This is a genomic window from Shewanella marinintestina (genome assembly GCF_023283845.1).
Classification (GTDB): domain Bacteria; phylum Pseudomonadota; class Gammaproteobacteria; order Enterobacterales; family Shewanellaceae; genus Shewanella; species Shewanella marinintestina.
This window is the reverse complement of the sequence record NZ_JAKILC010000020.1, coordinates 1-57,671: the sequence shown is the minus strand read 5'-3', so window position 1 is coordinate 57,671 and position 57,671 is coordinate 1. Positions and strand designations below refer to the sequence as shown.

At 42.6% G+C, this 57,671-nt stretch carries 40 protein-coding genes (1 of these 40 running past the window's edge); 29 read left to right on the top strand and 11 right to left on the bottom strand.

Annotated elements, in window-relative coordinates:
* The 14 genes from L2747_RS18240 to panP all read left to right on the top strand — a co-directional run.
* Positions 1 to 1,095 carry the 3' portion of an MtrB/PioB family decaheme-associated outer membrane protein gene (locus tag L2747_RS18240; RefSeq protein WP_249000433.1) on the top strand. It extends 1,017 nt beyond the left edge of the window, so only the last 1,095 of its 2,112 coding nucleotides appear in the window; the start codon falls outside the window, past its left edge; the stop codon is at positions 1,093 to 1,095.
* 201 nt (positions 1,096 to 1,296) lie between these two features.
* Positions 1,297 to 3,153 (top strand): OmcA/MtrC family decaheme c-type cytochrome, encoded by a 1,857-nt coding sequence (locus tag L2747_RS18235; protein ID WP_428848540.1) that lies wholly within the window; start codon positions 1,297 to 1,299, stop codon positions 3,151 to 3,153.
* A gap of 87 nt (positions 3,154 to 3,240) precedes the next feature.
* Entirely contained in the window at positions 3,241 to 5,400 is a 2,160-nt protein-coding gene (locus tag L2747_RS18230; RefSeq protein WP_428848538.1) for an OmcA/MtrC family decaheme c-type cytochrome, read from the top strand.
* A gap of 534 nt (positions 5,401 to 5,934) precedes the next feature.
* Entirely contained in the window at positions 5,935 to 8,289 is a 2,355-nt protein-coding gene (locus tag L2747_RS18225) for an OmcA/MtrC family decaheme c-type cytochrome (RefSeq protein WP_249000431.1), read from the top strand.
* A 452-nt stretch (positions 8,290 to 8,741) separates the two neighbouring features.
* On the top strand, positions 8,742 to 10,961 hold the full coding sequence (locus L2747_RS18220; protein ID WP_249000430.1) for an OmcA/MtrC family decaheme c-type cytochrome: 2,220 nt from the start codon (positions 8,742 to 8,744) through the stop codon (positions 10,959 to 10,961).
* Positions 10,962 to 11,316: 355 nt separating this feature from the next.
* A complete protein-coding gene (locus L2747_RS18215) occupies positions 11,317 to 13,332 on the top strand; it encodes an OmcA/MtrC family decaheme c-type cytochrome (protein ID WP_249000429.1) in 2,016 nt (671 codons plus the stop codon).
* A gap of 115 nt (positions 13,333 to 13,447) precedes the next feature.
* Positions 13,448 to 14,434, top strand: coding sequence for a DmsE family decaheme c-type cytochrome (locus tag L2747_RS18210; RefSeq protein ID WP_249000428.1), 987 nt, complete (start codon positions 13,448 to 13,450; stop codon positions 14,432 to 14,434).
* A gap of 12 nt (positions 14,435 to 14,446) precedes the next feature.
* Positions 14,447 to 16,546, top strand: a complete 2,100-nt coding sequence (locus tag L2747_RS18205; RefSeq protein ID WP_249000427.1) for an MtrB/PioB family decaheme-associated outer membrane protein — start codon at positions 14,447 to 14,449, stop codon at positions 16,544 to 16,546.
* Between the two features lie 241 nt (positions 16,547 to 16,787).
* Positions 16,788 to 17,363: a hypothetical protein gene (locus tag L2747_RS18200; protein WP_249000426.1), complete on the top strand. Its 576-nt coding sequence runs from the start codon at positions 16,788 to 16,790 to the stop codon at positions 17,361 to 17,363.
* Between the two features lie 28 nt (positions 17,364 to 17,391).
* Positions 17,392 to 17,997, top strand: a complete 606-nt coding sequence (locus tag L2747_RS18195; RefSeq protein WP_249000425.1) for a uracil-DNA glycosylase family protein — start codon at positions 17,392 to 17,394, stop codon at positions 17,995 to 17,997.
* 115 nt (positions 17,998 to 18,112) lie between these two features.
* Positions 18,113 to 19,267 (top strand): sugar diacid recognition domain-containing protein, encoded by a 1,155-nt coding sequence (locus L2747_RS18190; protein WP_249000424.1) that lies wholly within the window; start codon positions 18,113 to 18,115, stop codon positions 19,265 to 19,267.
* Between the two features lie 419 nt (positions 19,268 to 19,686).
* Positions 19,687 to 21,045, top strand: a complete 1,359-nt coding sequence (locus L2747_RS18185; protein ID WP_249000423.1) for a GntP family permease — start codon at positions 19,687 to 19,689, stop codon at positions 21,043 to 21,045.
* Positions 21,046 to 21,171: 126 nt separating this feature from the next.
* Entirely contained in the window at positions 21,172 to 22,326 is a 1,155-nt protein-coding gene (locus L2747_RS18180; RefSeq protein ID WP_249000422.1) for a glycerate kinase, read from the top strand.
* 226 nt (positions 22,327 to 22,552) lie between these two features.
* Positions 22,553 to 24,199: a pyridoxal-dependent aspartate 1-decarboxylase PanP gene (gene panP, locus L2747_RS18175; protein WP_249000421.1), complete on the top strand. Its 1,647-nt coding sequence runs from the start codon at positions 22,553 to 22,555 to the stop codon at positions 24,197 to 24,199.
* A 64-nt stretch (positions 24,200 to 24,263) separates the two neighbouring features.
* Here panP and sigZ (L2747_RS18170) read toward each other — a convergent pair whose 3' ends face one another.
* The 4 genes from sigZ (L2747_RS18170) to sigZ (L2747_RS18155) form a co-directional block, all read right to left on the bottom strand.
* Positions 24,264 to 24,806 carry an RNA polymerase sigma factor SigZ gene (gene sigZ / locus L2747_RS18170; RefSeq protein ID WP_249000420.1) on the bottom strand — a complete coding sequence of 181 codons (543 nt, stop codon included), beginning with the start codon at positions 24,804 to 24,806 and terminating at the stop codon, positions 24,264 to 24,266.
* Positions 24,807 to 24,922: 116 nt separating this feature from the next.
* Positions 24,923 to 25,324 (bottom strand): rhodanese-like domain-containing protein, encoded by a 402-nt coding sequence (locus L2747_RS18165; RefSeq protein WP_249000419.1) that lies wholly within the window; start codon positions 25,322 to 25,324, stop codon positions 24,923 to 24,925.
* Between the two features lie 112 nt (positions 25,325 to 25,436).
* Positions 25,437 to 26,615, bottom strand: a complete 1,179-nt coding sequence (locus L2747_RS18160) for a MalY/PatB family protein (RefSeq protein ID WP_249000418.1) — start codon at positions 26,613 to 26,615, stop codon at positions 25,437 to 25,439.
* A 364-nt stretch (positions 26,616 to 26,979) separates the two neighbouring features.
* Positions 26,980 to 27,618 carry an RNA polymerase sigma factor SigZ gene (gene sigZ, locus L2747_RS18155; protein ID WP_249000417.1) on the bottom strand — a complete coding sequence of 213 codons (639 nt, stop codon included), beginning with the start codon at positions 27,616 to 27,618 and terminating at the stop codon, positions 26,980 to 26,982.
* Between the two features lie 103 nt (positions 27,619 to 27,721).
* Here sigZ (L2747_RS18155) and L2747_RS18150 point away from each other — a divergent pair, with 103 nt between their 5' ends.
* Complete coding sequence (locus L2747_RS18150; RefSeq protein ID WP_249000416.1) at positions 27,722 to 28,540, top strand: DUF2797 domain-containing protein; 819 nt, start codon at positions 27,722 to 27,724, stop codon at positions 28,538 to 28,540.
* 75 nt (positions 28,541 to 28,615) lie between these two features.
* Here L2747_RS18150 and L2747_RS18145 read toward each other — a convergent pair whose 3' ends face one another.
* Together L2747_RS18145 and L2747_RS18140 are read right to left on the bottom strand one after the other, a co-directional pair.
* Positions 28,616 to 29,023: a DUF2541 family protein gene (locus L2747_RS18145; protein ID WP_249000415.1), complete on the bottom strand. Its 408-nt coding sequence runs from the start codon at positions 29,021 to 29,023 to the stop codon at positions 28,616 to 28,618.
* A gap of 126 nt (positions 29,024 to 29,149) precedes the next feature.
* Positions 29,150 to 29,719, bottom strand: coding sequence for a DUF4136 domain-containing protein (locus L2747_RS18140; RefSeq protein WP_249000414.1), 570 nt, complete (start codon positions 29,717 to 29,719; stop codon positions 29,150 to 29,152).
* Positions 29,720 to 29,923: 204 nt separating this feature from the next.
* Here L2747_RS18140 and L2747_RS18135 point away from each other — a divergent pair, with 204 nt between their 5' ends.
* The gene (locus tag L2747_RS18135) at positions 29,924 to 30,241 is read left to right on the top strand and encodes a DUF6916 family protein (RefSeq protein ID WP_249000413.1); all 318 of its coding nucleotides are present in this window, start codon (positions 29,924 to 29,926) and stop codon (positions 30,239 to 30,241) included.
* Here the strand turns inward: L2747_RS18135 and L2747_RS18130 are convergent.
* The gene (locus tag L2747_RS18130) at positions 30,231 to 30,755 is read right to left on the bottom strand and encodes a GNAT family N-acetyltransferase (protein WP_249000412.1); all 525 of its coding nucleotides are present in this window, start codon (positions 30,753 to 30,755) and stop codon (positions 30,231 to 30,233) included. The two genes, L2747_RS18135 and L2747_RS18130, sit on opposite strands and share 11 nt — an antisense overlap.
* Positions 30,756 to 30,835: 80 nt before the next feature.
* On the opposite strand from L2747_RS18130, the gene L2747_RS18125 reads away from it, so the two are divergent.
* Entirely contained in the window at positions 30,836 to 31,444 is a 609-nt protein-coding gene (locus L2747_RS18125) for a phage tail protein (RefSeq protein WP_249000411.1), read from the top strand.
* A gap of 69 nt (positions 31,445 to 31,513) precedes the next feature.
* Positions 31,514 to 39,661 carry an Ig-like domain-containing protein gene (locus tag L2747_RS18120; RefSeq protein WP_249000410.1) on the top strand — a complete coding sequence of 2,716 codons (8,148 nt, stop codon included), beginning with the start codon at positions 31,514 to 31,516 and terminating at the stop codon, positions 39,659 to 39,661.
* Between the two features lie 171 nt (positions 39,662 to 39,832).
* Here L2747_RS18120 and L2747_RS18115 read toward each other — a convergent pair whose 3' ends face one another.
* Positions 39,833 to 42,745: a M9 family metallopeptidase gene (locus tag L2747_RS18115; RefSeq protein ID WP_249000409.1), complete on the bottom strand. Its 2,913-nt coding sequence runs from the start codon at positions 42,743 to 42,745 to the stop codon at positions 39,833 to 39,835.
* A gap of 798 nt (positions 42,746 to 43,543) precedes the next feature.
* Here L2747_RS18115 and L2747_RS18110 point away from each other — a divergent pair.
* From L2747_RS18110 to L2747_RS18065, 10 genes are all read left to right on the top strand, one after another.
* On the top strand, positions 43,544 to 44,137 hold the full coding sequence (locus tag L2747_RS18110; protein WP_220783059.1) for a LysE family translocator: 594 nt from the start codon (positions 43,544 to 43,546) through the stop codon (positions 44,135 to 44,137).
* A 20-nt stretch (positions 44,138 to 44,157) separates the two neighbouring features.
* A complete protein-coding gene (locus L2747_RS18105; protein WP_249000408.1) occupies positions 44,158 to 44,724 on the top strand; it encodes a DUF1415 domain-containing protein in 567 nt (188 codons plus the stop codon).
* A gap of 65 nt (positions 44,725 to 44,789) precedes the next feature.
* Positions 44,790 to 45,566: a ribonuclease H family protein gene (locus L2747_RS18100; protein WP_249000407.1), complete on the top strand. Its 777-nt coding sequence runs from the start codon at positions 44,790 to 44,792 to the stop codon at positions 45,564 to 45,566.
* Positions 45,567 to 45,669: 103 nt separating this feature from the next.
* On the top strand, positions 45,670 to 46,080 hold the full coding sequence (locus L2747_RS18095; protein WP_249000406.1) for a hypothetical protein: 411 nt from the start codon (positions 45,670 to 45,672) through the stop codon (positions 46,078 to 46,080).
* Between the two features lie 277 nt (positions 46,081 to 46,357).
* Positions 46,358 to 47,716, top strand: a complete 1,359-nt coding sequence (locus L2747_RS18090) for a leucyl aminopeptidase family protein (protein WP_249000405.1) — start codon at positions 46,358 to 46,360, stop codon at positions 47,714 to 47,716.
* A gap of 171 nt (positions 47,717 to 47,887) precedes the next feature.
* Positions 47,888 to 48,151 (top strand): Rho-binding antiterminator, encoded by a 264-nt coding sequence (locus L2747_RS18085; RefSeq protein ID WP_249000404.1) that lies wholly within the window; start codon positions 47,888 to 47,890, stop codon positions 48,149 to 48,151.
* A 190-nt stretch (positions 48,152 to 48,341) separates the two neighbouring features.
* Positions 48,342 to 48,773: a DUF2059 domain-containing protein gene (locus tag L2747_RS18080; RefSeq protein WP_249000403.1), complete on the top strand. Its 432-nt coding sequence runs from the start codon at positions 48,342 to 48,344 to the stop codon at positions 48,771 to 48,773.
* Between the two features lie 414 nt (positions 48,774 to 49,187).
* Positions 49,188 to 49,553 (top strand): hypothetical protein, encoded by a 366-nt coding sequence (locus L2747_RS18075; protein WP_249000402.1) that lies wholly within the window; start codon positions 49,188 to 49,190, stop codon positions 49,551 to 49,553.
* 136 nt (positions 49,554 to 49,689) lie between these two features.
* Positions 49,690 to 50,562: a hypothetical protein gene (locus L2747_RS18070; RefSeq protein ID WP_249000401.1), complete on the top strand. Its 873-nt coding sequence runs from the start codon at positions 49,690 to 49,692 to the stop codon at positions 50,560 to 50,562.
* A 36-nt stretch (positions 50,563 to 50,598) separates the two neighbouring features.
* Positions 50,599 to 54,165, top strand: a complete 3,567-nt coding sequence (locus L2747_RS18065; protein WP_249000400.1) for a zinc-dependent metalloprotease — start codon at positions 50,599 to 50,601, stop codon at positions 54,163 to 54,165.
* Between the two features lie 126 nt (positions 54,166 to 54,291).
* On the opposite strand, the gene L2747_RS18060 is transcribed toward L2747_RS18065, so the two are convergent.
* The gene (locus tag L2747_RS18060; RefSeq protein WP_249000399.1) at positions 54,292 to 55,500 is read right to left on the bottom strand and encodes a NupC/NupG family nucleoside CNT transporter; all 1,209 of its coding nucleotides are present in this window, start codon (positions 55,498 to 55,500) and stop codon (positions 54,292 to 54,294) included.
* A 466-nt stretch (positions 55,501 to 55,966) separates the two neighbouring features.
* Entirely contained in the window at positions 55,967 to 56,452 is a 486-nt protein-coding gene (locus tag L2747_RS18055) for a VOC family protein (RefSeq protein ID WP_249000398.1), read from the bottom strand.
* 148 nt (positions 56,453 to 56,600) lie between these two features.
* Between L2747_RS18055 and L2747_RS18050 the strand changes: the two genes are divergently transcribed.
* Positions 56,601 to 56,777: a hypothetical protein gene (locus L2747_RS18050; RefSeq protein ID WP_249000397.1), complete on the top strand. Its 177-nt coding sequence runs from the start codon at positions 56,601 to 56,603 to the stop codon at positions 56,775 to 56,777.
* 345 nt (positions 56,778 to 57,122) lie between these two features.
* On the opposite strand, the gene L2747_RS18045 is transcribed toward L2747_RS18050, so the two are convergent.
* Entirely contained in the window at positions 57,123 to 57,443 is a 321-nt protein-coding gene (locus tag L2747_RS18045) for a hypothetical protein (protein WP_249000396.1), read from the bottom strand.
* Positions 57,444 to 57,671 lie beyond the last annotated feature (228 nt).

Genomic DNA, 57,671 nt, shown 5'->3' with positions numbered 1-57,671 from the left:
GCAAGTTTAGATGGCAAAGTTGATACAACTGACATGAAACTCAAATACAATAGCCGTGTATTACGTGGGCTAAATATTAGAGCAAGTTATGATTACTCTGATAAAGATAACAAAACAGCAATTAACCCTTACCCTCAGGTTATAACCGATAGCTATTATGCGGGTACAGCTAATAACCCAGAATATGATAGAACCAAGCAGCAGGTAAAATTAGCAGCGAAATACCGCTTTAATCGAGAGATATACCTAGATGCAGGCTATCAATACGATCACAATGATTATAGTGATTTAGACAGAGACAGACTGCGCCAGAATGGTGTGTTTGCCAAAGTGAATTACAAAATATCCTCTGATTGGTCAACCTGGTTAAAAGCAGAGTTCAGTGACCGAACAGGCAGCGCCTATAACCCAATAACAACCACAAATAGCCAGAGTAACCCATACCTTAGAAAATCCTATTTAGCAGACAGAGAGCGTCAGCAATATCAGCTTAACGTAAGTTACAGCTCAGCCACAGCATTGTCAGCCAGTGCAAATGTTCGAGTCAGCAGCGATGATTACGACGATACATTAGTAGGTCTTACGCAAGTTGATACCCATGGTTACGATATCTCTGCTAGCTATCTGTTAAGTGATGACATCATTATCAATGCGTACCTCAATCAAGATTGGCGTGATAGCGACCAAGCAGGCAGCAGTAATTTTGGGTTACCAAATTGGTATGTAAACACAGACGAAAAATCAACTTTAGTTGGCGCTGGAATCGACTACCGTCACCTGTTAGATAAGAAGTTAGATCTTGGCCTAGAGTATTCATATTCAGACGGCCAAAGCGACACCGAAGTCACTCAAGGCCTAAGTTCACCGTACGGTGATTACTTCTCAGAAAAACACAACATTAACGCCTTCGCCAAATATCAATTGGACGAAAAAATAGCGTTACGCCTTGATTGGATTTTTGAGAATTATCAAGACTCAGATTGGTTAAATCAAGGGCTAGCACTTGATGCAATTCCTAACGTTTTAATCTTTGGCGATATGAGCAGCGACTATAACGCTCACTATGTTGGTTTCACCTTTAGTTATGAACTTTAGCCGTTGAACCGTTACATCGATTAGTCGTGCCAATAAAACGGAATTGAGGACATCAAATTGAATAAGATCAAATCGCAAAGCATTAAATCGAAGGGTATCGATATGAAAAAAATCGCGTTTGCACAGATAGTTAGTAGTGCTATAGCCAAAAGTATCAATATAACCGTAAAAAAAGCATTAGCGCTTCTAGCACTTGTTACCATGTTGGCCGCATGTGGTGGAGATGATGGTTCACCAGGCAACCCAGGTGAACCAGGCGGCCCCCCAGCCGATGAAATCAATGCACTGAATATCACCATTAGAGAAGTCGTTTTCGAATCAGGCATTGCTACCGTTAATTACCGCATTACTAATGAAACCGATGATCCCGTGGTAGGTATTCCTTCAGCCACTTACCTTGCTGCGCAATTATTACCTCAAGGTTTTACCAATGCAGGTAATGCTAGCCAATGGCAATACTTTACCTCCGAATCCTGTAATAGCAGCTGCGATGGAGAGTTTATTGACCATAAAAATGGTCAATATAGCTATACGTTCAGTGGCGCATTTAATGGTATGAACAATATTGCCTTTATGCCCGGTGCGACACAGCGCATTGTGATAAAAGTCGGTGGCGACAATCTACCAGATGGCACAGATTTGCCTATCACCAACCAACATTATGACTGGCAAGATCAAGGCAGCGAACCCGCTTATACACGAAACCTAATAGATATGAGTACCTGTAATACCTGTCATAACGATCTCTCATTTCATGGTAGTAAATATAATGAAGTTGAAACCTGTGTTACTTGCCATAATGTAGATAAGGTAAGTAACCCGGGTAATGTATTCGCACCTATGGTACATAACAAGCACCTTACCGGCTTTCCAGTACCACTTACAGATTGCCAAACGTGTCATGTTGCCGATGAAACATTAACCGAAAACATGAATTGGGCGCGCGTGCCAACAATGGAAGCTTGTGGTAGCTGCCACACCAATATTGACTTCCCTTCAGGCCAAGGCCATCCAGCTCAAGTTGATAACAGTAATTGTGTTGCTTGCCATAACTCAGACTGGACCATGAGCGCGCACAGCCAAGCCAATACAGATGCAGTTCTTGGGCAGTTTAATGCAGAAATTGTCAGTGCTGAACTGGATGGTGATAGCGTTAATTTTTCAGTACGACTGTCAAACCCTGCTACCAATGAAGTCTATGCTGATAGTGCAGACAAACTTACCTTTATTAACGACCTTCGCGTATATGCAAATTTTGGTATTAGCGTTGACTACACAACCCGCAGTGCGAAATCAATCAAGTTGCAAGATACAACACCAATATCGGGTAGTAATGGGGTTTACCACTATCAAATTAGCGGGCTAACTTTGAGTGCAGATCCTGTAAATGATAAAGGTGCTCTTGCATTACAAGGAAAGCTTTGTAGTGATCAGACAATGCTAGCTAATTGCGCCGACTCTGACTCAACCACAACGCTAAAGTCTAGTCACCAGTACTTTAGCGCCACAGCACTAACAGACCAAGGCCGAAGAGTCGTTGTAACCAACGAAACCTGTGGTAGTTGTCATGGCGACCAACAACTGAACTACCATGGAACACGCAACGATCTTGAGGGGCAATGTCAGTTATGTCATAACCCCAATATGCAAGCTGATGCAAGTGCTGCAAATCCTGCAGCTTCTACTGCAGACTATAAGCATCTAGCTCATACCTTGCACGCAGGTTCTCGTGAAAGCTATCCTGATATTAACTATCCTGGCAATATCGGCAATTGCGCACAATGCCATACGACCAATGATTCAGGCGTATTAACTGCAGCCCTTCCTCTAAATAATGCCGTCCAGCCCCTAGCATTTAATGATGGCACATTTACCAGCGCGACATCAGCCATTTGTAGTGCCTGCCATCTAAACGATAGCGCCATGGCGCATATGACCCAGCAAGGTGGAGTATTTAAAGGCACCGAAGCCGATGCTACAGCAGGCACTGAAAGTTGCCACACCTGTCACGGGCAAGATGCTGCGGTCGATGTGTTAAAAGTCCACCCAATACAATAAAAATAGGGCCTAATAATTAATATTAGGCCTAACTCGATTTAAATGATGAGCAACAGTTTGTGAAGTAAAACAATTCGCGACATAAGAATGGAACGCAAAATTATGGATAAGATAAATCGACACTTAAAACTGAGTTTACTGGCATTAACAGCCTCAGCCATGTTGTTTGGTTGTAGCGACGGTGATGATGGAGCCGACGGTAAAGACGGGGTTGTTGGCGTCAATATTGACTCAGCCACCAGTATTCAGGCGCAATTTACTGAAGCCACAATCACTGATGGTGTAGTTAAAGTAGATTTTAACTTAGAAAATGCCAACGGCGTTGCGATACTAGGCTTAAATAAAGACTACGACCTGCGCTTTGGCATAGCTCAACTGGCTCAAGTAAGCGAAACGATTGACGATGTAGAATATAACCGTGGTTTTCAATGGCAGGCTTATATTAATGCATTAAAAGAGCCTGGTACGCCTCCAGATGACACAAGCGATCTCAACCCATCTCCTCAATACCAGGCCAATGTTGAGGCCGCAAGTAACTGCGATGATTGCTTAGTCGATAATGGCGACGGTAGCTATAGCTACACGTTCCAACAAAACATTGCCGATGTGACAGAGCCTTTAACAATCACCTATGGCGAAGATAATACCCAAAGAGCCACTTTAGAACTAAAGTTGCCACAAGCGACCGCAAATGCCCACCATGATTGGCAACCTTCTACTGGCGCCACAACGGATATTCAAACCCGTAATGTAGTGAGCATCGCCGCATGTTATACCTGTCATCAACCAGAAAGCCTTGCTCTACATGGCGGACGTCGTATTGCTCTTGAAAATTGTGCAAGCTGTCATACCGCCACATCTGGTGACCCAGAAAGTGGTAATAGCATCGAATACACTTATATGATCCACGCTATCCATAAAGGTCAAGACCGTGAAACTAGTACGCCAGATGGTTTGGTACCAGCCCCTTATAAAGTCGTAGGTTATGGCGGCAGCGTACATGACTATGGCAAAGTTATGTTCCCACAAAAACCCGCTGCAAATTGCGCCTCTTGCCATGTAGAGGGAGAAGGTGCACCAGCCAATGCCGATTTATTTAAGGCCGATCTAAGCAACACAGCTTGTGTCAGTTGTCACACTGAAAAGCCATCACAATCTCATAGCAGTACAAATTGTGTATCTTGTCATAACTCTACAGACACCTATCGTGGTACTGGCAGCGCAGAAAAGCGTCACGGCGATGTGCTTAAAGCTTATATTGATGCTGAAGCAATGGGTGTGATGTTCAGTAATATCGGCCTAGACCCTATGGGTAAATTGCAGTTCGATGTGCAAGTGACTGATGCTAGTGGTATTGCCGTAGATAGCGAATTTATCAAACAAAGCACAAGAGTCATTGTTGCTTGGGACAGCGATAAAGACTTCCCAGCATACTCCGATGCGTCTTACAGCAATCGCCGCTTTAAACTTGAAGATGGCACTTATGATACAGCAACGAAAACCTTTACTATTGTTGCTGATACCTTCGATATGCCAACGGATGCAACCGGTAAAACTTTTGAGCTATGGTCAACTATCGAGGTTTGTTTCAACAATGGTGGCTACGCTGTTGAAGAAATAAAAATGACAGCCTGCTCTGACTCGACGCGTTCAGTGGCAGTTAAAGAAGCACCTTATCACTTTGTTTGGTCAGGTAGCGGCAATGATGACACTATGCAAGCTGCTATGCGTCGCTCAATTATTGATGCCGCTAAATGCCAAAGCTGTCATAACCAAGAAAACTATCATTACAACAATGGTTACAACTGTCAGACCTGCCATACTTCTGATAAAACAACCAAAACTGATGATAGTTACCCTGGGGGTAAAAAACCGACTAGTTATGCCTTTAAAGCTCACGAAGCAGACGGTCATTACCTGAAATATGCCGGAGTGCAATCTGGTACGGTATTGAAAACAGATTGTGCAACCTGCCATACCTCTGACGGTATTCAGTTAGGGCGAGCGAGCGACCGCGTATGGCGCTACGGTGATAAAGAGACTGGAGCGGATATTTGGGTATCATCAGATACGGGTACATGCTTAAGTTGTCACCAAAAGTACTTAAGTGACTCAGGTGCTAACCATATTGTTGCTAACGGCGGTATTTTAGATGGCATGAGTGCAGATGACGTTAAAACTCGTTCAGCAGAAGCTTGTTCTACTTGCCATAGTCCCGCGCAGTTAATACAGGTCCACGGTAACTAAACCCGATAATAGAGAAATGCCGTAAAGGCATTCAGTTATTACACCTAAAAGAGGCTTCGGCCTCTTTTTTATTACCTTAGCTATCTAGAACTTAAGCGATAGAGAGCCACCATCAACGAACTCAACATACAACCACACAAGAAATTACTAAACAAAAACCATCAAAGATCTTATAAGCAACATTTGACCGCGAAAAGTGTGAACATAAAGTTAAATTAACCATAAAAAACACCACAGAAACTTTGACTTATATCAATTTTACCGCCAAATACACTTAATTACTTAAGCCTAATTTAAGCTTGGGTGATTAAATATTAACCCAAACTTAAAACCGCTCTCAAGCAAATCATAACAAATTGAAAATAAACAAAATTAACATAAGGTAACATCCTAAAATCAAACCAATGACTCAGCTCACATTTAGGTCTTTGCTTTTATATAGATCTACCTCTTTTGGATAAGATCTGACTGAGGTAATCCTCCTGTTAAATAGAGATAGAAATCTCATAGCAGTAATCTATGCAGGGAAAAATGATGATGAACCAAAATAAAATTAAACATGCTGTCAAATCAGCCATTGGAGTAAGTCTACTCTCAGTAGCACTCGTTGGTTGCGGCAGTGATGGTAAAGATGGTGAAGACGGCAATGATGGTAATATCGGTGTAGATATTCAGCAAGCTACTAGCTTACAGGCTAATATCTTACATGCCACAATAACCGAAGGATCAGTAGCCGTAGATTTCGAGCTACTCACTGCAAACGGTGTAGCAGTATCAGGCCTAGAGTCGTTCGAAGATATTAACGCCCTCGGCTTTGGTATTGCTAAGCTTGATGTATTACAAAAACGCGATAGACCTTTGCCGGGGCATGATTCACCTGAGCCAGAAGTAGAACAGTATAAAGGCGTTAAGGCCAACCAGTGGACTAGCTATATAAATAGCGTCAAACAGCCTGGCGATATCGCTGACGGGCAAGCATTACCTGAAGGCTGGGATAAGCACCAAGGTCCACAAATTCAAGCAAATATCGAAACCAGCTGTAAAACAGCCTGTATTGAGGTATTAGGCCATGGTGAATACCGCTATACATTTTCTAAGTCACTCAGTGAATATGAGCAAGTTGAAGGGTTGAACACCGAATTCAATAGTGAACTAACTCACAGAGTAACCCTTGAGCTAAAGCCTACAAATGTGGTCTCTAACGCAACCTTAATCAACACTCACTACGACTTTATCCCTGCTTTAGATAGGGCAGCTGAAACGGATGAAACACGTAACTTAGTTGAACTACAAGAATCTTGCATACGTTGTCACAATGACGACTACGAGCATGCTTGGGCGCCAAAATTGTCATTACACGGCGGTAAGCGTATCGAAATCGAAAACTGTGTCGTTTGTCATACCACATACTCTGGTGATCCAGAAACGGGGGCGACTATCGACTTTGGCTCAATGCTGCATCAAATCCATAAAGGTGAATACTTTATGATTGGTTATGGTGGCAAAGCACATGATTACAGTGATGCTACCTTCCCTGCAGATAGCAAGAGTTGCCAATCTTGCCATATCGAAGGTGAAACGGCCCCAGCTCAAGCTGACAATTTCCACTTTCATCGTCAAGAAGCTTGCCTAAGCTGCCATGAAAAGTTTGCCGCACCAGAATGGGACGGCACTTCGCGTGGTCTGTTCCACTCAGAGCAATTCCCCCAATATGTTGAACGCGACTGCGCAGCTTGTCATGCCGATGAAAGCAACCCTATGGGTGCAGCTAAATACCACTTAAACAAAGAGCTAACGCTTACCTATGCTAAGGAAGCTTATGAGTTCTCGGTTTCTAACGGTATTTTTGATGCAGACACACAAACATTGAGCTTTAACGTCAATTATCAAGGACAAGATGCTCTAGCCCCACACGAAGATGAAGCGATTAGTGCGCTTAATATTCAAGTGGTAGAAAATCAGCACAATGACTTTGCTGACGTATGGAAAATGACTAGAGGCGATTTAACAGCGACTCACAAAATGATCAACTTAGCCGATAGCACCGCCATTGCAGCCGGCGAGATTATCATAGAGCCTAGCAGCGATGGCTATCAATATACAGTGCAGCTTGATAGCGCTGAATTTACAACTGGCGCATTAATGAGTCATTTAACAATTTGTGCCTCTCGTGATACTCAAGCAGCTGTTGCTTGCTCTGAAGAACACATCACAGCCACAGTAACGACTGACGCCGCAGCTTTTGCAGCGATTGGAGAGGTTGCTACAGTGCGCTTTAATAGCGCCTCTGAATCTGCATGCCAAGCCTGTCACGATGACGCAATTGATTTATCGTTCCACCAACGAACTTCTTGTGGCTCATGCCATATGCCAGATAGTAAAGAGCAACCTTTATCATTAACTGATGGTAGCTGTGTATCTTGTCACAAAGGTCAAGCACTGCACGCGGTCGCAGATGGTGCCTTTAAAGGCAGCCGAGTTGGTCTAGAAAACTCACTTGATTATAAAGTGATGATCCATACCTTACATGCCAATAAGCGTACCAAAGTAAATAGTAATCGTAATGAAAGCATCACCTTTACTAAACATTACGGTGATTGCGCCTCTTGTCATGAAAAAGGCCAGTTAGCATTAGAAAATACCGCTAACTTACCTGCAGTATTAAACCAAGGCGAAAACGGCAGTAATGACATACTTGAATATTCACCGATTGCAGCAGCATGTGGTTCATGCCACACCAAAGAGAGTTTTGGTGCTCACGTGGAGTCAAATGGCGGTGTATTTGGCGCGCCATTAGGTAGCTATACTGGCAGCGAAAGCTGTGCAACTTGTCACGCTGAAGGTAAATCTTTCGGGGTAGATAAAGTACACCCTAGTAACTATAAATAGCTTAATTTCCTCTCTGATATAGAAAGAGAGCACCAGTTAACTTTAAACAAAAAGCGAGAAGATTTTCTTCTCGCTTTTTCATATCTTAATTTTGCTAAAAAATTATTTATTCACGATTATATCTATAGCAAATAAAGAAAAAACATCTACATAAAGACCCTAGAACCGGCCCTTAAAACCGACTACATTTACGCAACAACCTTGCTTTTATCAAAGAGTAATTATTAATCGATAATTAAAATAGTCCTAAAAACACACTTTTCTAACTACCTCTAAAGAAATAGTCTGACCTTAATCACATAAAGGCGTTAAAACACCTGCTAAATGGCTCCCTCTTGGTTAGCCTTAGAGTTGGAAATAAAATTCCACACACTAATTGCGGTTACATGTAGTTTGTTCTCCTATAAAGAGCTGCAATTAGTGATGATTAAAAACTATTGCAGGGACATAAAATGATGAACAAATTTAATCTAAGTGCTGCTTCAAAAGCATTGCTTACAGCAGGATTGCTTTCATTAGCAATGACAGGTTGTAGTGGTGATGATGGCAAAAATGGTGAAGATGGCAAACCAGGTCCAGTTGGTAAGCCAATTGGCGAAGTTTCTCAAGTAGAAGCTGAAGTTACATCTGCTAGCGTAAGCGAAGATGGTTTCCTAACGGTAAACTTTAATCTTGCTGACGCAAATGGCGCAGCTGTTTTTGGTTTACAGCAAAATGATATCGGTGCAGTTTCTTTTGGCCGTATGGGCAAAGTTAAAGATATCGACGACACTAACGTTGAAGGTGCAGACCGTGAAATTTGGTTGAGCTACTTCAATAAAGATAAAGGTGAAGGCCATTACACAGGTTCTTCATACTTCCAAGGTAAAAACTGCGAAAACTGCCTAACTGACAACGGTGACGGTAGCTACACGTTAGTACTAGACAAAGCTGTTGATACGCTTGAAAAGTACGCTTACGACGCAGAAGTAACAAATGGTATCTATCTAGGTGTTAAATCTGCCAACGACGCAGGCTCTACCCTAGTCAATAACACATTCTTCTACTGGCAGCCAAGTTCTGATACAGCTCAAGACAAGCCAAAAGCTGTAATCGCAGATGAAACATGTCAATCTTGTCACCGTCCAGGTCAAGATGGTGCATTATCAATGCACGGTGGCAAGCACGTAACTCTAGAATCTTGTACTTTCTGTCATGCTGATTACAACTCTTACATGAAGCAAGACAAAGATACAGACGGCAACGCTGTAGGCGCCCCATATGAGTATGATGGCTCTATTAAGGGTATGGCTCATGAAATCCACAGCCACTCATACTACAACGGTATTTACCCACAATCAGCTTCAAACTGCTTAACTTGTCACCAACCTGACGAAAATCTAGCAATGGCTGATGCTTGGAAAGGTGATGTTGATACCGCAACTTGTATGAACTGTCACAACAGCCCATATGCAGTACCAAGCTGGCATTGGGATAGCGAAAATAACCAAATCGCTGAAAGCAAAGAAAATTGCGTTAGCTGTCACAACGATCCTGATGGATACCGTGGTGCAGAACGTGGTCACTATTCAGAAAACAATAACGCTCAATCCACTGAGCTAAAAGTTGTTTTCAATAGCATGACATATGCAAATGATACGATTACAGCTAACTTCAGCGTAAAAGATGGCGAAGAACTAGTGCCATTTGATCAAATCGACAAACGTCCATACAAATATGGTGGCTACAACAGTGCTATCGTTGTAAACGGCGTACTAACTGATGACTTCCTTGTGAACTATCAAAAAGTCGGTTGGAACAAGTTAACAGCTAATGCTGATGGCACTATCACAGCGACTATCACGGCTACTGATTTCAACATTGAACCAATTATTGATGCTGGGGCGACTATTGCTCTAAGCAGTCAACTACATGTTTGTTTTGGTGAAAAAGGGGTTCGTGAAGCTTGTACTTATGTACCAGGAGAAAATAGTGACGGCACACCAACTAAAGGTGATGGTTCTGACGCTGGTGACCAATTAGACGGTCAAGAAGCACCATACTTAGTTTCTGACACTTTCTTCTTTAAACAAGATGGTACAGCCGTAACGGAAACACCGCGTTCTCAGCATGCAGAAATGAGTGACTGTCAACAGTGTCATACCACTTCTATTACTCACCGTTACACCAATGATATTGATGGTTGTGCATCTTGTCATAACGGTACTCGTGATAAGAAAGGAGCAGGTTCTTCAAACCTAGCTTATATCGTTCACAGCAAGCACTACTTATACGACAGCTCTGGAGACATGTTCTTCAAAAAAGCTGAGTGTCAAGCGTGTCACGGTGAAGATGGCTTCTCTCTAAGTCACATTAATGGCGATGCGGCCCCAGTAGCCTTCGGTACAACTGATGGCGGAAGGTATACTCCAGGTGTGAATGAACAACTTGTTGTTTCTCCACAAACAGCAGCATGTGTAAGCTGTCACCAAGCGCCATACGCGTTAGATGAATCAGCTGCTTCGCACATCAAGTCAATGGGCGGTATCTTGGTACAAGAAGGAGCTTCACTTAGCACTCTAGGTATTCCAGCTTCTGAGTACGAGAAGCTAGATGTTCAAGAAACTTGTTCAACTTGTCACAAAGATGCATCACTACTAGAAGCACACGCGAACTGGGGAAGCAGCCACTAAGCTGTTAAACCTTTAGCAAAATGCTAGTATGAAAAAGGGAGGCTTAGCCTCCCTTTTTAAATATGCAGAACACTTAACAAGCTTTAAAAACCATTACCATACTAACCATACACATACCCTCAAGTTTGTTAACTTTCACTCTCTCTCACCTTGCCCTTTTATACCTCTTTAGAAATAGACAGATCTAGGTCACATCTTAGCATCTGTTATGCAGATTTTAGCCCTACATTACGTTAGCCTTTCCTTGGGGAATCTTATTTCCAGCATTGACTTAAGCGGCAATTAAAAAATTACAGTCGGCTTCCCTAAAACGAGCCACACGTTTAAGACAGTGCCAAACCTATGCAGGGAAAAAATGATGAATGTTAAAAAATCTAAAATAGCGCTGCTTCTAGCAGCAGGTGCTGTCTCTATGGCCTTAACCGGTTGTGGTGGCGACGATGGTAAAGACGGTAATCCTGGTAACCCAGGTGGCCCAGCTGCAGACTATATCAACACACTAAACCTAAAAGTGACTGATGTAACTTACGCTGACGGCGTTCCAACAATTAACGTATTCGCGACAAACGAAGAAGACCTACCCGTTGTTGGTCTTACAGCGCTTGAAGTGAAGAAAGTTGTACAACTTATCCCTCAGGGCGCTACTGGTGCGGGTAACAGTGCAGAATGGCAGTACATTGGTTCACAAAAAGAGTTTGTCGACCAAAAGAACGGTAACTACCGTTTTACTATTCCGGTTGAAGGTTACAACTCTGAACTAACTCAGCGTTATAACATTATCGCAAGTGCTTCAACACTAGCTGATGGCGAAACAACTGTCCCACGCACCGAACTATCTCAAGATTTTTCTGGTACCGGTTATGAAGCAACATACACTAAAGACGTTGTTGCAACTGAAACCTGTAACTCTTGCCATGCTGAAGGCAAAAAGATTTATCACGGCTACACCTCTTCAGAAACCTGTGCTGCTTGTCATACACAAGAACTTGCTGACAGCAAAGGCAAACCTCAAGTTGCTTATAACCACTTAATCCATAACGTACATAACAACGCAAAAATGTACGGCAGAGACATGGATAAGAGCGCTGAAACAGCTCACGCTATCGTTCAAGACAACTGTACTACTTGTCACGTTGCACCAACTGAAGGTAGTGATGAACTAAGCGAATGGGGTAACTGGTCACGTGTTCCAACAATGGAAACTTGTACTAGCTGTCACACCAATATCGACTTCGTAGCTGGCCAAGGCCACTCTCAGCAAGCAGATAACTCTAACTGTATCGCATGTCATAACGCTAGCTGGACTGAAGAGATCCACACTGAAGGCTTTACACAAACTAAAGCGCTTATTGACACTTACGGCATGAACACTGCTTTAGTTGTCAATCAAGATAAGACAGCAACAGTAACAGTTTCACTAATCGACGCTAATGGCGAAGCGGTTAATGCAACCACTCTACTGCCTATGCTACAACGTGTTGAAGCAACAACTAACGTCGGTCCAAATAACGTTAAACTTGGTTACTACGGAAAAGATAGCCTTAACCTAGTACTTAACGGCAAGCTTGACGCTGCTGCAACAATTGATGCAGAAGGCAACATTGTATACACCACTAAAGCATTAACATTTGGCGCGGATGATGCAGACACTGCATTCACATTCTCTGGCCTATCTATGTGTTCTGAAAATGGTGAGTTTGTTGATTGTGACAAAGTGGCTGTTGAAGGCAACTTAGATGAAGATGGTTACCTACTAGACGCATACTACACAGGCATGAAAGCAGATCTTGCTTTCGCAACATTCTCTGGCGAAGCGCCTAGCATGCGCCATGTTGACTCTGTGAACTTTGACACGTGTGTTAGCTGTCACGGTGATACTTTTGAAATCCACAAAGGCACTCACCACCCAGGCTTTGTAATGAGCGAGCAATTAGCTCAAATCGTTGACGGTAAGACAGTTGTTGGAGTTGATGGCTGTGTGGCTTGTCATACTCCAGACGGCACTTACGCCGGCGGCGCAAACATGGGTGCTCTTGAACTGAAGCTTCACAAAGTTCACAGCGCTGGTGATTACGCTGCAATTTCTGGTATGACTTGCGACCAGTGTCACAACGACCTAAACCTTGATGCATTCAAGAAGAAAGGTGCTCTAGCAACAGCTGGTGGAGAGTACTCAACTCCTATTGCTGCAACGTGTATGTCTTGTCACGTATATAGCCCTGAATCAGAAGCTAAATTTGCAGCCCACGCTGAAGGTCAAGGCGCGTTGGTTAATGTTGAGAAAGGCATTGCAGAAGATGCTGCGCAGCTAGAAACCTGTTTCTACTGTCATGCTCCTACACCAACCGATCACACTGCGGTGAAGATGTAATTTGCGCAACTCTTTTCAAACTCCAGTTGTAAAAGGCTGAGTTAAAGAGTGTTGAAAAAGGGGGAGTCCTCTCCCCCACTTTCTCTTAAAAATTGTGCAAGTTTAGGAAGTTATTATGAAAATCACAAAAAGATTAAAATCCCTACTACCAGCTTTAATGGCGTCGGCAGTACTTTCACTTGGCTTTGCTCATACAGCAATGGCCTCTAAGTGGGATGCTAAAATGACACCTGATGAAGTTGAAGCCACACTGGATCAAAAGTTCGCAGAGGGTAAGTACTCACCAAAAGGTGCAGACTCATGCCTAATGTGTCACCGTAAATCTGAAAAAGTGATGGATCTGTTCAAAGGTGTTCATGGTTCTGTTGACTCAAGCAAAAGTCCAATGGCTGGCCTTCAATGTGAAGCGTGTCATGGCCCAATGGGTAAACATAACCGCGGCGGTAACGAGCCAATGATCGCCTTTGGCCCAGAATCAACATTATCACCAGAGCTACAAAACAGTGTTTGTATGAGCTGCCATAAAGATGACAAGCGTATGGATTGGAATGGTGGTCACCATGACAATGCAGACGTCGCTTGTGCCTCTTGTCACTCAGTGCACACGGCTAAAGATCCAGTTCTGTCTAAAAATACTGAGATGGAAGTCTGTACTAGCTGTCATACTCAGCAAAAAGCTGACATGAACAAGCGTTCTAGCCACCCTATGAAATGGGCGCAGATGGTGTGTAGTGATTGTCATAATCCACACGGCACCATGAGCGATGCAGATCTTGTTAAGCCAAGTGTTAACGAAACATGTTACTCATGCCACGCAGAGAAACGCGGCCCAAAATTGTGGGAGCATGCACCCGTAACTGAAGACTGCGTAGCATGCCATAATCCACATGGCAGCGTAAACGAAGGTATGCTTAAAACTCGAGCTCCACAGCTTTGTCAGCAATGTCACTCTTCCGCGCATAGTGGTCAGGCATTATTTGGCAACACAGAACAAGGTTCATCTGTTGGCGGCAATGCCATGACGGGTGGTCGTAGCTGTCTGAACTGTCACAACCAGATCCATGGTTCAAACCATCCATCTGGCAAGCTATTCCAGCGCTAAGGAGACGAGAAGATGAAATTCAAACTAAATTTGGTCACGCTCGCTTTGTTAACGAATGCCGGAATGCTATCTGGCGCAGCTATCGCTGCTGACGGTTACGGTATTCAAAATGCGAATACTGAAAAAGTAAAATTCGAGAAGTGGGTTTGTAAAAACTGTAAAGTTGAAAAAGGCGTTTCGGGCACTGTAGGTATTGGCGCAGGTTATAGCGACAGTGACGACATCCGCTCAGCGAATGCTTTTGCCACCGAAGACGGTTTTGCTGGTAAAGTTGACGCTGATGTTAAGTACATAGGTGACAACGGCTATCAAGCAACAATTGAAGCTGACAATCTAGGTATGGAAAACGGCCGAGCTGACATTAATGTTGGTAAGCAAGGTCAATACAATCTAAACCTTAACTATCGTCAAATCGCTACCTATAAAACTGATAAGGCAATGAGTCCTTATCAGGGAGTTGGTGGCGATGACCTCACCTTACCAGGTGATTGGGTTCATGGCGGCAGCACGCAAGACATGACAAACTTATATTCAAGCCTTAATCCACTTGAACTTTCACTTAAACGTGAACGCGCAGGATTAGGTTTTGAATACCAAGCTGAAACACTGTGGAGCACTTACGTTAATTACCAACGTGAAGACAAAACAGGTTTAAAGCAAGCTTCAGGTAGCTTTTACAATCAATCAATGATGATTGCTGAGCCAGTTGATTATACGACTGATACTATTGAAGCTGGCGTGCGCTTTGCTGGTAACAACTGGTATACGGCGGTGAACTATAACGGTTCTATATTCAAAAACGCCTACAGCGAGCTGTCATTTGATAATGCATTTAGCCCAACTTTTGGAGCACAAACCACTGGTTATATGTCATTAGATCCAGATAACGAAGCCCATACGGTTTCTGTTCTAGGTCAATACGTGGCAGGTCGCACTATCATGAATGGTCGTGTGTACTTTGGTCAGATGACGCAAGATCAAGACTTCACTACCTCTGGTTATGGCTACCAATTGCCTACAGAGTCGCTAGATGGTCGTGTTGATACTCAAGGTGCAACCCTTAAGGTTGTTTCGCGTATTAATCGTCAATTACGTTTAAACGCAAGCTATGATTATAGCGACCGTGATAACAAGACTAATGTTGAAGAGTGGACGCAGATTTCAATCGACTCAACAACAGGCCAAGCAGCGTATAACACTCCATACGACATCACGACTCACAAAGCAAAACTAGGTGCAGACTACCGTCTGGCTCGTGGTCATAAGCTTGAAGGTGGTTATGATTATCGTAAGGATGAACGCAGCTACCAAGACCGTGAAACGACTGAAGAAAGCACGCTTTGGGCGAAATACCAACTTAGCGCTTTTGCCAACTGGAACATGTGGATAAAAGGTAGTTACGGCCAACGTGATGGTTCGACTTACCAAGCGTCTGAATGGACCTCAAGTGAGCAAAATGATCTGCTTCGCAAGTACAATCTTGCAGATAGAAATCGTACTCAAATTGAAGCTCGTGTCACTCACAGCCCAATCGATAGCTTGACGTTAGATTTTGGTGCTCGCTACGCGCTTGATGATTATAACGAAACGCAAATTGGCTTAACTGAATCAAAAGATATGAGTTATGACGCCAGTGTAAGTTACTTAATCAATGACGACATCACTGTAACGGCATTTTATAACCGTCAAAACATTGATTCAGAGCAAGCGGGTAGTAGCAACTTTGGTACACCAAACTGGTTTGGTGTAGTTGAAGATCAAGTCGATGTACTTGGTGCAGGTTTTAGCTACAACAACTTAATGGAACAGAAACTGCGTTTAGGTGTTGATTACACTTACTCAGATTCAAACAGTAACACTCAAGTCACCCAAGGTATTACTGGTGACTACGGTGATTACTACGCCAAAGTCCACAACGTTAATGTTTACGCCTTATACAAAGCGACAGAGAAAATGGATCTTCGTTTAGACTATAAGATGGAAAACTACAAAGATAACGATGCAGCCAACAACATCGCTCCAGATGGAATTTGGAATGTGTTAAGTTTTGGCAGTAATAGCCACGACTACAATGCACACCTAATCATGCTAAGCATGAGTTACCGTTTGTAGTAAATAGTTGTAACAATCAAAAAACCCGCTCAATGCGGGTTTTTTATTGCCTCAAACTTATGAGCTCAAATCAAAGTAATAACAGCCATCCATTAATACGAATATCGAACAGCCAATAAAGTGAAGCAGATCACCCTGAAGATAAAAGTTTGCAAAAAATAACACTAAAATCAGCGATGTCCTTGAACTTATTGCGGCTTTAAGGGATCTTAATATTATTAACTTCATCTAAAGTACTTTCATGACTCATTCAACCACTCTTAAAGCGACTATTGTCACTGCAATGTTCGCTCCTTTGCCAGCATTTGCAATGGCCAACGACACCACTAACGTATTGATGCTTGCCATTACTTTAGGCGGCTTTAGCTTGTTTAATTTATTACTAAATGGCCTGTTCTATTTCACAGGTAAATACCACAGACGTAATTTTGCTAAAATGCATACTCTTATCGCTATCATTCCGGCTGTGATAGCCCTATTTGTCGCGCTAATTTATTTCGATACAGCGGGCGCAATCTCGATGAATATTGGGGTGATAATCGTTAGCGTAGGTCTGAGTTTATTACCGTTACAACTTAACTTGTCAGCTAATAAAGCGCCAACTAAAAATAGCGCACTCATTATCGCTTTTGCGGCGATTCTACTGCTATTGTGCGCGTACTATATTACCCCTATTGCAGTATTTGCTATCGCTTGCGCCCATGTTGCACTGGTTAGTCAAGCCGACATAAAAGTAAAGTTCATATCACTGGCGACATTAGCTATAGCCTATAGTTACTTAGGATATTGGGCGTACAAGATCATCCAATTAAGCTAGCGATTTAGCGTTAACTCTGAGGTTACTGATGCCTAGCGAACAACAACTTATTCCACTACAAACTGATATTGAGCAATGCCAAATTTGCGCCGATAGTTTGCCACTAGGAGCAAACCCTATTGTTCAGCTAGGTAAGAACGCCAAGATCCTTATTGCTGGACAAGCGCCAGGGCAAAAGACTCACCACAAAGGCAGGCCTTTTGACGATGCGAGTGGCGAGCGGCTTAGAGCTTGGTTAGGCGTGACTAAAGAGCAATTTTACGACCCTAATTTGTTTGCCATTGTGCCTATGGGGTTTTGTTTTCCTGGCAGTTATTCCTCTGCAGATAAAAAGAGCGGTGATAAACCTCCCCGCCCAGAGTGCGCAGTAAAGTGGCGCAATGATGTTTTAGCCCAGCTTGAGCATATTGAGCTCACTTTACTTGTAGGAAAGTATGCAATTGAATGGCATCTAAAACAAAAAATTAGCGTTAGCCAATCAGTATCAAACTGGCAAACACGCTGGCCAAAAACGCTGGTAATGCCACACCCAAGCCCTAGAAATAACATTTGGTTAAAGCGGCATCCTGATTTTGAAACGTCAATTATTCCTCAATTACAACAGCGAGTCGCACAATTAATAATTCAGAACTAATCGACACCAGCAAATACTTGTAAGCTCACAATAACCTAAAAAATGACTGCCACATTAGCTTCGTTTAAGGCACTGTAATAGCACTTTAATTAACTTCCTTTTAGTGAGAACCCACGTGTACTTTTTAGATGGCGCCCTAGCGAGACAAATCGTTAAACGTACGATGAAAATTATTGGTCACAATATTAATGTGATGAACAATCATGGCGTCATTTTAGGCTCTGGTGAATCTCATCGTATTGGCGCCATCCATGAAGGCGCATTGCTTGCCATCAGCCAGCAGCGCACGGTTGAGATTAGCGCACAAAGTACAGGTACCCTCCAAGGCGTGAAACCTGGGATCAACCTGCCATTGCACTATAAAGGCGATATCATTGGCGTCATCGGCATTACAGGTGAACCTGAAAAGTTACGCAGTTATGGTGAACTACTCAAAATGACAGCCGAAATTATCGTAGAGCAAGCTAACACTATAGAACAAGCCCAGTGGCACTATCGACAAAAAGAGGAATTGATCATTGAATTGATCAAAACGGAGGGACCATTTACCTCCCATCAGCGGAACTGGGCCTCTCAGCTGAGTATCGATCTTGATGCACCTAGGGTTGTCGCTCTTATAAAAGTCCAAGCCGATGAAGAAGAGGTTGCTGCAAATTCAATGTTAAAACAAGTTCTCCACCTATTAGAGAACCCTTCAAGAGGTAATTTGGTCGCGATGACTTCAATGACCGAACTCGTAATTTTAAAGCCCGCCTTTCTTGATGGTAAAACCTGGGACCCCGTTCTAGAAAGCGAACGTATAGACCAATTACTTGCTCGGCTGCCCAAAACACTTGTTAGCCGCCTAAAAATATCACTTGGTCATTATTTCCCTGCAGCTGAAGATCTTAACCGTTCATACCAAACCGCTCTAGAAACCCTAGTTATTGGTCAACAAATGCAACCTAAGCAAAGTAAATACCTGTACGAAGATTATTCATTGTCTGTATTGCTATCTGGTCTAAAGGATAACTGGCGCGGTAAGGAACTACTCTCCCCTTACCAAGCTTTACTCATTGCAGATAAAAGTGGCCAACTAATTAAAACCTTAACGGCCTATCTGCAGCACTTTGGTGACTTACAGCAATGTGCCAATGTACTTTTTATTCATCGAAATACATTGCGCTACCGGCTCGAAAAAATCCAGAGGATCACGGGTACCAATATCAATCAACTCGATGGGCTTTTGCAACTTTATATTGGTCAAGTGGTGTTAAGCGAAAGCAGCTAATAATTCGATTTAATGAATAAAACCAGTGCTAACAACCTAAAGTTATGAATAACAAAGGTGTCTGATTTAACCGCCATCTTCGCAAATAAAATACCGTTAATAGCTAAAGGCTGTTATTACCGTTAAAAATGCTGTTCGTTAAATAAGTTGTACATTTTATAATGCAAAGATACGGATAATGCCACCGAAAACTCAAACGATTGATATTTGTTTTCAAAACACTTTTTGTGCGCACGCACAAAAAATATGACTTTTAACATTTAAAATTAGTGACTACAGCCAAAGAAATTTTCATTTCATCACCGCATAATATTTTGGCCTGAAATACCTTGGTCAGCACCTTTCATACAGTGCTCCCAATTTGGCTTAAACAACAAAACCTTACATATAAATAAAAAATACCCATACAGGGATACCCTATGAGCTTAGTACTGATCTTGCTGGCAGTGATCGCGTTTATCGTTATTGCTACTGCTAAATTTAAACTCCATCCATTTTTGACCTTGATCTTAGCGTCGTTCTTAGCCGCTTTTGCCTACGGTTTACCAAGTGCCGATATCGCTAAAACGATAACTTCAGGTTTTGGGGGGATTTTAGGCTACATTGGTTTAGTTATCGTATTAGGTACCATCATAGGTACGATTCTGGAAAAAAGCGGCGCAGCCATTACCATGGCCGATGTCGTCATTAAAGTACTAGGCAAACGCTTCCCAACATTAACCATGTCAATCATTGGTTATATCGTTTCTATCCCTGTATTTTGTGACTCTGGCTTTGTAATCTTAAACTCACTAAAACAATCGATGGCCAACCGAATGAAGGTCTCGAGTGTATCAATGAGCGTCGCTCTAGCAACAGGTCTTTACGCCACTCACACCTTTGTACCACCAACACCCGGTCCAATTGCAGCAGCGGGTAACTTAGGCCTTGAGTCAAATCTTGGTTTAGTGATTTTTGTAGGTATTTTTGTCGCAGCCGTAGCCGCGCTAGCCGGTACTTTATGGGCTAACCGTTTTGCTAACACGCAACCAGATGGTGAAGGTGCTGAAGAATTACTAAATCAAAAAGAAGACTTTGATAATCTAAAGCAAGCTTACGGCGAACTTCCAAGCCCTACTCGCGCATTTGCACCTATTTTTGTACCGATTTTACTTATCTGTTTAGGCTCTATCGCTAACTTCCCATCAGCGCCTATTGGCGATGGCATGTTATTTGAGTTTTTAGCCTTCTTAGGTCAGCCTGTTAACGCCTTAATGATTGGTCTATTGTTGTCATTATCACTATTAAAAGGTGACGATAAAATTAAAGAGTTTAGCGACCGCATTAGCCAAGGCTTAGTGGTAGCTGCGCCAATCTTACTTATCACCGGTGCCGGTGGTGCATTTGGTGCAGTATTAAAAGCCACTGATATTGGTACCTTCTTAGGTGAGTCACTATCTGCTTTAGGTATTGGTATCTTTATGCCGTTTGTGGTGGCTGCAGCGCTTAAATCAGCTCAAGGCTCATCAACTGTTGCATTAGTGGCAACATCAGCATTAGTCGCACCTATGCTAGGTGATATTGGTCTTGCCAGCGATATGGGCCGTGTTCTGACCGTTATGGCGATTGGTGCAGGTGCAATGACAGTCTCTCACGCAAATGACAGCTTCTTTTGGGTGGTCACTCAGTTTAGCCGTATGAGTGTTAAACAAGCTTATAAGGCGCAAACAATGGCGACACTGATCCAAGGTGTGACCGCAATGGCGATGGTATACCTACTAAGCTTAGTCCTACTATAACTAACCACTGCACCTAACTTGGCGAGCGCTAAACGATATTAAGCTCGCCAAGCTTCAACTCCTTTAAATACCTCAATGCTAGTCTGCCTCAACGTTGAATCTGACAGACTACCAATAGGAAAACCCATGAAAATTGTGATAGCCCCAGACTCATTTAAAGAAAGCTTAACCGCAATGGAAGTGGCAAATGAGATAGAACGAGGGTTTCGCACAGTGCTACCTAATGCCGAGTACGTCAAAATGCCTGTCGCAGATGGTGGTGAAGGTACCGTGCAATCTATGGTTGATGCCACTCAAGGTAGCATAATCAAAGTCAACGTAACTGGCCCTTTAGGAAACAAGGTTCAAGCCTTTTACGGCATTTTAGGCAATAACCATCCTAATAATAAAAAGACTGCTGTTATCGAAATGGCCGCGGCGTCAGGCTTACATTTAGCAGCCCTGAGTGATCGCAATCCACTTGTCACCACAAGCTATGGTACAGGGGAACTTATTGTAGATGCCTTAAACCGCGGCATTGAACACATCATTATTGGCCTTGGTGGCAGCGCAACAAACGATGGCGGCGCGGGTATGGCACAAGCTATCGGCGCTCATTTACTTGATGCATCAGGTAAAGCCATAACAAGTGGTGGTGCAGCATTAGCACAACTAGCAGCAATTGATTTAACAGATCTTCATCCACTTATTGCAAAGTGTAGTTTTGAAGTCGCTTGTGACGTTAACAATCCATTGTGCGGAGAAAAAGGGGCGTCCGCCATTTTTGGCCCACAAAAAGGCGCGACGCCAAAAATGGTTGAGCAACTCGACACAGCCCTAGCCCACTATGCAGATATTATCGCCCAAACTGGCATTGTCGATAACCGAAGCTATCCTGGAGCGGGTGCTGCAGGCGGTATGGGCTTAGGCGTAATGGCCTTCTTAGGCGCCGAACTAAAACCGGGCATAGATATTGTAATGCAAACAGTTAACTTAGCTAAAGCAGTTAAAGGTGCCGATCTAGTGATAACAGGTGAAGGACGTCTTGATAGTCAAACCTTACACGGTAAGACGCCAATGGGTGTGGCGGCAGTTGCCAAAGCACAACATATTAAGGTTATCGCTATTGCAGGTTGCGTAAGTGATGATGCTAACATTTTACTACAACATGGTATTGACGCTTTGTTCTCTATTACTCCAAGAGCATTACCATTAGCCGAAGTGTTAGCCAGTGCTAAGCATAACCTTTACTGTACTTCTAAAAATATCGCCGCCTTGTATGCATTAGCTACGAATAAATAATCATTATTTGGGCGCATAGTGGCGCCCCCTTCTCTTTCATCGCCAGCATTGCCCCTAGCCCTTTTACTCTTGCGCTAACTGAGATAGTCTATTTAATGTAATACCAATAGGTGTAAGACTAGCCATTATGGTTTTTATGCTTGAAGCACTAAACAGCATAAAGTAAAGTGGCCTCCCATTTTGAAAGGCTGTAATAACAGCGCGATAAGTAGAGATTGATAGCCCAATGACACTAAGACAAGCGACCGCTTCTGAAGAGGCATTACTGCGAATTTTTACAGTTCCAGAAGCTCCAGACTCAACCCTTAGTGTGATTGAACAGAATATCTCGCAAAACCTTATGGGTTTTTTGCAAGAGAGCGTTGTTGCAGTAGAAAAGCCACTTTCAGAAGTCGAATTAGATTTTCAGCAATACCATATCCCTGCATCACCGCAGTTTGTGTCTGATTATGCCGACAATATGATGAAGACGCTCGTTGCTCATTCAGTGCATACTTCGGCGCCTAGCTTTATTGGTCACATGACTTCAGCGCTACCTTACTTTGTGTTACCACTATCAAAAATGATGGTTGGCCTTAATCAGAACTTGGTCAAAATTGAGACATCTAAAGCATTCACACCTCTAGAGCGCCAAGTTCTAGGTATGATGCATCACTTAGTTTATACCCAAGATGAAAGCTTCTACCAAAGCTGGATGCATAGCGCCAATGTATCGCTAGGTGCATTTTGCTCTGGCGGCACCGTTGCTAACATCACAGCCTTGTGGACTGCTCGTAATCAGCTATTAAAAGCTGATGGTGATTTTAAAGGTGTTTCAAAGCAAGGGCTTATTAAAGGTCTACGTCACTACGGCTACGATGATTTGGCTATATTAGTCTCTGAGCGTGGTCACTATTCTTTGGCTAAAACAGCCGATTTGTTAGGCGTGGGCCGCGAAAATATTATTCAAGTTCCGACATTAAACGACAACAAAGTTGATGTGGTAAAAATGCGAGAAATCGCTTCACAACTTACACAAGCCAACATAAAAGTTATGGCAATTGTTGGTGTTGCGGGCACTACAGAAACCGGCAATATCGATCCACTCAATGAACTGGCCGATTTGGCGGCTGAGCTTAATTGTCACTTCCATGTTGATGCAGCTTGGGGCGGTGCCAGTCTATTATCAAATAAATATCGCTATTTACTTGCGGGAATTGAGCGCGCAGATTCTGTCACCATTGATGCCCATAAGCAGATGTATGTGCCAATGGGCGCGGGGATGGTGCTATTTAAAGATCCTACCTTTGCCAATGCCATTAAGCATCATGCTGAATATATTTTACGTCAGGGTTCAAAGGATTTAGGTAGTCAAACGTTAGAGGGCTCCCGCCCCGGTATGGCGATGCTAGTTCATGCTTGTCTTAAGGTGATTGGCCGTGATGGCTATGAGATCTTAATCAATAATAGCCTTGAAAAAGCACGTTACTTTGCCGACTTAATTATCGAAGAAGCTGATTTCGAGCTCGTTTCTCAACCAGAGCTGTGTCTTCTAACCTACCGTTATGTGCCGCGCAGCGTACAAATCGCGATGGCTAAAGCCCGAGAATTAGGTGACACTGAAACATTGAGCAAATTTAACCAATTGCTTGATGGCTTAACCAAGTTTGTGCAAAAGACTCAGCGTGAACAAGGTACATCGTTTGTGTCTCGAACTCGAATAAACCCAGAAAACCACCAGCTAATGAATATCAAGGCAGTGGTATTTAGAGTGGTATTGGCAAACCCATTAACCACTCATGAGATCTTACAGCAAGTACTTACCGAACAAACTCAAATAGCTAATAGCGATACGCGTTTCTTACCTAAGCTGTTAGAACTCGCGCAAAGCTAAACCTATTAACAGCGGACTCGATCAAATCGATTTATTATCGAGTCTCGCTGCAATAGGTTAGTAATTAACAGCCCTTACAATTGCCACTTTTAAGATCAAACTCTACAACATTCCCCTGTTTATCCAGCGACAAATGGCAGCACTCTTCATACAGCCCCCGTAAGCGCTCACGAGACTTTTGCACTCGAGACTTAAGTGTTGAATAACTAATACCATGTTCAGCGGCATAGTCCTTTTGAGATTGTCCATGGAGATCAATTGCAGTTAATAAAGCAGAGCTATCTTCAGGTAATGCGTTGATAAAAGGTTCAGTACAACGAGAAAGCGCCTGCTCAGTACTTTCCTGACTTTGTTCATACCATAACTCTTCGCCCTCAATTTTCGCTGCACGACCACGCTTACGATAAAAGTCAATGATGGCGTTATTGGCAATTTGATAAAGCCAAGACTTAATTTTTGCCTCAGACTGTACCGAGTGCAGATTATCAAAAGTCTTAATCAAAATTTCTTGCAAGAGATCATCAACATCATCTGGATTTGACACTTTTGCATGAAGAAATGCTTTAATCTTATTTCGGTATTGTTGCCAAATGGATTCTATATTCATTAACGATTATCTGTTTATCAATCAATTGTAATGGCTTAATCTTAGCTTTCGCTGATATTTAACTATTATTAGCGTTCACATGAGTTTTGCTCCGCATTAACGATAAAGTCATGCAGCTATTCGGTGCTAGTTTCTATTTCACCTTGCTCATTTTGCCAAGCAGCAAAACCACCAGCTAGATTCAGCACTGGCTTTAATCCCATATCATGCGCTTGCTTAGCAGCGTAAAGTGACCTTAAGCCATGGGCGCAATAAAACACGTAGGTTTTATCTAGATTAAATATAGGGTTATGCACCGGACAACTAGGGTCAATTAAAAACTCTAGCATGCCACGCGGGCAAGTAAACGCGCCTGGAATAACGCCAAGCTTGTCACGCTCAGATGCTTCTCTCACATCAACAAAAACGTAATCGTCATTTTGATAAAGCGCCTTTGCTTGTTCAATGTTGATATCTTTTACCACTTCACGAGCTTCAGCTGCTATCGCTTGAATGCCCTTAATAATGTTTTGAGCCATTTGTGTTCTCCTCTCTCGCTAACTTAAGCCAAACAAGTTAAGTTAGTTGGACAATTAGCGAGATAATAATTAAATTCTTTAACTTTTGTAGAGCCATGCTAAACCTTAATAATTAGTTTTGTAACTGACTGATTGCGCTATTTAGCAATTCAAATGAAGCTTGGATCTGCTCGAGTGGCGCGGCAAAATTGAGGCGATAAAAGTTCTCATCACTTTCACCAAACCAAGTACCTGGTGTTAGTGCCAATTTCGCTTTTTGAGTCAATAAGCTTTTTAGCTCAGTAGAATCGAGTTGTAAGCCGCTAAAATCGAGCCAAATTTGGTTAGTGCCTTCTGGTTGGTAGAATTTAACTTGTGGCAATTGCACAGTTAAATACTCGGTGATCCAATCTCGGTTAGCTTGGGTGTAATCTAAAAACGCCTCAAACCACGGCATCCCCTGCTGATACGCAGCAATCGTTGCGTAGGTAGTAAACGCATTGCCGTGATCGAGTGCCATAGAGCTAACGCTTGCTTTAACTTTATCTTTAATATCAGTGTTATCACTGTAAATATAGCCATTTGAAATACTGTTTAAACCAAAGTTTTTTGCTGGCGAACCAATAATCGAAATACTCTGATCATAGCCAAGTTCAGTAATGCTAGTAAATTCATTACCAGCAAAAATAATATCGGCATGCACTTCATCGCTGATAATCAAGGTCTGATACTTTTTAGCAATAGTGACTAACTTCTCAAGCTCTGCCTTTTGCCATACGCGCCCAACTGGATTATGCGGATTACATAGCAGTACAATTTTTACATCGCCTTGCTTTAACTTGTTTTCAAAATCTTCAAAGTCCGCCTCATAGCGGCCATTCTGTACTTTTAATGTATTACTCACTGCGGTTCTGCCAGCCGATTCAATTAAACGGCGGAACTGGTGATACACAGGAGTTTGAATAAGTACGCCATCCCCCTTTTCCGAAAATTCACGAATAAGTATGCCTATCGCACTTAACACACCAGGTACTTGTACGAAGTTCGCTGGTTCCAGAGTTAATTGATGACGCAGGTAATTCCAATGGCTAATCGAGCTAAACACCGTTTCTGAATCAAATTCATAGGAATAGGTTTCTCTATCGATAAGGCTATTCATCGCTGCAGTAATAGCAGGCGCGATAGGAAACTCCATGTCTGCTATCCAGTAAGGTACGACTTGGTCAGTACCGTACACTTGGTTGAGCATCTTGCTATCACTCTTAATAAATTTATGCGTACTTTGGCTATTATTTGGGGTCGCTTTGAACATATTTTTCTCCGATACTTAATCGTCTATGTCACTAGGACGCGATTAAAGAAAAAAAGACGCAAAATACGTTAAATTATTTTTGAGGCGAATATCGACCAGTAGTCATTCGACCTTTAAAACTGACACAGTTGTGGCACATGTTAGGTATAAGGGAGGATGGTTTGAACTTAAGTATTCAACGTTGAATGTTCGTTTAGAATGTTTATGGTTAAGAGCCAGTGATAGGCTGTTGCAGCGAGAGGAAATTAGCTAACATGCTTAAGCTCTTTAACGTAAGCACTATAACTTGGTTCAGTAACTAAACTCGCTATAAGCCCACGTTCATAAATGAGCGATATTAAACCGCACTTCTAACTATGCGGTATCAAGCGCATTGTAAATGCAGACACTCTGATTTTGGCTTAAAATCGATAACGCCTTGACGGCCCACTTCAATATCACAGTAAGTCATCAGTAAATCTTTAAATTTTACTCGACCTCGTTGAATGCGGCTTTTAGTCGCTGAAAGTGACATACCAAGTTTATCGGCGACTTCTTGCTGAGGTAAACCATCAAGCTCTGACAGCAACATTGGCTCACGATACTTTTCAGGTAAGCAATCAAACATAGGCCGTAAACACTCAGCCATTTTTTGCACCGCTGCTAGCTCTTCAATTTCATCTACCAAGGTATCAGGAAGTTCATCAAAAGCTTGCCTACTACGATAAAAATCCATAATCACATTGTGTGTGATCCGATAAAGCCAACTCTTCAAGCTATCACGGGAGTTAAGTTGATGCAGCTTCGCACTGGCTTTGATGTATACCTCTTGTAAAATATCATCTACAGCATCTTTATCATCAATGTTCTTCAGCACATAGTGCCTTAGCTGTTCTTTATGTTTAAGCCAATCAGTTAACATCATTACCTCGATATTCGCATTCATGCCATTGATTATAATTCGACAATACCAGAAATACAATAACACATAAATAAACAAACGGTATTCATGCTCATTGCTCAAGCAGCTGCAGAGATCCTTTGCCTAAAGCAATCGAAAAAACCATTCCAAATGTGGATTAACAATCTGTTAGACTAAGACAAATACTGATAAAAATAGAAATGTCATGCTTGGAACATTAAGAAAAATGCGCAGCCACTTAGATGAGAATAACGTGGTGCAATATCAACTACCTGTTGGCGAAGAGTTATTGGATCTTAATCCGCTAATTGGCAGTCAGTTAACTCTGACTCATACAGGGAAAATCCTTTGCTGTAACTGCGGCAAAAAAACCAAGAAGAGTTATTCGCAAGGCCATTGTTACGTGTGTATGCAGAAGCTTGCAAGCTGCGACATGTGCATCATGAAGCCAGAAACCTGTCACTTTGCTGCAGGGACTTGCCGCGAGCCATCTTGGGGTGAAGCGAACTGCTTTGTACCGCATTATGTGTATCTGTCGAATACTTCCGGTATTAAAGTAGGTATTACCCGCCATACTCAGCTGCCAACGCGTTGGATAGACCAAGGCGCAACTCAGGGCTTACCTATTTTTAAAGTGGAAACCCGCTTACTATCTGGATTAGTAGAAACCGCATTAGCAGAGTTAATCGCCGATAAAACAAACTGGCGTACTATGCTTAAAGGCAATGCAGATGACATCGATTTAAAAGAGCAAGCGGCAACGCTTATTCCACAAATCGCAGAGCGCTTGCAAGTTATTACTGCCGAGCATGGTGAATTTTCTGTGACGCCGTTAGATGAGTCTATCCAAACTATTAACTATCCAGTTGAGACCTTCCCCACCAAAATCAGCTCACATAATTTTGATAAAAACCCAGAAGTATCAGGCATATTACTAGGTATAAAAGGCCAGTATTTAATTTTTGATACTGGAGTGATAAACATGCGTAAGTTTGGCTCTTACGAGATAAGTGTAAGCCTATAATAAGCTGAAGTAGAAAGATTTTATCGGCTCATTTAATAGAGGTTGCAATAAAGCGACCAATGATAACGAGCCGATTTAATTTTTCGCCCCTTTAGCCATTATCTGTAATTTAGCTTTTTTAGTCGCTCCAACGACTCCAAGAGTTTGACTACCAACGCTATCATAAGTCAATTCTATAGACTTTAAATCTCCACTTGGCACACTCATACTACGGCTTGAGACCCCCTTGGTTAACACGCCAAGGTTATTGATCTTTTTATTACTGCCGTCAATCATATTAAAAACCACTTGATCTAAATTCACAGTGCCTTGAATGCATTTAAGCTTAATATGACTTATCCGCTGTTGTGCCTTTTTCACCTTAACTTTATCGGTTTCAGTTTTATAGCTAACTGTTTTCTCGCCAATTTTTTGCCAATCATCAGCAACAGCCTGGCCAACAATGAGCGCAAATAGAAATGCCGTAAGATTTATCCATTTCATCTATTGTCCTTAGGTAGTCCTGTATACTTATCTCCTAAAGAAAATATAGTCCTGCTTAACGTAAATGAAAATTATCACTTTTAAAATCGCTCAAATTTAATCATAAAAGCCTTTTAATCTTGGAAGCTAGTGTACCGGTACAGGTTTTAACATACTTGACAGTAACTCCTCAAAACGTTGTTCTCGCTGCTCAGTCGTTTTATCCAACTCAGTAAAACCTTGGGCTAATACACGCCAAACTGGCATAGGGCTCATAGGATTAAATAGCGCGACTAGCACTGAGCCTTTCTCATACTTATCATCAACACCTGCGGTAGAAAGCCCTGCTACTAATCCCGCTTTCTTTAATATCTCTTTATCACTCATTTCTGATTCTAAAGCCAAACCATAACCGACTAGAACACTAGGGGTTTCATTTTGATTTGCTAAGTGATAACCCTTTTTTTGCATTACATTAGTGATGGCTTTTTGCATATGTTGAATAACCATTTCACTATCTACAGTATCATTTGCGTGAACAGCAAACATAGTTGGATGCCAACTAAAAGCTTTTGAGTGGCTATTAATTAAACTCAAATCGCCACTTATAACCATAGTTGTTCGAGTCGCAGATGCTCGCTCAGCACTATCTGTTGAACTGCACGCCGTTAATAGCGACAATCCAAGTACAACTATCGAGATATATTTATTCATCATCAGTGTAAAGCCCTCCTAATATCGTTCTGTAGAATAACCGCTTAAACATTAACCTAACCTGACTATCACTGACTGTCGAACTTATCTCGCTTTTAGTTTTGCTTAAATCGAATCTCACTCATTTAATATTTAGACAAACGCTATATTTTCAGCTACTTTAAATTTGACAAGGATGTTAACAACGTTAGACAAAAGGATTCTGTCTTGACTACTCACGCAATGAATGCGCTTATCCCCTCTTATCAAAGTTTCAAGCAACTTATTGGCAAAACGGTCAATGTTGAAGACTCCCAAGGTAATCAACTTGAACTCATAATAGATGAAATTGTTACCGGCTCTGCCCACTGTCAAGACTATGAGAGCTTTACCACACGCCTTAAAGACACCTTACCAAATCGTGTGCCCCAAGGGTGTTACACCTTCAGTCATCCAATCATTGGCAAACAGTGGCTATTTTGCTCAGCCATCTCAGAAACTCAATATGAGATCGTGATCAACAGAGAAGTGGAGCTTAAGGTATGAGTTGTGCAGCTACTCTATTTTCCGCTCTCCACTCCATCAGCAGATACACTTCGTCCGTCTGCGTTTTTAACTTAAAGCCTAAACGCTCATATAGCACTCTAGCTGGGTTATTTCGCTCCACATGTATGCTCACGGTTAAACCTAAGGCTTCAGCTTCAATAAATAACTGTTCCAACAGACAACTGGCAATCCCGATCCCTCGATACTCAGGCATCAAAGAGATATCGACAATACGGATCTCTTGGTGTTCGTCCAGCCAGTAATCAACAAACAGGCGACCGACCGCTTGATTTTGGAAATAGATAATGTCGAATTTATCAGTGCTGTAATGCTGACAATAGTAGTGGTACTGAGCACTGAACTGCTCAGATAGAAAAAGATTTAATTGCGACTCAGGCCAATTAGCTGCGGCAAACTCATCGCGGCGAACAGAGGTATAGAGCTGCAGTAAAAAGGGCAAGTCTGCTTCGCTATGAGCCTTGAGTTCCAGTGAAGCGAGTTGTAAACCATCCATGTTAGGTCACCTATATGTTGTCGGTGGATTGTACCCAACATACTAAAAAAGATGAAAATAACAAGATTAGGAGAGTAACAATGTCAGAACCTTTTATCGGCGAGATCAAGATGGTGGGGTTTAACTTTGCCCCTGTTGGCTATGCAAAATGTGACGGTGCATTAATCGCTATCTCACAAAACCAAGCCATGTTTTCTCTGCTTGGCACTCAATTTGGTGGCGATGGCCGTACTACGTTTGGTTTACCCGAGCTCCGCGGTCGCACTCCAATGCACCAAGGATCAGGACCAGGACTCACACCTAGAAAAATGGGAGAAAAGTCAGGGAGCCAAACCAACACGTTAAATATTAACCATATGCCCTCTCATGTGCACTCGCTAACGAATATAGAGGCACCGATCTCTGCTGAGCTCGGGATCAGTATTCCCGCTTCAAGCGAGAATGCCACACAAGACTCACCGATTGATAACTATATGGCGACGGCGATTTCAGGCTCGCGCGCAGTACCCTCATATGCTTCTGAGTCAAATGGCAATATGAAACCCTTTAAAGCACAGCTCAATACCACAGCCCAACTCAGTGGCAATACTCAGCCAACTGGCCATAACAGCGCCGTAAACAACTTACCACCTTATCAGGTGGTCAACTTTATTATCGCGATGCAGGGACTTTTCCCTTCAAGAAGTTAACGATAATACATTCACTAAGTCCCCAGAGCAGTTTACCTGCTCTATTTTAATATTGACCAGGATGACACCATGGACAGGCTATCACTCCCCACAATGACACTTTTTGCATCGGCTCTCTTCTCCCCATTAGCGTACAGTGCTGCCGATGTGGACTTTACAGGTGTGGCAGCAAATGCAAGCCTTGGTCAACCGTATGTTCATGGAGACTTTACTTTCGACCAAGATGTCAGTGGGTCGGGAGAGGAGTTTATTGGCTTGATAAGTGGTGGAGCCATAGGTAACGACGATGCTGGCAATAACTCAAATATTATTAATTTTTTCACTACTGATGGCAGTGAATTTAGCCTAGTCACCTTTCAACTAGAGTTCGCAGGCGGGGATGATATCTACAGAGTCTCTGCCTATAGGGATAATAGCTTAATTGGCACTGAATCATGGGATCAAACTGGGCTTACCGGATTTCAAACATTTACACCAGCAACCAGCCATTTCGAAAATATTGACGAGATAAGAATTGGAAACAATGAGAATGTCGCTGGATACATCTTAATCAACTTAGATAATATTGATGTGAGCCCTGCTGTTATTCCCAACGCCGTCCCAATAACCGCTAACCTCAATGGTGATAGCTTTACTTATAGTGAAGGTGACGGAAGTCAAATAATAGATCAAGGGACTGTAGCCACTGTCACCGATGGTGACAGCGCAGATTTCAATGCCGGTAACCTAACCCTCACTATTACCTCAGGTGAGGATGCCGCTGAAGATATCCTCTCTATTGATACTAGTGGCACAGTATCTTTAGCTGGTACAACAGCGGGAAGTAACGTCGCTATCACCGGCCCTGGCACAATAGGAACTTTGGCCAATAACATTGCCGCGGGCAATGACTTTGTCATCAACTTAAACTCATCAGCCACCCCAGCTCATGTCCAGACTTTAGTACAAGCATTAACTTACCAAAACAGCGATACTGATAACCCAACCACTGGCGCAAGAAATGTCCGTTTAACTATTAATGATGGTGATGGTGGCACATCAGCTAATGCTGATATCACAGTGACAGTTGCTACTGTTAATGACAACCCAAGCCTGAGCAATCTCGCTGGTGATAATCTTAATTACAGTGAAGGTGATGGTAAGCAAAATATCGACATATCCGCCAATGCGACGGTTACCGATGTAGATTCAATTAACCTCAATAGCGGCACACTGATGGTTACAATCCCCACCAATAAAGATGCTAGTGAAGATATTCTTGGTTTTGACAACACTGTCACCACAACAGGGTTAGCGAGTGCCAGTATCACCATTAGCGCGACCAATATCGGTACCCTTACCAACGCCATATCTGAAGGAAACGACCTTACCGTCACCTTCAACGCCAGTGCCACACCTGCCCTAGTACAGTCACTGGTGCGCGCAATCACCTATGAAAATAGCGATAATCTTGCCCCTACTGAGTCAACGCGAACGGTACGCTTTCTCCTCACAGATGGGGATGGTGGCAGTAGTGGTAATATCGATACCACAGTCGTAGTAAGCGCTCTCAACGATCTGCCTGTGGGCACTAATAACACACTACTGCCCAACGAGGGACAAGTGCTTACCATAGCAACAGCTGACTTTGGTTACAGCGATCCTGAGGGCGACACGCTCAACTATATAACCTTAACTGCAGCCCCTGTTAATGGCAGTTTATGGATAGATAGTGATAGCAGTGGCACGATTAATAATGCCGAATCTGCACTAGCAACCAATGCCACGATAAGTAAGGCCAACCTAGATTCAAACCTTCTTAAATATCTTCCAAATGGCAGTACTAGCTCAATCTTTGGTTTTAATGTTAATGATGGAACTGGTGATGCAGCAGGTGATAACACCATGACCCTCACGGTTAATGCTCAGCCTACTGTGACCATTAATCAAAGCAGTGGTCAAAACGATCCAACCAACAATGCCACCGTAGTATTCGATGTGCTCTTTAATGAGTCTATTTCTGGCTTTGACGTAACAGATATCAACCTGAGCGGTGATGTCACTGCCAGTGTTACCTCTGTTTCAGCAAGCTCAGGTACTAGCTTTACAGTTACAACCAATATCAGTGCCAACGAAGGTGACATTATTGCTCAGGTGTTAGCAGGAGGCGTAACAGATACATTTGGCGCAACCAACCAAGCCAGCACCAGTACAGATAACACCATTGAGTATGATATCACCGCGCCAGCAACTCCCGCAGCCTTAGATATGAGTACCAGCTCAGATACAGGTAGCAGTGACAGTGATGATATTACCTCAGATCAAACCCCTGAGATTTCAGGTAATGGTGAAACAGGCGCAACCCTTACCCTCTTTAGTGACACAGATAACGATGGAATTTTAGATGGTGGAGAAGTATCAACAACCACAAGTGTCAGCAGTGGAAGCTGGTCTACATCTATGCCCACTCTGTCCAGTACAAGTCATTCGATTAAAGCCTTTCAAACCGATGCTGCAGGTAATGACTCACCTGTAAGCACAGCTTTGAGTATTGAAGTGGATACCAGCGCGCCTTCAGGTCATAGCGTGGCAATCACCCAAAATCCGGTCAACAGCAGCAATGAAGATGCTATCAGCTTCACTTTCACCGCTGGTGAGGTTGCTAGCCTGTATGCCTATAACCTCAGTAGTTCAGGTGGTGGTACACCCATTACCGGTAATGGTAATTTAGCCACGGCCACAGACACCATAGACAATATTGATGTAAGCAGCCTTGAAGATGGCACTCTCAACCTTAGCCTAATACTAACCGATATTGCAGGGAACAGTGCGAGTGCGGTTAATGACAGCAGCACCAAGGACAGTACTGCGCCAACTGGCCACAGTGTCAGTATTGATCAAGGCATTATCTTAGAATCAAATGATAACGCACTAAGCTTCACGTTTACGGGGGCTGAAGCAGGAGCAAGCTTCGCTTACACCATCAATTCCAGTGGTGGAGCTGGCGTCAATGGCACTGGCACTTTAGCCTCAGCAAGTGACAGCATCTCCAATATCGATGTGACCTCACTCAGTGATGGCACGTTGACCCTTTCTGTTGTAGTCACAGATATAAACGGAAATTCAGCTGCAGCGGTAACTGACACCGTCACTAAAGATGCCTTAGGTCCAATAGTTCAATCAGTGGCCTTAAATACAGGCCACTTAAAAGCGGGTGAAACCATCACAGTCTCAGTACAGTTTGATGATAACGTTATTTTAACTGGTTCTAACTCCACCGCCACTCTCTTAATTGGTGGAGCAAGTCGAACGGCAGTTTATGCCAGTGGACATAACTCATCCAACTTGACCTTTAGTTATGATGTTATTAGTGGAGATAATGACAGCGATGGTGTCACTCTAACATCAGTTCAAAGCAACTCAGATGCAGCTCAAGATGCCAACGGAAACGCTGTAGACTTTAATTTTATAGCATTAACAGAAACAAATTTGTTGGTCGATACGCTGGCTCCAGCATCGGCAACACCGCTTCAACCATCACAAACCATTAATGCCGATAGCATCAGCTTAACTCAAACCGATTACCCAGAAGATGGGATCACCATTGTTGCACTCTCCGATAGCGATGCTAATGGTATTGCCGACAGTAATACACCTTTAGCCAGCAGTAGCACCAATTCGGGGTCATGGTCACTGACACTCAACCTTAACCAAGATTCTGATAATCACTTTGTATTACGTAGCCAAGATACTGCGGGCAATATTTCAGATGTGGCCATAGGAAGTTTTCTTGAAGATTCTATCGCTCCAGATAATGCCGTCATCTTAAGTCCAATATCTCCAATCTATCAATCCACAACAGCCATCACCATTGAAGGGAGTCAGAGTGAAAATGGCGTATCGGTCGGTCTCTATCAAGATGCGGATAACAATGGTATCGCCGACAATAATACAGCTGTTACATCGAGTATTGTTACGGCAAATAGCTGGAATATCAGCCTCTCGTTAGCCGATAACACGGAGACTAACTATGTAGTTATCGCTAAAGATAGCGCAGGTAACAGTGCTCAAGCTGTCAATCTTGTTACATTAACCCATGACAATATTGCACCAAGTGCAGACATCACATCGATCACAAGTGTCGATACCACGCCATCGCTTACAGGTACTGTGACCGATGCAGGAGGAATAGCTAGCTTATCTTTCACTTTGGAGGCTGACGACAGCACCATACTTGGGCCTTTCGATGCCGACAGTTTCAGTGATATCAACAGCGGTAACTGGTTAGATAACGAGCTAGCAGACAGCTTAAATGAAGGTGTTTATGACGCCCACCTCTCACCAGTCGATCTTGCTGGCAACACCCAAGTGGTCACCATTTCCAACGCAGTGACCATAGATACGTCAGCCCCCGTTAACTACGAAGTAGAGATAAAACAAGAGTATATTGACGCTAATAATGAGTCTGCACTTAGCTTTATCATCACAGGAGGCGTTAGTGGGGAAAGCTATGTCTATCAGATAAGTGATGGTAGCAACTCAATTACTGGCAGCGGTATCATTAGCAGTGACCCTCAGAGCGTGAGCGATATTAATGTCAGCGGCTTAAATGAAGGCACACTTACGCTAACCCTCTCATTAACCGATGAAGCAGGAAACCAAGGTGCTGAAGCCACAGATAGTGTACATAAAGCATATAACTTCACTCCGGTTATCACAGGTGTTCCAGCCAGCTCTGTCGATGAAGATAGTCTTTATAGTTTCACTCCAACGCTACTTGATACCGACAATGGTGACACTCACAACTTTACGATCAGTAATAAACCAAGCTGGGCAAGTTTTAACAGCGCCAATGGTAGTTTGTCAGGTACACCTACCAATGACGATGTGGGCATAAACAGTAATATCATTATCAGCGTCACCGACAGCACAACCGCATCTGCAAGTTTGCCAGCATTTAGTATCGAAGTGATCAATATCAATGATACTCCGACCCTAAGCAGTACTCAGTTTGAAGCATTAGAGGACACTGAACTGGTATTTAGCCTAGATCCAAAAGATGATGAAGGCGACAAGTTAACTATTAGCCTAATTAATCAGCCTCAACAAGGCTCCCTTGACACAAGTGGCACTAAATGGACATATCAAGCCAATGAAAACTTCCACGGTAATGACAACTTCACTGTCACCGTGAGCGATCAACAATCCAGTTCATCCCCTATTAAAGTGAGCATCAAAATACTTCCCGTAAACGACGCTCCCTATGCACAAGATGACACCTTTGATCTCGACTATACACCAAGCGGAGAGTACCGTTTACCTGTATTAGCCAACGATGAAGATATCGATGAAGATATACTCTCCCTCGTCAGTGCAGAGTCGAGCTTAGGCAACGTAGAAATAGAAAATGAACAGTTACTACTGACCTTAAGTTCAGGTATGACTGGCGATATTAACTTAAGCTACTTAATTGTTGATCCTGATGGTGAAAGCAGCCAAGCAGAAGTAAATCTGCAAATCACTCCTAACAATGAGGCTCTGCCCACACTAACTGTACCAGAGGCTGTAAGCGTCCAAGCTCAAGGCTTATTCACACGCGTCGATCTAGGTGTTGCTACGGCATTTGACAGTGAAGGAGAACCTCTACCTGTCAGCCTTAAATATGGTCAACCTCTATTCCAACCCGGTCGTCACCTTGTCTACTGGGAAACCACTGACAACAATGGCAACACGAAAGTCGCAAGCCAACAGGTGGACGTTTATCCCTTGGTTAACTTCCATAAGGATCAATTGGTTTTAGAAGGTACATCAGCGTTTGTCACTCTATCTTTGAATGGTGACTCACCACAATACCCGGTTGTTATCGACTTTGTTCTTGAAGGAAATGCACAAATAGATGCAGATTACCGCCTGACTAGCCAGCAAGCAGTCATCACATCAGGAAGAGAAGTCACATTAGAAATTGCGATCCTTAATGATGAGATTAGTGAATCCGATGAAAAGTTAGAACTGGTTCTCGATGATGTCGTCAATAGTGGTTATAAACCCAACCATATTTTGCATATCGTCAACCACAACGTTGCTCCTCAGGTATCGCTAGATGTCACTCAAAATGGTGAGCAGAGCGTTATACTCTCTAAAGATGGAGGAGAGATCAGCATTACAGCTAAATACTTGGATATTAACCAGAATGACCAGTTGAGTATCCTATGGGACTTTAACAATATACAAATCCAAGATTTAGACCCATCAAACGACGTTATACGTTTTGATCCTACCGATGTTGAACTTGGCTACTACCAAATAAAAGTAGAGGTATCAGACGGACTATTAACGACTCTGGCTCAGCACAACCTAAATCTAGTATCAAACTTACCCACACTCGATAATACAGACAGTGACGGCGACATGATCCCTGATAACATTGAAGGTTTTGGTGACGATGATCTCGATGGTATTGCTAACTTCATGGATGCATTACCAAGCTGTAATGTTCAGCCTGAAAGTGAAGATGAACAAGCGCAATACCTTATTGAAGGAGAAGCAGGGGTATGTATTGAAGTAGGCAGCATTGCCATTGGTGGCAAACAAAACACCCTCCTCCTTGATGAAAGCGATATATTACCAGCAGACAGTGAATATCGTTTTACCAGTGGCGTATTTGATTTTGTCGCCAGTGGACTGCCTGTTCAAGGCAATCAATACCGTATTGTTATGCCACTTACAAATGCCATCCCTAATGATGCTGTTTATCGAAAATACAATAAAGCTAACGGGTGGTACAACTTTGTTGAAGATGACAATAACCACATATACAGTACTTTAGGTGAACCCGGATACTGCCCTTCACCTGGAGAAAGTAGCTGGCAAATAGGCTTAATTGAAGGTGCTTGGTGTGTTCAGTTAACCATCGTTGATGGCGGACCAAATGATGATGACGGTGAAGCTAACTTCAACATTACAGATCCCGGTGGCATAGCCACAACCAATATAAATAACTTATCTCCAGAGGCAAACGATGACGCACTTGAATTGTTCGAGACTAGCTTACTGATCTTCGACCCAACATTAAATGATAATGACCCAGAAGGAGGCAGCCTTACGCTCCAGAGCGTTCAAGGACGGCTTGGCGCTGCGAATATTAACAATTATGGGATATTGGAATATCAAGCACCGAAAGGCTATTTGGGCGACGACGAAGTACGCTATACCGTTATCGATGATGCGGGAAATAGTGCCACTGCACTAATTTACATTTCTGTAAAAGTGAATCTAGCACCGATAACGGTAAACGATAATGCATCGACTAATGACAGAACGAGCATCATTGTAGATGTGCTCTCTAATGACATTGATAGCCAAAATATCAGTCTGACTTTTGTTAGTGCGGAAGTTGGTTTTGCTAGCATTACGGCTGATAACCAAATTCAATATACTCCAAAGCAAGGTTTCGAAGGTGTAGACAAGGTGACTTACGGTGTTAAAGACCAACTTGAGGCTGAAGCAGAAGGAGTACTTAACGTGACAATAAATGCTTATAAAGAAATCACTATTACAAATGAAAGCAGTGGCGGTTCAATTAACATCCTTGCGCTAGTTGCTTTACTCACTATAGGATTATTCAGACACTGTAAACGGCCAATATCAATCCTTATGTTTAGTTTAATTGTCTGTAGTCCAGCTCAAGCTGAGTGGATTGCTAACATGCAAACAGGCTATAGCAAAACATCAACGACGCTAACGCAAACTCAGCTAGAGAGTGCAGGAATAGATGATAATGAAATATCAACAGACCCAAACGATTTTAGCTGGGGCATAGGCATTGCATATAAGATAACCTCAAATTGGCAAGTCAATCTTGGTTATCAAAATCTAGGTGACTATCACTTCAACGCCAAAGGTTTTACTCTTTTCCCTGAGCAAGCTGCTAAACAGGTTTCTCACCTAGGGCCACTATCAGCAGCGGGCTTTGATATAGGCATGAGCTATGTTTGGCAATTCAATGAACCTATAGGCTTGAAAGTTGGTGGTGGTATCTGGTTCTGGAAAAGCGACATAATTAGCTTTGTAAATCAACAGCTCACAACAACTAGCAGTAACGGATATGACCCTTTTAGCGATATATCATTATATTGGACCTTAAGCCCAAACTGGCAAATAGAGCTTGGTTGGCAACACTTCATTATCGATGATGCAGATATCGACAACGGGTTCTTTCGATTAAATTTTATATTCTAGATGATAGATATCATTATATGGCTCAGATATTAATTTGCATGCATGTTTAAGTGTTTATCTATGGTGAGTTAGCTCTTTCAGTGGCTAATAATCAGCATGCTCGTTAACGCGATACCAAACAAAAGCCAGCTCATCAGAGCCGGCTTTTACTTTTCCGACATCAATAATAACTTACTTAATATCCACCACTAAACTCGCACCAGTACTTGATGGTGCGCCATCAGCACTAATGTAATACCAACCTTCAGCAGGTGTATTAATCGTTAAGCTTTCAACATTACCTTGGTTTTCAGACTTAACTTCAAACGAGTCAGGTCCAGCCCAAGTTTGGCTATTACCGTACAAGTTAACATCACCACTACCGTGACCACTTGCAACCGTTACCTCTGCTGTGTTTGTAGGCACATAGAAGTAATAGCTTGAGTGACCATCTGCAATGCAAACAGCTTCACCAAACTCAACACCGCCATAGCTGTATGGTGATTGCGTAGCACAAGCATCGGCAACCGCTACAGGGTCTGTACCTGTATCACCACCATCAGTTAGACTCACATTTAAACTGACACCTTCATACTCAGCATTCGCCACTAAACTGATATAAACCCAACCACGATTTGCCGTTACCGCTAATTGCTCATTATTACCAGCTGTTGCTGCCTTTTCTGTATAAGCAGATGGCTTAGCCCAAATACTTTGATTGAAGTACACATCAACATCTCCACTACCACCAGCTGTTGATATATAAAGCGGCGTATTATCTTCATCAATATAAGTATAGAAGTAGTTAATATCTCGCCCTGCAACACACTCAGTTTGCTCTTTAGTGAGATTACCATCAGTTATGGTTGCCACACCGCAGCTTTCAACCGGATCAATTGGGCCGTCGGTATCGGCATTATCACCAATTCCATCACCATCAGAATCTGCCCATTCCGTAGGATCATTAGGGAAGATATCAGCATTGTCGCCCACGCCATCACCGTCAGTATCAACCGTTTCAGAGCCATCATTAGGGAAAGCATCAGCGTTATCGCCTACACCGTCGTTATCACTATCTTGTGTCTCGGTAGGATCATTGGGGAATGCATCTTGATTATCAGCAACACCATCACCATCGGAGTCGACAGGCACAACAATACCGGTATCTATAGTGTCATCATTACTGGTCACTGAAGCCAACCAAGTGTTCCACTCACTGTTATAGTTTTGACCGATTGTATTGTCGATATACGCTAACCAGCCAGCTGCGTCACCACCACGAGCTAGAACCAGTAAAGCATCAACATCGTCTCTATGGTTTTCAAATAGGAAACGTACCGCTAAATAACCCCAGCTATATACCCTCTCTGAGCCGCTATTATATGTGTTAGATAAAATCTCGCTTAAGCTATAAGCCTGCGAGCGACCTAAATCAATAGCGCCATCATTACGGTTTTGCTTAGAAATGTATTCAGCTAAACCTTCAGACCACCACACCGACTTGCCCGTATCGATATCAAAATAATTAAATGCACCATAAAGGTTAAAACGACCATCAAGGTAATGCACATATTCATGCTTGAGGTTCCAAACTAAAATATCTTCAGTCCAAGTTGCTTCATGTGCAATAAATCTTGCTTGGTTCCCTTCTTGTGAAGGCGTGCCTTCTAAGTACATACCGCCGTTGTCTGTGCTAATCCCAAAAATAACACCAGCGTATTGCGCATAGTCTGCGTAACTATCAAAGATATTCACTTCTAGACTTTCATTTAAGTCATCAGCTACCGGTTGATAACCCGTTGCCAATACATTGTGAAATAAGGTTTCTTCAGCTCCCATGAGATCACATGAATCTTGTAACTCATTATCCGTTAGCTGCTGCGCACGAATATAGATGGTATCGCTACAGTTATAGTTAATCGGTAAAGCCGTTTGCTCAAGCTCTTCTTCCCAGCCACAAATACCAAACTGCTCGCACTCTCCAGGGTTGTAGTAATCTAGGTAGCCTGCACCATCAGCCCATTCAGCAGACATACGCTCAAACTTGCCCATATATAACTGCACGCCATCGTTTAAACGTGTCTTTAGGCTTTGTGGAAGATCCCAGTACTGTTGATATTCATAGAAACGACCAAACTCATGAAAAGCGTCTGTTGATTCATATTGATAAGCTGAATTAATAATGTAATCACTAGTCGCAATATTCAGCAGTGCATCAATCAAGTCGCCATGTTCCATGGCTTTCTTGTTGTAGTCTTCTTCCCAACTTCCATAGTAAAGCGTGGTTAACGCACTCGTTAACGCCGCGCGATGGCGGTTACTTGCTAAAAAGTTCGCATCAAATCGCTGCAAATAGTCGGTGATAACCGGCACACTTTCTAAAATATGATCCGCACTAGACCAAGAAGTAAAAAACTCAGACAAGGTATCGCCAGCATCTTGGCTTAGATCAAATAAGTGAGGATTTTTTGCATATTCAAGCAGAACTGAATATAGCGCATCTGCTGCTTGAGTATCGCTATAAGTTAAGTCGTCGTTGTAGAACTCAATGTAAAATGCGCCACGTAGAAAATAGAACAAGTTACGCATTTCAGATCCACTGCGGCTATCGTAACTTGCTGCAATATTCTTGGCCTGATTAGCTACAGAAACAACATTTTCAACTTGGTAAGCGGCAACAGACGCTGCATCGTTTCGAGAGTAAAGCTCAGAAATACACGAAATATCCGCTTGCCTGACAAAATCAAATAACGCTTGCCCACCTAAGTTTGCAAGTTCACTACTACACTCATTTGCTTCAGCTTCTGCTGCAGGGCCTATTGCGCCCATTGGCCCTTCAATCTTTTTTGCAGGCTTACTCTTTGGTGCTTGCTGGCGCTGGCTATTATCCGCACCTTTTTGTTGACCAGGGATATTAGCGCCCTTTTCAAAGCGATTGTTTGTCGCCTTTCCATGTGCAGGTTTAGCAGACTGTTTTGCTGTTGGAGCAACTTCCCCTTTTGCAAGTGCCGCGCCTGGTAATAAAACAGCGCTGCAAGCCAGAGCGATAGCATGGATCTTAAACGGGCTGCGTTTAAGCAATGAAACTGATGATTTAGTTGACATGTTTGACTCCAAATTATGCACGGCTGCGTCGTAAAACCACCTAACTGCAAGAAGCGATAAACTGACGATGATGAGCGTTAAACGCCGTGTCTTTAATTGTATTATTTTTATGATTGTTAATCTTTTGTTAACAAAAGACGTTTAATTTATAATTTATACAATATGCATAATCAAGTGCAAAAATTAACCTCCATTCTCTGCAGAGAAGAAATTGCGTCAAACTGTTGAATGAACATTCAAGGGTCAAATAAATGGCAAAAAGAAACGAGTTAACTGAAAACCCTCGCTAAATGCTTAGGTCTTACTGCTCTTATGAGGGGATATAAATTTAAGAAAAGACAGATGGCTGCATGTAAAAAGGTAAATAGCAGAGACACCGCAGCATAAGTAGACTCGAATCAAATGCACCCATTAAAACTGAGAATTCAATTGAATGAAAAAACAATACTGCAGACCAATACTCTAGTAGTGCAAATCCCTATTGAATAGTATTTTTGATGGCATAATATAAAAGCGTCAAATTACCACTACTTAACCAAAATCACCGCTAGGGCGTGAATAAAAAACCACCAAAAACGAGTAAAAAATCACCACTACCGTTTTATGATTTTTTATATAACAAAAAGGTATGACTTATTATCTTGTCAAGCTAGAGCTGAAGCCCAGCCATATTACTATTACCCTCGTGTATAGATAACGTTAGAATGCCTCATTATGATGTAGATTAGCTGTTATTTATGCATCGATAATCTAAGATGGCTAACTATGCTGTTGCTGCACTAACTTTTGAGTTTGACTATGGAATTGATTTTAACCATCGCATTATTCGCCTTTTCATCGGGGATCACACCTGGGCCCAATAACATCATGTTAATGTCATCAGGGGTCAACTTTGGTGTTAAACGTAGCCTACCTCACCTATCAGGGATCTGCATCGGCTTTCCCACTATGGTACTGGCGATTGGGTTAGGTCTTAGTGCTGTATTTCAAACCTATCCGCTACTGCATAGCATCATCAAATATGTTGGCATTAGCTATATGCTATATCTCGCTTGGTTGATAGCTAACAGCAGTGCCAAAATGAACGGTAAAGATACTGCGGCTCCGCTGTCATTTTTACAAGCGGCTGCATTTCAGTGGGTAAACCCTAAGGCTTGGATCATGGGAATTGGCGCTGTCGCCACCTTTACAACGATGAGCCAAGCGCTTACACCACAAGTGTTCACCATCGCTTTAGTGTTCTTTTTTATTGCTGTGCCCAGTGCTTTTGTATGGCTAGGCTTTGGCGTCGCATTAAAGCGATTACTAAAGAACCAAAGACAACAGAAAATATTCAATGTCACCATGGCGCTCTTGCTTGTGTTGTCGATCCTGCCTATGATCCGGCCATAACTCTCCAATGGCAGTACCAAATGACTCAGGTTATCGATCCCGAATTACAAGCATACGCAACAGAAACCGAAAACTGGGTTAAGCAAGTGATTATGAAATATAACATTTGCCCCTTTGCACGACGTGAAATCGAGCGTGCGAGTATTCGCTATGCGGTTATTGATGAATCACGTATGCAAGATGTACTGCAAGCTCTGGTCGACGAGTGTATTTACTTAGATGAAAATAAAGACATAGAAACCACCTTGTTTATTTTACCGCGCGGTTTTGAAGGCTTTTACCTCTATTTAGATTTAGTCGATATTGCTAATGACCTTCTCATAGAACAAGGTTATGAAGGCGAGTATCAGTTAGCTAGCTTCCATCCCGACTACTGTTTTGAAGATGAAGCTCAAGACTCAGCGGCAAACTACACTAACCGTTCACCATACCCAACGCTGCATATTATTCGTGAGGCAAGTATGGAGTTGGCATTAGCCACTTACGATGAGCCAGAGACCATTCCGGAGCGCAATATAGCTTTTGCCGAGCGTAAAGGCTCTCAGTTCTTCGTCGATTTACTTGCGCACTGTAAAAAAGACCAGTAACCATTGAATGATTACAGCATTACGTTGTAATCATCCTCTTTATAAAGATTCAGGATGTATGCTTTATGGCTAAAAAATATTATGTGGTTTGGGCTGGCCGTGAAACCGGTATTTTTACTAGTTGGGATTACACTAAAAAGCTAGTTGATAAGTTTCCACAAGCTAAATATAAGTCTTTCCCAAGTGAAGCTGAAGCCAAAGCCGCATTTGCCAAAGCGCCAAGCTATGGCACCAACTATGGCAATAGTGCGAAAAAAACCACCTCTGGCCCAGCTAAAGCAAAAACCGCAGCCAAAGCGAGTTTAGATATCGATCTCAATCGCTGTGATGTGTCTATTTTTACCGATGGCGGCTGCGAGCCGAATCCAGGCAAAGCTGGTTCCGGTGTAGCGGTTTATCTAAACGCTAAACTAACCGAGCTTTATTATGGCCTTTATAACGCTAATGGCACCAACAATTCAGCCGAGTTAAATGCCTTACACCAAGCCTTATTACTAGCAGAAAAAGCCCTTAAACAAGGACTTACTGTGCAGATCTTGAGTGACTCTCAATATTCAATTAACTGCATCACTAACTGGGCTTATGGCTGGAAAACCAAAGGTTGGAAACGTAAGGTTGCTGGCGATATCAAAAACTTAGATATCATTCAGCAATCCCATGAGCTTTATGACTCATTAAAAGATAGGCTCAGTATTCAGCACGTTGCTGCCCACGTCGGGATTGAAGGTAATGAACTGGCAGACCGCATGTCGATTTACGCCATTGACCAAAAAGATGCTGCATTTTGTCGCTACCCAGAACCGATTGTGCTTAGCGAAATTCTGAGTTTACGCGCAGGCTAATCAAGCCACTAAATGCTGTTTTACCCCGCAGTTGACACTTTATTACCTTTTTATACTCGCTTGAGGTTAGGTTTAATGTGTCGACTGTGGCACAATCGCCGCCATGAAAATCTATAGCCACATACATAAAGCCCCAGTTCGCGTGATCCGTATCGGAAGACGCCGATTTTGGCTGCGCTTAAAACGCGACATGTTAGTGCTAAAAGATGCGCTTGCTCAAGAAAAGCAGGAGACTAAAGATATGTTAGTCACCTATAAGCGCTATACCTGCAGGCAAGCTTCAAAAGAAGAACTGACTGAAGCCAACAAGCAGTTTGCCGATCTATTAAAAGGTCTAGGCCTCGGTATGTTTGCCGTACTGCCTTTTGCTCCCATCACGATTCCGCTAGTGGTTAAGCTTGGCCAAATAGTTGGCGTCGACGTACTTCCTAGCTCGTTTAACAATATGTCAGAACGTAAGGCCAATATACGCCGCGATGCAATAAAAGCGAAACTAGAGTCAACTTCTGAGTAATTAAGTTTAACTAGCAACTATCCAGCTTTAGCCTCTTCAAGTTCTTCAAGTTCTTCAAGTTCTTCAAGTTCTTCAAGTTCTTCAAAAGCTCATCACTTTGAATACCAATTAACACATACACGACTAAAAATTGCCACTACCTCAGCAACACCTCTAGGCTGAAAACCAACCTTCATTAGCGCTCAAAATAAGCCCTTGTTACCTTTCTCATAATCGCAAGGCCTGTTACTCTATTGTGCAAGCTATTCTCATTATTAATAACAATACGAGTCCTTACATGAGCAACCTTATTATCTCCGGTGCTTCAGGCACCCCTTTATCTATTTTTAATAGCGATACTTTTGCAAAATGGCTAGCCGATCAAGCCCCGCAAACACAAAACTGGCTCACTAGCACTCAATTTAAAGGTCAAGGTCTAAGCCTTATTCCTAATGCTGACGGTGAATTAGCGCAGGTTATTTTTGTCAGTAACAGTGACGATTCATACTGGCTTTGTGGTGAACTAGCCAACCAACTACCCGCTGGCCAATATGTACTTAATGCTGGCGAAGCCCAGGTAAAAACGGCTGCTTTTAGCTGGGGACTAGGTGCATATAAATTTGACCGTTACAAAAAAAATGACCAAGCTCTGCCGCAACTCGTTGTACCAACTCAAGCACAAGCTGATGAAGCAAATAAGTTTATCCGTTCAGTGTCTTTAGTGCGTGATTTGGTCAACACTCCTGCAGCTGACATGATGCCACAGCACCTAGGTGACACCATGACAGAAATGGCTGCAGAATTTGGTGCAGAGATAAAGCAAATCATCGGTGATGAACTTCTCGAACAAAACTATCCGACTATTCATATGGTTGGCCGTGCCAGTGAAAACCTACCGCGTTTAATCGACCTAACTTGGGGCGATGAGTCAGCACCTAAACTCACCCTCGTAGGTAAAGGGGTCTGTTTTGACTCAGGCGGACTAGACCTTAAACCGGGTTCAGGTATGCGTTTAATGAAAAAAGACATGGGCGGCGCAGCCCATGTTATCGGTCTTGCTCAGCTTATTATGTCGCACAATCTACCGGTACGATTACGCGTATTAGTGCCTGCAGTTGAAAACGCGGTGTCAGCCAATGCATTTAGACCGGGCGATGTTATTACTACACGTAAAGGCATTACTGTTGAAATTGATAATACTGACGCTGAAGGCCGTTTAGTTTTGTGTGACGCATTAGCTGAAGCCAACAACGATAAACCAGAATTAATGATCGACTTTGCCACTCTTACCGGGGCCATGCGCATTGCACTAGGTACCGAACTACCGGGCTTTTTCAGTAATGATGAAGAAGTTGCAGCCGGCTTTACCGCATCTGGTTTAAAAGTGGACGACCCAGTATGGCGCATGCCGCTACACAGACCTTATCTTGACTTAACCGGCAGTGATATCGCCGACCTTGCAAACTGTGCTAAAACCCCATTTGGTGGCGCAATTACAGCAGCACTTTATTTAGAAGAGTTTGTTGATAAAGGCATTAGCTGGAGTCACTTTGACGTAATGGCATACAACGTTCGCAAGCTTCCTGGCCGCCCAGTTGGCGGTGAAGCATTCGGTATTCGTGCGGTGTTTGATTATCTGCAAAATCGTTTTAAATAATACTTTTAGTGTTATCAATCACTTTGTAAACAAGGTCCAGTTTTGGGCCTTGTTTGTATTTAATAAACGCTATTTTCAGCTGTTCTGCAAAACGCTTCAATTTATGTCTAATCTCCCGCATCATGAATCTTGCTGACAGAACATAGACTCAATCTAGGGCAAAGGTGAAATATGATTAGCTGCAACCAATATGACTACATCGAAATTGTTTGTTTATACCGATACCCAATAAAACTCACGCTGAAAAACAACCAAACTATCGAAGGTATTGCGCTCGATACCGCAAGAAACCAATACAAACAAGAGTGTATCAAACTAAACCAACAGCAAGGAAACCTTGAGGGAGCAATACCAACACTTGTAATCCTCGATGAGATTAGCAGTATGCAGGTATGTATCGACAACCCACACTTTACATATATCGAATTCGATTAAACAAATATTTGGTCAAAATCAATTGCTAACAGTTTACCTTTAACGCTGAAATACGGTACTTTACTCGGTAGCATTGTTAGTCAGTTTACGCTTATAGCTGGCTGAGATAACAAGCAGAAAATCAACTTAAGCAGTCGGCAATCACGTTCGGCAAATTACACTCTTTCTCAATACCAGCAGGATGCTCATTATGAAATTCGCATTACTCCCTCTTTTAGCCGTGCTCGCCTTTTCTAACAATGCCTTTGCAGAGCAAGCCTCAGCAGAAAGCGTTAAGCAACTCATGAATAAAACCGGTGCTGGTGAACTAGGGGTACAAGCAATGAATCAAATGTTGCCCGCACTTAAAAATCTGATCCCCGATGCGCCAGAGGCCTTTTGGGATGATTATATGGCTGGCTTCAACCCTGAAGATTTAATAGAAATGACGGTACCAATCTACCAGAAGTACCTTACTGAAGATGAGATCCAAGCAATTAATGCCTTTTATGACACTCCAGCAGGTAAAAAGCTAATCAGGGTACAACCGAATATTATGCAAGAGTCTATGATGGCAGGCCAGCAATGGGGACAAGCTGTGGCGAAAGACGTTATGGATAAGTATAGGGCTGAAAAAAAATAAATTACCCTTAAGCATTTAGCAACCCGTTCAAGCGGATAAGCCATTGTCTATCCGCTTCTCGTTTCTCAGCTTATTCCATTTCCCCCAACTCCAGCTTTACCTCCCTTTTAAAAAACAAAATGCATGCCCATTTATCCATATGCTCACACGCCAATAGTTAATAAAAAGTAACAAATACTGCAAAAAAGTACCCTACTCAGCACAAATGTGCGAGCAAGATCTCACATTTGATTGCTTTGTTAATTTGCCATTGATAAACAAATGTTTATTTTTTAGACTGAGATTTCGTTTTAAAAACATATGTATCAACTTGTATCATTTGTTTTTATTCATTAATTATCTTTTCTGAGTGGATAAATGTTGAAACAAGCGGCTTTAAAACTTACAAGCTTCGTTATATTGGGTTGCATTGTCATGCTAGCTCATATCACCAGCTGCTTGTTTGAAAGCACGCTAACACAGCAAGAATTGGCAGTAACTCATCAAGATCGTCAATTATTTGCCAATAATATCCAACTTAAAGACAGCCTAATCAACCGCGCCTTATGCGAACGCTTTGTTGCTGAGTGTGATCCATCATATTTAAACTCGTTTGCGATAACCGTTGAAGATATTAACTTCAATTCAATCACCTTATCGGCCACACTATTTGTCTTATTGTTCCTGTCCGCAGGGTTACCCTCTTATGCCATCCTCAGGTATAAAACACCAAAAAGCATCCTTGAACTCAAATCTTTCCTTTTAAGCTGGATTAAACCTGTAAAAGGAACTCCCTCTTAACTCGATATCCCTCTGCTATTGGGTTATAGGCACTCGCTGCCAACATTAAAACGATAAATCTACCCAAAGCTCCTCAAGTAATGCGCTGCCTTGCTTGGGATCTTTCATTCAACAAACTGAAGATTAGGTTGGAAATATGCCTTTTAAAAACTCACCCTGTTTGAGTGCACGCGGCTGCACCCAAAACAGAATAACGGCCGCGATCCCCATTGCATGTATCACACTGGCAAGCTTGATCTGTGCACCAGTAATGGCTGACAACGAAAACGTCGCAGCTGCGATTGATTCGAGTTCATCCCATTGGTCTGGTTATCTCAGTGCCACAGCGGCAAGTAATACATTTGCACAGTCTGAGCCCAGCTCTTACCAAGCACTCAGTGGCAATGGTCGTATCGCTTATCGAGATGACTGGGGCAGTCTGCGCTTATCTAGTGGTGGAGAAGTCGAACTACACCACAATCAATCTTACTTCTATGACACCTTCTTAGAATATCGCCCCCCCTCCAAGAAGCTAATTGATGCCTGGTCCTACATCGGTAGTGCAGGTGTATTTCTGCCCACCAGCCATACCAGTCAAGAAAACAAACTTAGAGCAGCCCCCCGTATTGCGGGCTACTTATTCTATCGTCCAAGTAAAAACTGGAATTTTTACTTGTCGCCTAGGTTTAAGTACAACGCATACAAATACGAGACAGGTCGCCAAGGCGAACATTTTGTTGAACACCAAATTGACTTGCTAGCTGATGCAACATGGCAATTTATCGATGGCTGGTATTTAGATGTCAATGGATCTTATGGCATGGCAAAAAAGTTTAATACCAGTCGCTACGACAACCGTTTCACCATGAGTGAAGAGATTGGTTGGGAGTTTGCTCAAAATTGGGTTGCTGCCATCGGCCATAACAACACCGGCAGTTTCTACGACCCTGAACGCGGTCCATCAAAGGGGTTCGAATTTTACGACAAACGCAGTTCAGTATTCTATTTATCAATAACTAAATACCTATAAAAACAACATTAATTTACATTAAGAAGAGAGGAACCTATGCAAAAATCAGTAATCACCTTAGCCATATTAAGTGCACTGGCACTAAGTGGTTGTGGTAGTGATGAGCCCTATCAAGAGGTCAAAAAAGACGAGAAAATGATCTCGATTCAAGATCTCAAAAATGCAACAACAGACACCACAACCACCACTGAGCAAACAACCACATCTACCTCTTTATCTGAGCTTGCGGTTAAACAGCCTGAACGTCTGTTTTTATACACTCGCAGCCTAGGTGACGCTCCACGTTATTCAGCGCCTATTCATGGCTTTTCTCAAGGTGATGAAAAACTTGTAACCTTAAGAATGACAGAAAACGGTATTCAGCTTAGGCAAATTGACCGTGACACCATTGGCCTAGAGCATGATTCACGCTACGACAATGAATATAACAAAGCGCCAGTGTTGACGATTCCCGGCGACTATGTTGATTTTCAATGTCAAAAGGATAACTGGAACGATTGCACCAATAAGGAAGAAGAGGTCAATGACCGCGACATTACTTGGGATCAAAAAAAGTATTTCATTCCTCATTACGAGGCTGCACAAATTGCTGAAGAAAACTACACCGACCTAGTGACCTTCAAGCAGTGCACAACTGAAACTGAATCTGCTCGACTAGTTCACGATGGTGACTGGAAAGGCTACGAGATGGACCTGGCTAAAGGTGTGATCAACTTTGAAATTGAACATACCTATCAAGCTAATCCGGCTTGTTTTGGGAAGTTCTTTAAAGGAAATTTTGACAACTTGTCATTCACAACAACAGAATATATTTCTATTGTTGCCCTTGACCAACTCGCCAGTAAAGACTTTGAAACGGTTCCTTACAGCGAAAACGAAAACGGTACCTTTGGTTTCTTTAGAACCCAACACCAATATCGCGATGGTAACCACTCAGCAGGTAAAGACGGTTATGTTCGCCAATATCTGAATCATTTTAATCCCAAACAAGAAGCAATCACTTATTACCTGAGTAATAACTTCTTTGAGGGCAAGAATAAGCCCTTCTTAGACGCGGCAAATGAAAGTATTACCGCTATCAATATCCAAAATAAAATGTTTAAAACTGGCCTACCAAAGATCAAGCTAGAACAAGCACATCAACACCGTCATGGTGATTTGCGTTACAGCAACATTACTCTGTTTGATGAGCCATTAGACAATGGTTTAGCCGGTTATGGTCCCTCAGCAGCTAACCCACTGACAGGTGAGATCGTTAGTGGACGCGTAGATCAATACAGTGCGAACTTAGAGCAAGGTTCCACCCGTTATTACCGCCGAGTTCAGCTCGACTATAACCGCGGCATGTTAGATCCTAATTCAGTAAAAGCACTTACCGGAGTGGATTATGCACCATCACCAAACGCACTATCACGTGCCAGTGAAGTTGCCGCTAACCAACTGATTGCAAACCAAGCCAGTGGCACTGACATCATGTCACAACAGCCAAGAAACCAAGCTCAACCAAAGGCTGTAATCCCCAATTTGTCCAATGACAATGCTAACGATACTCCATTTGAAGAGTTAGTTACTTTACATGACAAGACTGAAGATTTTTGGGCCGAGCACAACTTAATGAGCGTCAACGAAGCCTTTGGCTTAGCAGGCGGCGCACTACGTGAACTCCCCCGAGGTATTAAAGGTCACGAAATTGATTGGAAAGATAGCCAATTCTGGATCGATGGTATTGTAGGTTCAAAGCTAAAAGACATTGAGAAGATGCCTGCTAGCTTTCAAGCAAGCCTAGTCAATAAGCTTGCTGCACAAGCTTTTGCCGGAACTCTTACCCATGAGCTGGGGCATAACTTTGGCCTAAGACATAATTTTGCCGGCAGCCGAGATCAAGCCAACTTCTTCAACGAACAAGAAGTTACCGACTTTAGCCAAGCATTTAGTGACGCTGGCTATCCTAACCTTACAGTTAAAGCTGACTTTTCAAGCCAGATGGATTACAACGCAGACCGCTTTGCCACAACCTTACAAAAGTATGACTTAGCAGCACTGCGTTTTGGCTACGCCCGTAAGGTAGAAACAACTGACGGCAACCTTGTGTCACTCAAAGAGCAAGATGCATTGCGCATAAAGGAGCTAAGCGCAGGCAACATTACTGGCGACACTCAATATGGTGCACTGCATAATATCGCAGCAGAAAATGACCTACGTTATTTCGCTTTCTGTACCGATGGTCACGTATCATTAAACAGTAACTGTAACCGCTTCGATGCGGGTACCAATAATGATGATATCGCTCAGTATTATATTGATAGATATCATGACAGTTACGACACTATGAATGTGCGTCATAATCGTCAAACGCTATTTGAAGACAATATTCTGCCTTACACCATAGATAGGTTACGTGGCTTCAATGACATTCGTCAGTTTGTCGAAGACACCGCATCAGTTGAGGAATTATTTGCCTTTGATCAAAGTGATCTCGCTGATTTTTGTCCAAGCCACCAAGATTATTGGTTCTGTGCATCACAACGTGCCGTTGAAGATGCAGCCGGAACTTTCTTAACCGCCGCCGGACTCAATGATATCTATCTGCATGTTACCTACAAAATGAACAGCGATAACAGCCGAGCGTTGTCAAAGGTACATTCGTTGGAAGATATTCTCAGTCGTATTTATCGCTTAAATAGCAGTAAGCTCGATGAAGGTTTTGAACTTGGTAAAATCATCACTAACTTCGACCAAGATCGCGACAAGTTAAAAGAGCTACTTGTTAAAGCTGACATTATTGCTGATTACCAAGATTTGGTTTATGCCGATGTAAGTGTGAATAATGGGCACCTACTTAATGGATTAAAAGCTCCCGCTTCAAGCCCTAATCATCCTTATGTAAATGAGCGAGACGTATTAGGTATGTGGCCAGATAAGCTGCTTGCTATGCGTCAACTGTTGACTCGTAAGTCACCACGTAGCACCACTGGTCGTACCTATTACGCATTAGCTGACTACCCTAAAGTACACGACCAACTTGAAGGTATGTTATGCCAGATGACAATGGGCAACACGGTTGCAGAGCTTAACGGTTATTTGAGCAATCCTTATTTAACTGATACTTGTAAGGCTGTTGATCCACAGTACTACAGCAGTGACGTAGATTATGTTGATCAACAAATTGAAGCCTTACCTAACTATGCAACTTCTCTAGGACGTTATTTTGGTTTCCCACAATTTAGTTTTGAAATGAAGGGCAAAAGTAACCTACTGCAAATGATGCTTAAACAGGTAGTGTTAGCGTCACACGACAGTGACTACCGAGGTGAAGAAAAAGCTCGAGTGTGGCGTGAATTTGCGGGGATCCATCTTGCGAACGATGCAGTAAGTACGCTGAAAACGCTATCGCTACAAGGTAAAAACTATGCAGCTACGGCAGAAAACACCTTAGCACTAGGACTGATAGATCAAATCGAAAAGCTCGAACAGCTTATTGCAAGCTCACCTAGCTTAATGAGCACAGTGATGAACCGTGATGGCGCGACATTTAAAGAGCTTGTGGTTGACCCTATGATTGCTCGAGATAAGCGTGCATTAACTTATCTACCAGTGCTTTAAGCAGTTCCCGCTAGATATTGGCATGCAACACTAAACTAAGATCAACCAGACATTACTGATGTCATAGCAGCTAAAACAAAAAAGGAGTCCTAAAGGACTCCTTTTTATTGATATGTCAGTGCATAATTACAAACTAATAAAAATGCCAGCTAATGCCGCACTCATCAAGTTTGCAAGTGTTGCAGCTAATACAGCTTTAAGACCTAGGTTTGCCACTTCGCTACGACGCTCAGGCGCCATAACCCCGATACTACCAAGCTGAATAGCAATAGAGCCGATGTTAGCAAAGCCGCACAAGGCAAAAGTAATTATCACTTGCGAATGCTGTGACAGCTGATCTTTAACGGCAGTGAAATCCATAAAGGCAACAAATTCATTTAAAATCAGTTTTTGGCCAATAAAACTACCCGCTATCATCATTTCACTTACTGGCACACCAATTAAAAATGCAACAGGAGCAAAGATATAACCCAGTAAGCTTTGCATGGTCACACCATCAAAATTAAACCAGTTACCTACTTGCTCAATACCAGCATTAAACATAGCGATGACACTGATAAAAGCAAGTAACATGGTACCGATAGCCACCGCCACGCGCATGCCATTCATAGCACCAGAAGCAAGGGCATCAATCACGTTACCATGTTCGCTCTTGCTCATATCGACTTCTTGTTGATGCTCAATATTGCTAGTCTCAGGCACTAATAATTTTGCCATCATCAAGCTACCAGGCGCTGCCATAAAGCTTGCCGCAATAAGATATTTAAGCTCAACACCTAGCCCCGCATAGCCACCGAGTACGCTACCCGCAACCGACGCCATACCACCTGTCATTACCGCAAATAGCTCTGAGCGAGTCATTTTTGGTAGAAAAGGCTTAACAAGTAGCGGTGATTCACCTTGGCTTAAAAAGATATTACCAGTAGTCACCAAAGATTCAGCGCGGCTGATCCCAAGCACCTTTTGCAAGCCACCACCGATAATTTTAATTACCCACTGCATAATGCCGAAGTAGTACAGCATAGAAATTAATGCGCTGATAAAAATAACAAGAGGAAGTACACGGATAGCAAATACAAAGCTGTTGGTTGCAAGATCGCCAAACAGGAATTTAATTCCCTCGTCGGCAAAACTGAGTACAGAGGCCACGCCCTGACTCACTGCACCTAAAATGTTTTGACCCATTGGCACGTATAATACCAATGCGGCTAATACCGCTTGCAAAGCAAATGCGCCCACTACAGTGCGCCACTTAATGGCATTACGGTTCTCAGAAAAAATCCACCCACATAGAATTAAGAAACCTATACCAAAAAAGCTAATTAACAACGACATCATTTATCCCTAATAGAGCTAAAAAGTGTAAGTTGTCGGTACTTTCTATCGAGTGCTGGCGTAGAAAACGCTTTGAAAAAAGCGACATTGAATGTCGGCAAAAACCACCCAAGAAGTCACAGGTGATATTTGTCGATCGATTTGAGTTATCCGGCCATTGATACAAGACAGAAGTATCTAAAACTTACATAAGTTTTTGCCGGTCCAGCTCCGTGGGTTGGTCACTTGTCCATGTATCGGCTTGCATTAATTTGGCAGTGAGCAAGATGCTCTAGCCGGAACGGGATTATACAAATGCCAAATAACATTAAAAGCAGTTAATCTAATTTAGTTACACTATGTGTTGTCAAAGCGTTCCAAGAACCGCACCAATGTGACATAAGTCACGTAACTTAACTACAAAGTGATAGATAAATAAAAGGGTTAGCCATGCTAACCCTTTTTAAACTCACTAAGGCACTATTAATTAGTCGTAGTCAGAAGCGTAAGTTTCTTCGTAGGTGTGAGAGTACAGTTCAAACAAGTTACCGAATGGGTCTTCCAAATAAACCATTTTCGCTTGCTTGCTATCGTCCTCTGGATGATAACGCATGATATCCATTCTAACCTTACCGCCAAATTCTTCAGTACGCTTAATGGCGCCTTCAAAATCATCTGTCTGTAGTGAAAAGTGAAAAATACCAATACGCGAAAAATCCACTTCATGACGTTCTTGGCGATCGACCATCTCAAACAATTCAACACCAATGCCATCTGTTGTTACTAAGTGAGCAATATTAAAACCTTTAAAGCCTTCACCAAAAACCGCAATACACATTCTACCAATAGCCGTTTCACGCTCCTCGACAACTTTGGTGTTCCCCATAACCAATTTTAGACCCAGTGCTTTAGTATAAAACTCAACGGCTTTATCCATATCACCGACCATAATACCTACATGACTCATCTTCATAATCTTGCTCCACTCTTTACTGTTTAATGGGTTACTCATTTCGATGAAGAGATTATAGGTACCGCCAACTAAAACCTAAAATTATCAATAATTATATAAATGATAATTAATTTTTATCATTTATATATTAATCGGTATTGAAGGCATTATGCAGGCTATCGCCGACCAAGATAGTTTTGAAATTTCCAGCGTTGATATTCACACCGGCTATTGGTTATCAGAAACACTTGTCCCAAGTGCCGAGGGTTTCCCCAATATTTCACAATCGATTCGTGGCAAACCCGCAGAAACCGTATTGAAATACTGGTACACCGGAAACGACTAACTATAAATCCGGCTAAATGACACCTAAGCGAAATAGCCAAAATAGACTTTAAGTCTTTCTTGGCTATTTAGAGAGGTGAAAGTTCATTCTAGGAGAAAGTATTTATCATGGCAGTTTATAGCCCAAAGATACTTCGCGCTTTGAGCATTAACATTAAAGCTCAAACTCGTTTCTGGACAGAAATAAGTTAGAGTCAACGTTCTTAAAGTGATGACTCTTATCAAGGAAAGTATGACAAGTGAATATACGGTAACGCCTGCCAATAAATAAGTGAACCATTTGCTGGCTGGCGATTTGCTCAGCAAATGGCATGACAGCCTTGGTGAATCTGAATTTAGCAGCTTGTTATACACCGCGATTGATAAAGGCAAAGCGCCCAGTAACACGCTGGCCTCTTTTTTTACCACACCAAAATTTGTAAAAGGGGTATATGCCAGCAGAGCCAAAAAGTGAAAAAAGAAATCCTAAAAAGCCATACACTGCGGAGGAAAACAGAAACATTGATGATTCAACCTCAGCCGAAGTTGCCGCTGTGGTGACAACTAAATGCATTGCTACAGTTGACGTAATAGCAACACCAAAGCATACCCATATCGCAACAGCCATAAAGGAATAAAAGTCTAATTGCATTCTTGCTTCCTGACTGTATTGCTCATTAACTTCCATTGTTAATTTGAACTCCATTTGTAGGGTATAACGCCTCGTTAAGAGGCAAATAATATGTTGGCTAAAATAAGCGACGCAGGAGCAAAAGCCAACTGTTATTTGTCCTGCTTTAACGACTTGTGTACGCCCAGCATGGGCATGAACTAATGAGGTGAAAGTCCTCTGTAGGAAGGTCACCGTTCAATAACATGCTGTTATTAAACGTTAACTACTAGCGAATGGCAAGGG

Bases quoted from the DNA above. Each gene is read 5' to 3' on its own strand.
- L2747_RS18235 (WP_428848540.1), top strand. From the start codon at position 1,297: ATGTTGGCCGCATGTGGTGGAGATGATGGTTCACCAGGCAACCCAGGT.
- L2747_RS18230 (WP_428848538.1), top strand. From the start codon at position 3,241: ATGGAACGCAAAATTATGGATAAGATAAATCGACACTTAAAACTGAGT.
- L2747_RS18225 (WP_249000431.1), top strand. From the start codon at position 5,935: ATGATGAACCAAAATAAAATTAAACATGCTGTCAAATCAGCCATTGGA.
- L2747_RS18220 (WP_249000430.1), top strand. From the start codon at position 8,742: ATGATGAACAAATTTAATCTAAGTGCTGCTTCAAAAGCATTGCTTACA.
- L2747_RS18215 (WP_249000429.1), top strand. From the start codon at position 11,317: ATGATGAATGTTAAAAAATCTAAAATAGCGCTGCTTCTAGCAGCAGGT.
- L2747_RS18210 (WP_249000428.1), top strand. From the start codon at position 13,448: ATGAAAATCACAAAAAGATTAAAATCCCTACTACCAGCTTTAATGGCG.
- L2747_RS18205 (WP_249000427.1), top strand. From the start codon at position 14,447: ATGAAATTCAAACTAAATTTGGTCACGCTCGCTTTGTTAACGAATGCC.
- L2747_RS18200 (WP_249000426.1), top strand. From the start codon at position 16,788: ATGACTCATTCAACCACTCTTAAAGCGACTATTGTCACTGCAATGTTC.
- L2747_RS18195 (WP_249000425.1), top strand. From the start codon at position 17,392: ATGCCTAGCGAACAACAACTTATTCCACTACAAACTGATATTGAGCAA.
- L2747_RS18185 (WP_249000423.1), top strand. From the start codon at position 19,687: ATGAGCTTAGTACTGATCTTGCTGGCAGTGATCGCGTTTATCGTTATT.
- L2747_RS18180 (WP_249000422.1), top strand. From the start codon at position 21,172: ATGAAAATTGTGATAGCCCCAGACTCATTTAAAGAAAGCTTAACCGCA.
- panP (WP_249000421.1), top strand. From the start codon at position 22,553: ATGACACTAAGACAAGCGACCGCTTCTGAAGAGGCATTACTGCGAATT.
- sigZ (WP_249000420.1), bottom strand. From the start codon at position 24,806: ATGAATATAGAATCCATTTGGCAACAATACCGAAATAAGATTAAAGCA.
- L2747_RS18165 (WP_249000419.1), bottom strand. From the start codon at position 25,324: ATGGCTCAAAACATTATTAAGGGCATTCAAGCGATAGCAGCTGAAGCT.
- L2747_RS18160 (WP_249000418.1), bottom strand. From the start codon at position 26,615: ATGTTCAAAGCGACCCCAAATAATAGCCAAAGTACGCATAAATTTATT.
- L2747_RS18150 (WP_249000416.1), top strand. From the start codon at position 27,722: ATGCTTGGAACATTAAGAAAAATGCGCAGCCACTTAGATGAGAATAAC.
- L2747_RS18145 (WP_249000415.1), bottom strand. From the start codon at position 29,023: ATGAAATGGATAAATCTTACGGCATTTCTATTTGCGCTCATTGTTGGC.
- L2747_RS18140 (WP_249000414.1), bottom strand. From the start codon at position 29,719: ATGATGAATAAATATATCTCGATAGTTGTACTTGGATTGTCGCTATTA.
- L2747_RS18130 (WP_249000412.1), bottom strand. From the start codon at position 30,755: ATGGATGGTTTACAACTCGCTTCACTGGAACTCAAGGCTCATAGCGAA.
- L2747_RS18125 (WP_249000411.1), top strand. From the start codon at position 30,836: ATGTCAGAACCTTTTATCGGCGAGATCAAGATGGTGGGGTTTAACTTT.
- L2747_RS18120 (WP_249000410.1), top strand. From the start codon at position 31,514: ATGGACAGGCTATCACTCCCCACAATGACACTTTTTGCATCGGCTCTC.
- L2747_RS18115 (WP_249000409.1), bottom strand. From the start codon at position 42,745: ATGTCAACTAAATCATCAGTTTCATTGCTTAAACGCAGCCCGTTTAAG.
- L2747_RS18110 (WP_220783059.1), top strand. From the start codon at position 43,544: ATGGAATTGATTTTAACCATCGCATTATTCGCCTTTTCATCGGGGATC.
- L2747_RS18105 (WP_249000408.1), top strand. From the start codon at position 44,158: ATGACTCAGGTTATCGATCCCGAATTACAAGCATACGCAACAGAAACC.
- L2747_RS18100 (WP_249000407.1), top strand. From the start codon at position 44,790: ATGGCTAAAAAATATTATGTGGTTTGGGCTGGCCGTGAAACCGGTATT.
- L2747_RS18095 (WP_249000406.1), top strand. From the start codon at position 45,670: ATGAAAATCTATAGCCACATACATAAAGCCCCAGTTCGCGTGATCCGT.
- L2747_RS18090 (WP_249000405.1), top strand. From the start codon at position 46,358: ATGAGCAACCTTATTATCTCCGGTGCTTCAGGCACCCCTTTATCTATT.
- L2747_RS18085 (WP_249000404.1), top strand. From the start codon at position 47,888: ATGATTAGCTGCAACCAATATGACTACATCGAAATTGTTTGTTTATAC.
- L2747_RS18080 (WP_249000403.1), top strand. From the start codon at position 48,342: ATGAAATTCGCATTACTCCCTCTTTTAGCCGTGCTCGCCTTTTCTAAC.
- L2747_RS18075 (WP_249000402.1), top strand. From the start codon at position 49,188: ATGCTAGCTCATATCACCAGCTGCTTGTTTGAAAGCACGCTAACACAG.
- L2747_RS18070 (WP_249000401.1), top strand. From the start codon at position 49,690: ATGCCTTTTAAAAACTCACCCTGTTTGAGTGCACGCGGCTGCACCCAA.
- L2747_RS18065 (WP_249000400.1), top strand. From the start codon at position 50,599: ATGCAAAAATCAGTAATCACCTTAGCCATATTAAGTGCACTGGCACTA.
- L2747_RS18060 (WP_249000399.1), bottom strand. From the start codon at position 55,500: ATGTCGTTGTTAATTAGCTTTTTTGGTATAGGTTTCTTAATTCTATGT.
- L2747_RS18055 (WP_249000398.1), bottom strand. From the start codon at position 56,452: ATGAAGATGAGTCATGTAGGTATTATGGTCGGTGATATGGATAAAGCC.
- L2747_RS18050 (WP_249000397.1), top strand. From the start codon at position 56,601: ATGCAGGCTATCGCCGACCAAGATAGTTTTGAAATTTCCAGCGTTGAT.
- L2747_RS18045 (WP_249000396.1), bottom strand. From the start codon at position 57,443: ATGGAAGTTAATGAGCAATACAGTCAGGAAGCAAGAATGCAATTAGAC.